The organism is Streptomyces sp. JJ36 (genome assembly GCF_021696945.1).
In the GTDB taxonomy this organism is placed as follows: Bacteria; Actinomycetota; Actinomycetes; order Streptomycetales; family Streptomycetaceae; genus Streptomyces.
The window spans coordinates 1-57,343 of the sequence record NZ_JACYHE010000035.1 but is presented as its reverse complement, the minus strand read 5'-3'; the positions used below and the strand labels follow the sequence as shown (position 1 = coordinate 57,343).

Annotated in this window: 44 protein-coding genes and 1 pseudogene; 29 read left to right on the top strand and 16 right to left on the bottom strand. The window is 72.0% G+C overall.

Annotation, left to right across the window (positions count from 1 at the left end; all coding sequences use genetic code 11):
- Nucleotides 1-30: 30 nt before the first annotated feature.
- Both HOY81_RS15490 and HOY81_RS15485 read right to left on the bottom strand, forming a co-directional pair.
- Nucleotides 31-1,398, bottom strand: a complete 1,368-nt coding sequence (locus tag HOY81_RS15490; protein ID WP_237320989.1) for an alpha-2,8-polysialyltransferase family protein — start codon at nucleotides 1,396-1,398, stop codon at nucleotides 31-33.
- Nucleotides 1,398-2,375: a glycosyltransferase family 2 protein gene (locus tag HOY81_RS15485; RefSeq protein ID WP_237320988.1), complete on the bottom strand. Its 978-nt coding sequence runs from the start codon at nucleotides 2,373-2,375 to the stop codon at nucleotides 1,398-1,400. Before HOY81_RS15485 ends, HOY81_RS15490 begins: the two co-directional genes overlap by 1 nt.
- 223 nt (nucleotides 2,376-2,598) lie before the next feature.
- Here HOY81_RS15485 and HOY81_RS15480 point away from each other — a divergent pair, with 223 nt between their 5' ends.
- The 4 genes from HOY81_RS15480 (at nucleotide 2,599) to HOY81_RS15465 (ending at nucleotide 8,054) form a co-directional block, all read left to right on the top strand.
- Nucleotides 2,599-3,984 (top strand): DUF6716 putative glycosyltransferase, encoded by a 1,386-nt coding sequence (locus HOY81_RS15480; protein ID WP_237320994.1) that lies wholly within the window; start codon nucleotides 2,599-2,601, stop codon nucleotides 3,982-3,984.
- A 155-nt stretch (nucleotides 3,985-4,139) separates the two neighbouring features.
- On the top strand, nucleotides 4,140-5,582 hold the full coding sequence (locus tag HOY81_RS15475) for an acylneuraminate cytidylyltransferase (protein WP_237320987.1): 1,443 nt from the start codon (nucleotides 4,140-4,142) through the stop codon (nucleotides 5,580-5,582).
- A 29-nt stretch (nucleotides 5,583-5,611) separates the two neighbouring features.
- Nucleotides 5,612-6,550 (top strand): N-acetylneuraminate synthase family protein, encoded by a 939-nt coding sequence (locus HOY81_RS15470; RefSeq protein ID WP_237320986.1) that lies wholly within the window; start codon nucleotides 5,612-5,614, stop codon nucleotides 6,548-6,550.
- 217 nt (nucleotides 6,551-6,767) lie between these two features.
- Nucleotides 6,768-8,054 carry a hypothetical protein gene (locus HOY81_RS15465; RefSeq protein WP_237320985.1) on the top strand — a complete coding sequence of 429 codons (1,287 nt, stop codon included), beginning with the start codon at nucleotides 6,768-6,770 and terminating at the stop codon, nucleotides 8,052-8,054.
- 26 nt (nucleotides 8,055-8,080) lie between these two features.
- Here HOY81_RS15465 and HOY81_RS15460 read toward each other — a convergent pair whose 3' ends face one another.
- A complete protein-coding gene (locus HOY81_RS15460) occupies nucleotides 8,081-10,126 on the bottom strand; it encodes a glycosyltransferase family 2 protein (protein ID WP_237320984.1) in 2,046 nt (681 codons plus the stop codon).
- A gap of 315 nt (nucleotides 10,127-10,441) precedes the next feature.
- On the opposite strand from HOY81_RS15460, the gene HOY81_RS15455 reads away from it, so the two are divergent.
- The 5 genes from HOY81_RS15455 to HOY81_RS15435 all read left to right on the top strand — a co-directional run bounded on the left by HOY81_RS15455 (nucleotide 10,442) and on the right by HOY81_RS15435 (nucleotide 23,610).
- The gene (locus tag HOY81_RS15455; protein ID WP_237320983.1) at nucleotides 10,442-11,908 is read left to right on the top strand and encodes an FG-GAP and VCBS repeat-containing protein; all 1,467 of its coding nucleotides are present in this window, start codon (nucleotides 10,442-10,444) and stop codon (nucleotides 11,906-11,908) included.
- 59 nt (nucleotides 11,909-11,967) lie between these two features.
- Nucleotides 11,968-15,603 carry a LamG domain-containing protein gene (locus HOY81_RS27595; protein ID WP_237320982.1) on the top strand — a complete coding sequence of 1,212 codons (3,636 nt, stop codon included), beginning with the start codon at nucleotides 11,968-11,970 and terminating at the stop codon, nucleotides 15,601-15,603.
- Between the two features lie 83 nt (nucleotides 15,604-15,686).
- Nucleotides 15,687-22,628 (top strand): polymorphic toxin-type HINT domain-containing protein, encoded by a 6,942-nt coding sequence (locus tag HOY81_RS15445; RefSeq protein ID WP_237320981.1) that lies wholly within the window; start codon nucleotides 15,687-15,689, stop codon nucleotides 22,626-22,628.
- Between the two features lie 85 nt (nucleotides 22,629-22,713).
- Nucleotides 22,714-23,049: a hypothetical protein gene (locus HOY81_RS15440; protein ID WP_007505730.1), complete on the top strand. Its 336-nt coding sequence runs from the start codon at nucleotides 22,714-22,716 to the stop codon at nucleotides 23,047-23,049.
- Between the two features lie 168 nt (nucleotides 23,050-23,217).
- A complete protein-coding gene (locus HOY81_RS15435) occupies nucleotides 23,218-23,610 on the top strand; it encodes a hypothetical protein (protein ID WP_237320980.1) in 393 nt (130 codons plus the stop codon).
- Nucleotides 23,611-23,721: 111 nt separating this feature from the next.
- Here the strand turns inward: HOY81_RS15435 and HOY81_RS15430 are convergent.
- A pseudogene (locus HOY81_RS15430) lies at nucleotides 23,722-23,988 on the bottom strand (IS481 family transposase); the annotation flags it as partial.
- A gap of 556 nt (nucleotides 23,989-24,544) precedes the next feature.
- On the opposite strand from HOY81_RS15430, the gene HOY81_RS27590 reads away from it, so the two are divergent.
- From HOY81_RS27590 to HOY81_RS15365, 14 genes are all read left to right on the top strand, one after another.
- Entirely contained in the window at nucleotides 24,545-25,153 is a 609-nt protein-coding gene (locus HOY81_RS27590; protein WP_306423487.1) for a helix-turn-helix domain-containing protein, read from the top strand.
- A gap of 218 nt (nucleotides 25,154-25,371) precedes the next feature.
- Entirely contained in the window at nucleotides 25,372-25,800 is a 429-nt protein-coding gene (locus HOY81_RS27585; protein WP_306423486.1) for a hypothetical protein, read from the top strand.
- A gap of 125 nt (nucleotides 25,801-25,925) precedes the next feature.
- Nucleotides 25,926-26,297, top strand: coding sequence for a hypothetical protein (locus HOY81_RS15420; protein WP_237320979.1), 372 nt, complete (start codon nucleotides 25,926-25,928; stop codon nucleotides 26,295-26,297).
- On the top strand, nucleotides 26,290-26,565 hold the full coding sequence (locus HOY81_RS15415; protein WP_237320978.1) for a hypothetical protein: 276 nt from the start codon (nucleotides 26,290-26,292) through the stop codon (nucleotides 26,563-26,565). Before HOY81_RS15420 ends, HOY81_RS15415 begins: the two co-directional genes overlap by 8 nt.
- A 607-nt stretch (nucleotides 26,566-27,172) precedes the next feature.
- Nucleotides 27,173-27,838 (top strand): hypothetical protein, encoded by a 666-nt coding sequence (locus tag HOY81_RS15410; RefSeq protein WP_237320977.1) that lies wholly within the window; start codon nucleotides 27,173-27,175, stop codon nucleotides 27,836-27,838.
- 70 nt (nucleotides 27,839-27,908) lie between these two features.
- Nucleotides 27,909-28,421, top strand: coding sequence for an SMI1/KNR4 family protein (locus HOY81_RS15405; protein ID WP_237320976.1), 513 nt, complete (start codon nucleotides 27,909-27,911; stop codon nucleotides 28,419-28,421).
- A 391-nt stretch (nucleotides 28,422-28,812) separates the two neighbouring features.
- The gene (locus HOY81_RS15400; protein ID WP_237320975.1) at nucleotides 28,813-30,048 is read left to right on the top strand and encodes an amidohydrolase; all 1,236 of its coding nucleotides are present in this window, start codon (nucleotides 28,813-28,815) and stop codon (nucleotides 30,046-30,048) included.
- A 1,525-nt stretch (nucleotides 30,049-31,573) separates the two neighbouring features.
- Nucleotides 31,574-32,617, top strand: coding sequence for a BMP family protein (locus tag HOY81_RS15395; protein ID WP_237320974.1), 1,044 nt, complete (start codon nucleotides 31,574-31,576; stop codon nucleotides 32,615-32,617).
- 225 nt (nucleotides 32,618-32,842) lie between these two features.
- The gene (locus HOY81_RS15390) at nucleotides 32,843-34,453 is read left to right on the top strand and encodes an ABC transporter ATP-binding protein (RefSeq protein WP_237320973.1); all 1,611 of its coding nucleotides are present in this window, start codon (nucleotides 32,843-32,845) and stop codon (nucleotides 34,451-34,453) included.
- On the top strand, nucleotides 34,450-35,571 hold the full coding sequence (locus tag HOY81_RS15385) for an ABC transporter permease (RefSeq protein ID WP_237320972.1): 1,122 nt from the start codon (nucleotides 34,450-34,452) through the stop codon (nucleotides 35,569-35,571). Before HOY81_RS15390 ends, HOY81_RS15385 begins: the two co-directional genes overlap by 4 nt.
- 32 nt (nucleotides 35,572-35,603) lie before the next feature.
- Complete coding sequence (locus tag HOY81_RS15380; protein ID WP_237320993.1) at nucleotides 35,604-36,869, top strand: ABC transporter permease; 1,266 nt, start codon at nucleotides 35,604-35,606, stop codon at nucleotides 36,867-36,869.
- Nucleotides 36,866-37,279 (top strand): cytidine deaminase, encoded by a 414-nt coding sequence (locus HOY81_RS15375; protein WP_308341053.1) that lies wholly within the window; start codon nucleotides 36,866-36,868, stop codon nucleotides 37,277-37,279. Before HOY81_RS15380 ends, HOY81_RS15375 begins: the two co-directional genes overlap by 4 nt.
- A gap of 259 nt (nucleotides 37,280-37,538) precedes the next feature.
- A complete protein-coding gene (locus HOY81_RS15370) occupies nucleotides 37,539-38,813 on the top strand; it encodes a thymidine phosphorylase (RefSeq protein ID WP_237320971.1) in 1,275 nt (424 codons plus the stop codon).
- A 95-nt stretch (nucleotides 38,814-38,908) separates the two neighbouring features.
- On the top strand, nucleotides 38,909-39,499 hold the full coding sequence (locus HOY81_RS15365; RefSeq protein WP_237320970.1) for a Uma2 family endonuclease: 591 nt from the start codon (nucleotides 38,909-38,911) through the stop codon (nucleotides 39,497-39,499).
- Between the two features lie 59 nt (nucleotides 39,500-39,558).
- Here the strand turns inward: HOY81_RS15365 and HOY81_RS15360 are convergent, their stop codons facing one another.
- The gene (locus HOY81_RS15360; RefSeq protein WP_237320969.1) at nucleotides 39,559-40,947 is read right to left on the bottom strand and encodes an MFS transporter; all 1,389 of its coding nucleotides are present in this window, start codon (nucleotides 40,945-40,947) and stop codon (nucleotides 39,559-39,561) included.
- Nucleotides 40,948-41,072: 125 nt separating this feature from the next.
- Here HOY81_RS15360 and HOY81_RS15355 point away from each other — a divergent pair, with 125 nt between their 5' ends.
- Nucleotides 41,073-42,116: a LysR family transcriptional regulator gene (locus tag HOY81_RS15355; protein WP_237320968.1), complete on the top strand. Its 1,044-nt coding sequence runs from the start codon at nucleotides 41,073-41,075 to the stop codon at nucleotides 42,114-42,116.
- A 110-nt stretch (nucleotides 42,117-42,226) separates the two neighbouring features.
- On the opposite strand, the gene HOY81_RS15350 is transcribed toward HOY81_RS15355, so the two are convergent.
- The gene (locus HOY81_RS15350; RefSeq protein WP_237320967.1) at nucleotides 42,227-43,069 is read right to left on the bottom strand and encodes an alpha/beta hydrolase; all 843 of its coding nucleotides are present in this window, start codon (nucleotides 43,067-43,069) and stop codon (nucleotides 42,227-42,229) included.
- Between the two features lie 150 nt (nucleotides 43,070-43,219).
- Here HOY81_RS15350 and HOY81_RS15345 point away from each other — a divergent pair, with 150 nt between their 5' ends.
- Nucleotides 43,220-44,359 (top strand): adenosine deaminase, encoded by a 1,140-nt coding sequence (locus tag HOY81_RS15345; protein ID WP_237320966.1) that lies wholly within the window; start codon nucleotides 43,220-43,222, stop codon nucleotides 44,357-44,359.
- A 203-nt stretch (nucleotides 44,360-44,562) separates the two neighbouring features.
- Nucleotides 44,563-45,153 carry a hypothetical protein gene (locus tag HOY81_RS15340; protein WP_237320965.1) on the top strand — a complete coding sequence of 197 codons (591 nt, stop codon included), beginning with the start codon at nucleotides 44,563-44,565 and terminating at the stop codon, nucleotides 45,151-45,153.
- Nucleotides 45,154-45,268: 115 nt separating this feature from the next.
- Here HOY81_RS15340 and HOY81_RS15335 read toward each other — a convergent pair whose 3' ends face one another.
- The 5 genes from HOY81_RS15335 to afsQ1 all read right to left on the bottom strand — a co-directional run bounded on the left by HOY81_RS15335 (nucleotide 45,269) and on the right by afsQ1 (nucleotide 49,435).
- Nucleotides 45,269-45,478: a PspC domain-containing protein gene (locus HOY81_RS15335; RefSeq protein WP_237320964.1), complete on the bottom strand. Its 210-nt coding sequence runs from the start codon at nucleotides 45,476-45,478 to the stop codon at nucleotides 45,269-45,271.
- Nucleotides 45,479-45,580: 102 nt separating this feature from the next.
- Nucleotides 45,581-46,156: a VanZ family protein gene (locus HOY81_RS15330; protein ID WP_237320963.1), complete on the bottom strand. Its 576-nt coding sequence runs from the start codon at nucleotides 46,154-46,156 to the stop codon at nucleotides 45,581-45,583.
- Nucleotides 46,157-46,222: 66 nt separating this feature from the next.
- The gene (locus HOY81_RS15325) at nucleotides 46,223-46,864 is read right to left on the bottom strand and encodes a hypothetical protein (RefSeq protein WP_237320962.1); all 642 of its coding nucleotides are present in this window, start codon (nucleotides 46,862-46,864) and stop codon (nucleotides 46,223-46,225) included.
- Nucleotides 46,861-48,708, bottom strand: coding sequence for a HAMP domain-containing sensor histidine kinase (locus tag HOY81_RS15320; RefSeq protein ID WP_237320961.1), 1,848 nt, complete (start codon nucleotides 48,706-48,708; stop codon nucleotides 46,861-46,863). The genes HOY81_RS15325 and HOY81_RS15320 overlap by 4 nt, the downstream gene beginning before the upstream one ends.
- A 49-nt stretch (nucleotides 48,709-48,757) precedes the next feature.
- Nucleotides 48,758-49,435: a two-component system response regulator AfsQ1 gene (afsQ1, locus tag HOY81_RS15315; protein ID WP_237320960.1), complete on the bottom strand. Its 678-nt coding sequence runs from the start codon at nucleotides 49,433-49,435 to the stop codon at nucleotides 48,758-48,760.
- Nucleotides 49,436-49,650: 215 nt separating this feature from the next.
- Between afsQ1 and HOY81_RS15310 the strand changes: the two genes are divergently transcribed.
- On the top strand, nucleotides 49,651-50,436 hold the full coding sequence (locus HOY81_RS15310) for a SigE family RNA polymerase sigma factor (RefSeq protein ID WP_237320959.1): 786 nt from the start codon (nucleotides 49,651-49,653) through the stop codon (nucleotides 50,434-50,436).
- A gap of 378 nt (nucleotides 50,437-50,814) precedes the next feature.
- Here HOY81_RS15310 and HOY81_RS15305 read toward each other — a convergent pair whose 3' ends face one another.
- Nucleotides 50,815-51,405 carry an ATP-binding protein gene (locus HOY81_RS15305; protein WP_237320991.1) on the bottom strand — a complete coding sequence of 197 codons (591 nt, stop codon included), beginning with the start codon at nucleotides 51,403-51,405 and terminating at the stop codon, nucleotides 50,815-50,817.
- Nucleotides 51,406-51,628: 223 nt separating this feature from the next.
- On the bottom strand, nucleotides 51,629-52,126 hold the full coding sequence (locus HOY81_RS15300) for an SRPBCC domain-containing protein (protein WP_237320958.1): 498 nt from the start codon (nucleotides 52,124-52,126) through the stop codon (nucleotides 51,629-51,631).
- Between the two features lie 218 nt (nucleotides 52,127-52,344).
- Between HOY81_RS15300 and HOY81_RS15295 the strand changes: the two genes are divergently transcribed.
- On the top strand, nucleotides 52,345-52,761 hold the full coding sequence (locus HOY81_RS15295; RefSeq protein WP_237320957.1) for a hypothetical protein: 417 nt from the start codon (nucleotides 52,345-52,347) through the stop codon (nucleotides 52,759-52,761).
- Between the two features lie 255 nt (nucleotides 52,762-53,016).
- On the opposite strand, the gene HOY81_RS15290 is transcribed toward HOY81_RS15295, so the two are convergent.
- Genes HOY81_RS15290 through deoC form a run of 3 tightly spaced genes read right to left on the bottom strand, consistent with a single transcriptional unit; the run spans nucleotide 53,017 to nucleotide 56,355 of the window.
- Nucleotides 53,017-53,931 carry an aldehyde dehydrogenase family protein gene (locus HOY81_RS15290; protein ID WP_237320955.1) on the bottom strand — a complete coding sequence of 305 codons (915 nt, stop codon included), beginning with the start codon at nucleotides 53,929-53,931 and terminating at the stop codon, nucleotides 53,017-53,019.
- The gene (locus HOY81_RS15285) at nucleotides 53,924-55,357 is read right to left on the bottom strand and encodes an aldehyde dehydrogenase family protein (protein ID WP_237320953.1); all 1,434 of its coding nucleotides are present in this window, start codon (nucleotides 55,355-55,357) and stop codon (nucleotides 53,924-53,926) included. Before HOY81_RS15285 ends, HOY81_RS15290 begins: the two co-directional genes overlap by 8 nt.
- A 5-nt stretch (nucleotides 55,358-55,362) precedes the next feature.
- Complete coding sequence (deoC, locus tag HOY81_RS15280; RefSeq protein ID WP_237320990.1) at nucleotides 55,363-56,355, bottom strand: deoxyribose-phosphate aldolase; 993 nt, start codon at nucleotides 56,353-56,355, stop codon at nucleotides 55,363-55,365.
- Between the two features lie 110 nt (nucleotides 56,356-56,465).
- Between deoC and HOY81_RS15275 the strand changes: the two genes are divergently transcribed.
- Nucleotides 56,466-57,188 (top strand): PH domain-containing protein, encoded by a 723-nt coding sequence (locus tag HOY81_RS15275; RefSeq protein WP_237320952.1) that lies wholly within the window; start codon nucleotides 56,466-56,468, stop codon nucleotides 57,186-57,188.
- Nucleotides 57,189-57,343 lie beyond the last annotated feature (155 nt).

The following is a 57,343-nucleotide window of genomic DNA, read 5'->3' as shown; positions in this document are numbered from 1 at the left end:
CGGCGGCCCCGGCCGCCCGCCGCGCGGGGCTCAGCGCCGCGCCGCCCGCTTCAGCGCCCGGGCCCGGCGCGCCACCCGGCGCACCGTGGGGTTCCGCGGCAGGAAGGCGAGCTGCGACGGCACGGCACCCGGCAACGCCAGTGAGGTCAGCCGGCGCTTCTTGAAGTACCGCCAGGTGCTCGCGGTCAGCCGGGTCGACAGATAGCGCTCCGCCTCCGGGCGCAGGCCCGGGTGGATCTGCGACTGCATGCAGTAGCCGACCGTCCGCACCAGCCCGGAGACCTCGCCCGCCAGCCGCTCCTCGTCCGGCGGGGTCCAGGCGCGTACGGCGGCCGGGTCCGCCAGGTCCGGCAGCAGCGCGTCCACCAGCGTGACCGGCACGCGGTTGCTGTTCTGGTACGGGGCCAGCCGTTCCAGCAGCAGCTCCGTGCCGGTCCGCGCCACCGGCAGCCCGTAGCAGGCGCTCGCGGTCAGCAGCGCGGTGGAGAAGCAGCCCGCCACCAGCGCCGGGCGCATCCGCGCGTACAGCACCTCCGCGAGCACCGGCGCCGCGATCACCCGCAGCTCCACGCCCAGCTCGCCCGCCTCCTTCTCCAGGGCCCGGGAGAAGCGGGCGGGCGCCACCGGATGCGGCTTGAACACCACCCGGCGGTGCCCGAGCGCCGCCGCGCCCCGCAGCATCCGCACATGGAGCTGCTCCTCCTCCTCGGCGGAGAGGATGTCCAGCGCCGAGAGGTACTGGCCGAGCAGCAGCGCGCCGCCCGGCGCCTCCGCCACGACCTCCGCGACCGTCGGCGGCAGGTCCTCGGCCAGTTCCGCCAGCACCGCCGTGAACGCACCGGACGGCACGGTCTCCGGCGCCACGCCGAACTCGGTCAGCAGCAGCGGCTCCAGCCCCGGCAGCAGATCCGGGTGGAGCAGCCGGCGCACCCGGGTGCCGACCAGCGGGTCCAGCTTGTTGCGGGTGGGGCCGTAGCTCATCAGCCCGTCGGCGTAGACGTGCACCGGCGCGTCCGGGAAGAGCCGGCACAGCGCCAGCGCCGGGTCGACCTGGATCGACTCCACGACCAGCTCGACGGTGTCGCCGCGCTGCTCGCCGAGCCCCCAGAGGGAGCGCAGATGCCGTTCCCAGAGCGGCACGTCGTCGTTCCGGGGCGACCAGCCGCCCGGGTGGAAGGGGCGGATGGTCTCGTTCCAGGAGAGCACCCGGTCGAAGCGGCCCCGCAGCCGTTCGAAGCCCGGCATCCGGTCCAGGGCGGGCGTGGTCTCCGGAGTGGCGGCGTTGTTGCTCACCAGCAGCAGCCGCTGGTCCGCCGGGGCGAAGCGGCCCGCGTCCAGGGCGGCGGCCAGCGTCGCGGCGCCGTAGAGCGTGGAGGCGTAGAAGAGCTGCGTACGCATCAGGCGGCCGCCTCCCCACCGGTGACGGGACGCCGGCGCAGCCGGCGCAGCCGGGAGGCGCGCTGCACGTCCATCGAGTCCAGCGCGCCGTCGAGGACGTGCGAGGGCAGCCGGCGGAGCGCGGCGGCGCTGAGCCGGCGGAGCGTACGGGCCACCTGGGGTTCGAACCTTCCGCTGGTGAGATGGTGGGAGATGATGGCGCAGTAGGTGCGCACGGCCTTCGGCAACAGCACGTCGGCGTCCGGGTCCCGGGAGGTCTCCTCGATCACCTGGTCGAAGGCCCGGATGAAGTCGAGCTGCCGCACGTCCCCGATCTGGGTCAGGGAGGAGGCCACGCCCCTCCGGTAGAAGACGCCCAGCATCCCCACCACGGCGAACGACCGCGCCTCGCGGTGCAGCCGCCAGATCCACGGCCGGTCCTCCGCCGTGCGCAGCCCGTGCCGGAAGTGGAGCAGGCCGTCGTCCAGCAGCCGGCGGTGGTAGATGCCCGCCCAGGCGTAGGCGTAGTCCACGGAGGTCGTGCGGTCGGCCGGGAGGATGGCGTCCCGCGGGCGCAGCACCTCGCCGCGGCGGCCGTGCGGGACCCGGGCGAGCGTACGGCCGCGCCCGGTGCACTGGACATGGTCGGTGCGCAGGAAGTCGCAGCCCAGCTCCTCGGCGGCGGCGAGCAGCTCCGGGTAGTACCCCGGGGCCAGCCAGTCGTCGCCGTCCAGGAAGGTGACGTACTCGCCCGTGGCGGCGTCCAGGCCGGTGTTCCGCGCGGTGGCGAGCCCGCCGTTCTGCTCGTGTCTGATGAGCCGGGCGCCCGGGAGGTCGCGCCCGGCGCGCTCCAGGATCTCGGGGGTCCCATCGGTCGAGCAGTCGTCGACCAGCAGGAACTCGAAGTCCGGACGGCTGTTGGCGCGTAGGCTGCGCAGCGCGTCCTGGGCGTACGACTGCACGTTGTAGAACGGCACGATGACGGAGAGCTTAACCACCTGCGAGACGGTAGACGGCCCTCCGGCATCCGTTGTGACCGGTGCCGTACTCCCAGGTGAACGCGGCGTGGCGGAATCGTTAATTACCCTGCGCGACGGACCGGTTGGGATTTCGTCGGGGTGCTGTTAACCGTCTGTTGTAGTGGCGTTCGGCCGCGAATCGGAATGCCTTCCTAGCGTCCTATACGTGCCATCTTCTGTTCCACACCCCGCACGGGTCGCCGTGCTCGCCGATTCGGACACCCGCTGGAAGTGGGGAGCGCTCACCGCGCGCCGCCTCGCCCCCGACGCCCGGATCGACGGCCTGCTGCTGCGGGGCCGCGCGACCCCCACGCCCCGCCAGCTCGCCGAGGTGGGCGTGGAGGTGGACACCCTCCGCGAGGTCACCAGCGCGGAGTTCGTCCACGCGGCGGCGCGGCGGGACGCGTACGACATGGTGGTGCTCTCCTGCGTCGGCGGCGCCGTGCAGGCCATGCTGCACGGACTGGCCCGCGCCCTCGCCCCGGACGGCGACGCCGGGGCCGGCGAGGACACCGAGGTCCGGCGTCCGGTGCTGGTCACCGGCTATGTCGGCATCGTCTACGAGAAGCTCTCCGACGGGCTGCTGCTGCGGCACGGCGCCGACGTGGTGCTGGCCAACTCCCGGCACGACGCGAAGCGTTTCCGGGAGGTGTACGAGGGCGTCGGCGCCGACGCCGGCAGCGTCGTCGAGTGCGCGCTGCCCTTCCTGGACGGCGCCACCCCCGAGGCCGTACGGGCCGCCGTGCCAGGCCGGGCAGGAGCGGGACACCCGGGAGACCCGGCCGCCGCGGGGGTCGGCGCCCAGGAGCGCCCCTTCACCGTGACCTTCGCCGTGCAGCCCTCCGTGCCGGCCGGCCGCGCCGACCGCGCCTACCTGCTGCGCCGCGCCACCGAGCACGCCCGTATCCACCCCCGACGCGAGGTGCTCATCAAGCTCCGCAGCAAGCCGGGCGAGCACACCACCCACATCGAGGAGCAGCCCTACCAGCGGCTGGCAGCCAAGCTCCCGGGCGGGCTGCCGCCCAACTGCCGGCTCGTCTACGGGCACATGGGCGAGGTGCTGGACCGCACCGACCTGCTGGTCACCGTCAGCTCCACCGCCGCGCTGGAGTCCCTGCACCGCTCCGTGCCGACCGCCGTCCTCACCGACCTCGGCGTCCGCGAGGCCCTGGGCAACCACCACTTCCTCGGCTCCGGCTGCTTCGCCTCCTGGGACGAGCTCGACTCCGGTCACCTGCCCAAGGCCGACCCGGAGTGGACCGCCCGGCAGGGCGTCCACCCGCACGGCGGCTACGCCGCCGCCTTCGACGCCGCCCGGGCGCGCGTCGCCGAGCTGGCCGCGCGGGACACCCTCCCGCGGCCCGCCCCCTACTACACGCCGGCCACCGCGCCCGGCTACCTGCCCGGCATCCTCGCCCGCTACGGCCTGCGCCCCGACGGCAGCCCGCGGCCCGGCGCCGCGGACGCCGCCGACGACTCCGGCGTCCGCCGGGCGGTGCGCAACGCCGTCCGCGAGGCCGCGCGCGGCGCCTACCGGCACGGCGTCCAGCGGGTCGCGCCGGTCATCCGGCGCATGGGGGACCTGTGACCGGCCCCGCCCCGCACCACCCCGCGGTCCCCGGCCCGGACGCCGGAGCCGCAGCCCAGCCAGGTCCCGGCGGGCCGCCGCGCACGCCCCGGGACGCACCACCTCAGGCCGCCCCGGCGGCCGCACCGGCCGCACCGGCCGCGAAGGGAGCAACCATGGCCCGCACGGAGACCGCACGGGACACCGGTACGGGCGGACGAGCCACCGGCGCCGGCGGGCCGGACGCGGGCAGACCTGCCGGACCGGACGCGGGCGGAGACGCGGGCAGAGGGGACGCGGGCAGACCCGCCGGAGCGGACGCGGGCAGCCCGGACGCCGCCGCGGCCCCCGCCGCCGGCCCCGGCGTCTCCGTCGTGCCCGACGGCGGCCGCCGCGTCCTCGCGGTCATCCCCGCCCGGGGCGGCTCCAAGGGCGTTCCCGCGAAGAACCTCGCCGAGGTCGGCGGCCGCCCGCTGGTCGCCCGCGCCGTCGCGGCCTGCCGCGGCGCCGGCCTGGTCACCGACGTCGCCGTCTCCACCGACGACCAGGCGATCGCCGCCGCGGCCCGGGCGGCCGGCGCCGAGGTCGTCGAGCGCCCGGCGGACATCGCCGGCGACCTGGCCACCAGCGAGGCCGCCGTGCTGCACGCCATGGACACCCACGAGGCCCGGCACGGGCGGACCGTGGACGTGGTGCTGCTGGTGCAGTGCACCAGCCCGTTCCTCACCGCGGAGGACGTCCAGGGCGTCTGCGCCGCCGTCGTACGGAACGGCGCCGACAGCGCGCTGACCGTCGCCCCCTTCCACGGTTTCGTCTGGCGCGACGACGCGGACCCGGAGCAGGCGCCGGAGCAGGCGCCCGGGCGGAGCGCCGCGCCCGCCGGCGGGTACGGCGTCAACCACGACAAGTCGTTCCGGCCGCGCCGCCAGGACCGCCCGCAGGACCTGCTGGAGACCGGCGCCGCGTACGCCATGGACGCCGCCGGGTTCCGCAAGGCCGGGCACCGCTTCTTCGGCCGTACCGACCTGGTCCGTACGGACCCCGCGCGGGTGCTGGAGGTCGACGACCCGCACGACCTGGCGCGCGCCCGCGCCCTCGCGCCGCTGCTGGACGACGCCGGCGCGGACGGCGCACCCGCGCCCCGGCCGCGCCGGGAGGACATCGACGCGGTCGTTCTCGACTTCGACGGCACCCAGACCGACGACCGGGTGCTCGTCGACTCCGAGGGACGGGAGTTCGTCGCGGTGCACCGCGGCGACGGCCTCGGCATCGCCGCGCTCCGCCGCGACGAGCTGAAGCTGCTCATCCTGTCCGCGGAACAGAACCCGGTCGTCGCCGCCCGCGCACGGAAGCTCCGGATCCCCGTGCTGCACGGCGTCGACCGGAAGGACCTCGCCCTCAAGCAGTGGTGCGAGGAACAGGGCATCGCGCCGGAGCGCGTGCTCTACGTCGGAAACGACGTCAACGACCTGCCCTGCTTCGGCCTCGTCGGCTGGCCCGTCGCGGTCGGCAGCGCACACGACGTCGTACGCGGCGCAGCCCGCGCGGTCACCGCCGCACCAGGTGGTGCGGGCGCGATCCGCGAGATCGCCTCGTGGATCCTCGGCCCCTCCCTGTAGCAGCCCGTCAACCAGAAAGACGCTTGATCATGACGACCAGCCCCCGCACCCGCGCCCTCGGCGACAAGCTCGTCGGCCCCGGCCACCCCGTCTACGTCACGGGCGAGATCGGCATCAACCACAACGGTGAGCTGGAGAACGCCTTCGCGCTCATCGACGCCGCCGTGGAGGCCGGCTGCGACGCGGTCAAGTTCCAGAAGCGGACGCCCGAGATCTGCACCCCGCGCGACCAGTGGGACATCGAGCGCGACACCCCCTGGGGCCGGATGACCTACATCGACTACCGCCACCGCGTGGAGTTCGACGAGGAGGGCTACCGGGCGATCGACGAGCACTGCAGGAAGAAGGGCATCCACTGGTTCGCCTCGCCCTGGGACACCGAGGCCGTCGCCTTCCTGGAGAAGTTCGACATCCCCGCGCACAAGGTGGCCTCCGCCTCGCTCACCGACGACGAGCTGCTGCGCACGCTGCGCGCCACCGGCCGCACGATCGTGCTCTCCACCGGCATGTCGACGCCCAAGCAGATCCGGCACGCCGTCGAGGTGCTCGGCAGCGAGAACATCCTGCTCTGCCACGCCACCTCGACCTACCCGGCCAAGGCCGAGGAGCTCAACCTGCGGATGATCCACACCCTGCAGAACGAGTTCCCGAACGTGCCGATCGGCTACAGCGGCCACGAGACCGGTCTCCAGACCACCCTCGCCGCCGTCGCCCTCGGCGCCACGTTCGTCGAGCGCCACATCACCCTGGACCGCGCCATGTGGGGCTCCGACCAGGCCGCCTCCGTGGAGCCCGGCGGCCTGCAGCGGCTGGTCCGCGACATCCGCACCATCGAGGAGTCGCTCGGTGACGGCGTGAAGAAGGTGTACGAGAGCGAGCTGGCCCCGATGAAGAAGCTCCGCCGGGTCAAGGGCGTCGTCGCCGAGACCGAGGAGCAGGACGCGGACAGCCGGCCCGCCACGGTCTGATCGGCGGAGCACGTTGAGAGACACCGTCAGAGCCCCCGAACCGGACCCGCGGCACACCCCCGGCGGGCCGCCGCCGGGCGCGGCGCCGCCGCACCCCGGTGCGGTGGGCCCGGGCCCCGGCACGGGCGCCCCCGGGGCGGGGGCCGGCCTGTCCGGCGCGGCACCGGGCACGGCTCCGGCGTCCGCGGCCACGGGGCGCCTCGGCGAGGCGGGCCCGGTGGACACCCTGGCCTTCGTCGAGAGCCCGGTGCAGTTCCTCAACGTGCTCGAATGGGCGTACACCAGCGCCCTCCACCCGGCGACGCGGCGCCCTCCCGGAACGGCGGGCGCCGCACCCGGGGGCGGCGGCTCCGGGGGCCCGGGTTCCGAGGGTTCCGGCGCTGCCGGCTCCATGTCCGCGGAGTCGGGCCCCGGGGCCCCGGACTCAGCGAGCTCCGCGAGTTCCGGCCTTCCGGCCTCCCTGCCCGGGAGGCCCGGGTCCCACGGCACGGGCACCGGCACCGGCCCTGGTCACGGCACCGGCACCGGCTCCGCGGGCGCGCCCGCCGTACCGCCGATGACCGTCGTGGTGCTCCCGCCCGTGGACCCGATGACCCGGGGCCAGCTCCGCCGGGTGGCGGAGCTGGCCCGGGACGAGGGCCACACCGTGCAGTGGGCGGAGGCCCGCGGCGGCGCCGCCCCGCTGAAGACCGTCGGGGCACTCGCCCGCCCCCTCCGCCGCGCCTCCCGGGTCGTCATAGGCGACCCGTTCTCCCGCTATGTGCAGCTCCTGCTCACCCTCACCACCGCCCCCGAGGTCGTGGTGGTCGACGACGGCACCGCGACCATGGAGTTCGTGCAGCAGCTCGCCCGCGGCGAACGCCTCACCCGCTGGCACCGCAGCGGCTCCGGCGGCCCCGGCGCCGCCCTCTTCGCCCCGGTCTCCCGCCGGGCCCGCTCCCGGCTCACCCCGTCCGGCTCCCGCCGGGTCGAGATCTTCAGCTCGATGCCGGTCGAGAAGGCCGTCGCCGAACTCGGGGTCACCGCCGGCGTCAACGACTTCGCCTGGACCCGCGCCCGCTTCGGCCCGCCCCGGCTCACCGGGGGCACGGACCTGGTCGGCACCTCGCTCGTGGAGACCGGCGTGGTCGACCTCGACCGCTACCTCCAGGCGGTGCGCTCCCTCGCCCGTACGCACGGCGCCACCCGCTACTTCGCGCACCGCCGGGAGAGCACCGAGAAGCTGCACCGGGTCACCGAGGAGACCGGCATGGAGATCGTCCGGCCCGACCTGCCGCTGGAACTCGTCGCGCGCCGCGGCCCCATCGGGCGGACCATCCTGAGCTTCCCCTCGACCGTCGTGCACACCCTGCCGCTGGCCCTGGCGGGCACCCCGGTGCAGGTCGCCGTCTGCGACATCGACCCGGCCTGGCTCACCGACTCCGCCTCGCCCCGCGCCCAGGGCTTCCTCTCCGGCGTCACCACCACCGCCCCCGCCGTCACCCGCCTCCCGCACACGCGGTAACCCGTAGCGCGTGCCCGGACCCCGGGCTACCGCTTCAGGCGCCGCCGGAGCCCCGCGCCCGGGTCCACCCGCGCCACCCGCAGGACGAACGCCTCCCCGTCGCCGGGGACCTCCTTCGCGTACCAGGGAAGCCCGTACCGGCGCCACCGCGCCGGTGACAGCCCGCCGTCCGGCGGCACCGGCAGCGACCACGACGTCCGCCCCTCGCCCAGCCGGAGCGACAGGCGCCAGTCCCCCTTCAGACCGCTCAACGGCAGCCGGGCGCGGAACCCCCCGCCCTCCGTGGTCTCCGCCGGGACGGAGACCACCGCGCCGTCCGCGGTGCTCACCGCCCGCAGCACCAGGGCCCCGGCGGGGAGGTCCGCCACCTCGCAGCGCCCGTCCACCACCAGGGCCGTCCCGCGTTCGGCCGACCAGCCGACCTGGCCGGCCGCCAGCAGCGGGAGGAGCCGGTGCTTCCGCTCGCCGATGTCGAGCGTCAGATTGCCCTGCACCGTGAAGTAGGAGGTCGCCGCGAAGACGGAGTCCCCGGCGGGGTCCCGCAGCACCTGCGTCACCGGCGCGGACGCGACCCCCGGAAGACGCCGGGCGCCGAGTCGTATGCGTCTGGTGACGCCCTCCGAACCGACGTCCAGCGAGACGTCCCACAGGCCGTCCGGCAGCCGGTCGCCCTCGGCCGCCGTAGCGGGGTCGATCGTCGCGACGAACCCCGCGCGGCTGTGGTCGCCGTCGTCCCCCTCCGTGCCGCTGCCGAGTCCCGGCGTTCGGGTCGCCTCGACCGGCACCCGGAACTCCCGCTCCTCGCCCCGCTCCCGCAGCACGACCTCGGTGCAGGGCTGCCGCGTGCCGAGCGGCGTCAGACAGGCGTGGCCGGTCAGGGTGATCCGTCCCCCGTGCGCCGCACAGGTGTCGAGCCGGTGCCTCGCCTTCAGCTCGTCCGTCACGTCGTACAGGTCGTCCGGGAGGGGCAGCTCCGGGTCCCTGAAATGCGGATAGCGGGCATACACCCGCCCGTCCTCGACCACCGTCGTGAGGGGCCGCGCCATCCCGGACGCGGGTATCGCTATGCCGTAGCTCGTCGTCCCCCGCGCGATCTCGTCCTCCACCACGGAGACGAGAGCGTCGAGTTCGCCCTCCTCGACCAGGTGACACCGCAGCCTGTCGCCGGCGGCGAGCCGGGCCTTGACGCCCTCGCCGTACGAGAAGGCGAGCACGTCCTGCAGCGTTCTCAGGTGCTTCTGCCTGAGGCCCCGGTCCGGCTCGCGGGCCAGGTGCCGCAGGGTCTCGCGCAGATCGATGCTGAGGTGCCGGCTCAGCAGGAGGTCGCGCCCCGCACCGGGCTCGGTGTGCTCGCAGACCAGTTCCGTCATCGCGGTGAGGAAGGCCAGCCGGGACTCGGTGTCCTGCACCACGCTGGTGATGTTCGCGCCGTCCTCCCGGGCCACCCAGTACACGCAGTCATAGTCCGCGACAACGGATATCGCCTGCGCGTGCAGGTAGGCGGTGGCCGTGAACGGCTGGTCCTCCCCGATGGTCAGGTCGGTGCGGAAACGCAGTCCCAGTCGTTCTATCAGCTCGCGCCGGAAGAGTTTCAGCGGATTGAGCGTCCAGTAGACCCGGGAGTCGAACACCGTGGTGCGCGGCTGGTTCCGCCGGAACATGCGCGCCGGCGCAGTGCGGCCGCCCACACCGACCATGCGCCCCAGCACCACGTCCGACGCGTTGTCGTCGCCTGCCGCCACCATGCGTTCCAGGGCTTCGTCGCCCAGGTGGTCGTCGGCGTCCAGGAAGAAGACGTAGCGCCCGCGCGCCCGGTCCAGCCCGGCGTTCCGCGGTGCGGCGGGGCCGCCCGAGTTCTCCTGGTGGATCACGGTCATCGACCCGGGGTAGGCGTCCGCCAGCCGTTCGAGCTCCGGCCCGGTCGCGTCCGTCGACCCGTCGTCGACCGCCACGATCTCCACACGATCCGCCCCGAGACTCTGCGCCGTGACCGAGGTGATGCACCGCGTCAGGTAGGGCATGGCGTTGTACGCGCCGACGACCACGGTGACATCGGGGTTCCGCTCGGACATGCGCAGTCGACTCCACTCGCTCGGGACCGGCCAGCGCCCCGGTGTGCGGAGCGGACTGACGTGCAGGGGCGCAGCGAGTGTACGGAAGGTGCATGCATCGTGCAGACATGGGTGCTTCCTGTGGCGAATGCGATGACGAGCGCCCGCTGATCGTGATGATTCCGTGATGGCCGATCGGTCCAGATGTCCGACATGACCTCTTGTGAATACCTGGTGAAGGCTTCAAGATCGTCGGCCACAGTGGTCATCGAGGGGTGGAAGGCAGTAGTGACCAGGGTGGGAATGCGGCGCAGACATGTGGCATGGAGTATGGCGGTGTTCCTCGTCGCCACGGGACTGAGCGCCACCGGCTCGGCACCGGCTCTCGCCGCAGGTTGCTCCAGCTCGGTCTCCCCGGACTTCAATGGGGATGGCGCCCGCGATGCTGTCGTCGCCGACCCGGAAGCGACCGTCGCCGGCGTGACGGAAGCGGGCGCGCTCCACATCGTCTACGGCGACGGCGAGGTGGTGAACCTCACCCAGGAGTCGGCCGGCATCCCCGGCGTCCCGGAGAAGGGCGACCGTTACGGCCAGGCCATCGCCGTGGGCGACCTCAACTCCGACGGCTGCAGCGACCTCGTCGTGGGCACGCCTTATGAGGACATCGGCACCGAGGCGGACGCCGGCGCTGTCCACGTCGTCTACGGAGCCGAAGGCGGTCTGAACAGCGGGCCGAGCGTCACCGAGTACGTGCAGGGCTCGGGCGGCGGCACGGTGGGCAATTCGGTAGCCGAAGCCGGCGACACGTTCGGCTACTCGGTCGCTGCCGGCGACACGGCGTCCGGTGAGCCGTACCTGCTGATGGGTGTCCCCGGCGAGGACATCGGAGATGTCGTCGATGCCGGGTCCGCCCACTACATCCGGAACGGCGTCGACGCCGCCATCCACCAGGACAAGACCGGGATGCCGAATCCCTCGGAGCAGGACGACCGGTTGGGGTTCGCCGTGGCCGCCTCTCCCCGACACATCGCCCTCGGCAGGCCCGGTGAGAACGGCTTCGCGGGCAACGTGGTGATCCTCAGCCACACCGTCGACAGCAACGGCTTGCCCACCACAGTCGCCGGCATCGACCAGAGCACCCCGGGGATCAACGGAGCTGAGGAACCGGGCGACCGCTTCGCCACTTCTCTCACCGTCGTGCCGTACGGCGGTGACGCACCCGGCGACTCCATCGTCGTGGTGGGGGTCCCCTACGAGGACACGTCGACCGGAGAGGACGCCGGGCGGGTGGTGTCCCTCCATGTCACCGCCGCAGGCCAGGTGGTGCAACTCGAGGACATCCATCAGTCGGTTGCGGGGGTCACCGGGGTCGGAGAGGACGGCGACTACTTCGGCCAGCAGATCACCGCCGTGAACCGCGACCCCGGCGCTCCCGGGTCCACCGATACCGCGCTGCTGGCCGTGGGGATCCCCGGCGAAGACATCGACGAGACGCAGGACGCGGGGTCGATCGAAGTGTTCCCCCTGCTCGGCGCTCCAGGCGACCACGAAGTGGTCGTGGAGCCGGGGACGGTCGGCCTGCCCGGCCAGGCGGATGCACACGAGTACCTCGGCACCAGTATCCGCGCGAAGGGGAACAGCCTCTACGTCGGCGTGCCCTACGGCCCGGACACCGACCGCGCTGCGCACTCCGTGCCCTGGGGCAACATCCTCGACGGCGGCGCCGCAATCGTCACGTCGTGGACGCCCGGACAGGACGGCGTCCCGGCGGGCGGCACCGCATTCGGGGCGGTGGTCCTGTGAAGACCCGCAGACATGACGCCCACAGCACCTCCGACCACACCACGTGGGGAAACAGGCTCGTGAACAACAGTGCGAGGCGCAGTGGGCGCGGCGCCCTGCGAGTGGCGACGGTCATCGGCGCCCTGACCGCCCTGCTGACCTCCGGCAGTGTGCTGCCGTCCTCTTCCGACGACACCGTCCTTGCGGGAAGCGCCGCCTCGGCGCCCCAGGAGGCGTCCGCGGTCGAATACGCGCCCGTCCAGCAGACGGAGGGCCAAGCGCAGGCCGCTGCCGCAGCCAACGAAGAGCCCGTGGAAGTCGCCACGCTCCGTCAGGAACGCCGTTCCGTCTTCGCCAACCCGGACGGCTCCTTCACCGCGTACGAGTACACGAACCCCGTACGTGCGGTTCGTGACGGCACGTGGGTCCCCGTCGACGCCACACTGGTGCAGCGGCCGGATGGAAGCTGGGCGCCGAAGGCTGCCACCATCGGTCTCTCGTTCTCGGACGGAGGAGACGGCCCCTTCGCCCGCATGGTCCGTACAGGCCGGGAGTACGCGCTCACCTGGCTGGGCGACTCGTTGCCCTCGCCGACCGTGCAGGGCGACACCGCCACCTACCCCGAGGTCATGTCAGGCGTCGACTTGGTGGTGCGTGCCGAACCCGACGGTTTTGCGCACATGCTCGTCGTGAAGACCGAAGAGGCTGCCTCCAACCCCGCTCTGGCCACGATCGAATACGGTGTGGACACCGAGGGGCTCACCCTGGAGAAGACGCCCGAAGGCGGCCTGCGCGCCGAGGACGCACAGGTCGGCGGCACCGTGCTGGAGGCGGGGCGTGCCGTGATGTGGGACTCGGCCCCCGCACGGACAGGCACCAGCGGGACGCAGGCGAGGGCGTTGATTGACGCCCCGCAGACCAGGCCGGCCGCCGACACGTCACAGAACCTCGTGCTCACGGACGGGCCCGGCCCGGGCAGCAGGCAGGCTCCGGTGCAGTTGGATGTGGGGAACGGCCGGCTGACACTCGCGCCGGAGCCCGAGCTTCTCACCGGCGCCGAGACGGTGTACCCCGTGGTCATCGATCCCACTCCGCGTACCACCTCGCGCTCTGCGTGGACGTCCGTGATGTCCGCCAGCCCGAACGAGCAGGACTGGAAGTACGGCGGTGACGCGGGCGTCGGGAAGTGCCCGGCGAACTACAACCCGAGTGGGTGCGCCGACGTCGGGGTGCGCCGGCTCCTGTTCACGATGCCCACCTCGTTCTACGACCAGAAGCAGATCGTGAAGGCCACCTTCTCGGCACGCGTCGCCCACGTCTACTGGGCGGACGCGACGGCTGAGCCCATCCGGCTGTACCGGCTCGGCGGTGCCGGCTACAACGTGACCTCCTCCAGCGACTGGGGCAACACCTCGGACGACTGGAACGATCACCTGACGACGGTGGACAGGAAGATCTACCCCACCGGCTGCTCCAGCCAGGCCAACCTGCATTTCGAGGGCGGGGAGCTCACCAGCGAGATCCAGGCGGCCGCCGACGGCGGCTGGTCGCGCATATCCCTGGGGCTCCGGGCCGGCGACGAGAGTTCCTACAGTGGCTGGAAGCGGGTATGCGGCAACGCGTACCTGAAGGTGCAGTACAACACGCCGCCCAAGCAGGTCGACCACCGGGACATGTCCTCGAGCCCGGGAGGCAAGTGCGTCTGGGGATCCGGGCGGCCCTACACCAACGAGCTCCCGCTGCTGAGCGCTGAGGCGCGCGATCCGGACCACACCTCCTCCCGCACCGACAAGGTGAAGATGCAGTTCGAGGTGGTCTGGACGGCTGCGGACGGGACGGAGCGGTCCTACCGGGAGAGCACCAGCTACAAGGCTCCCAACGAGGGGACGGCCTTCCGGGTGCGGATGAACGACGAGGTCACTGACGACCTCCAGGACGGCTCGGTCATCTACTGGTCGGCCCGCGCCTACGACGGTGACTCGTGGGGAGACTGGAGCTGGTCCGGCACTCCTCAGCGGTGCGAGATCGTCTACGACTCCACCCGTCCCGGAGCCCCAGCGGTCACCTCCGAGAAGTACCCGGACGACGAGGTGTGGCACCACGGTGTCGGTACGGCGGGGACCTTCACCTTCGCGCCCGACCCCGACGACAGCCTTCCCGACGACGACGTCGTCTCGTACGAGTACAGCTTCGACGGCGCTCCGGCGAAGACGGCCACCCCCGCCTCCGCGGGAGGTACCTCGTCGGTGACCTGGACCCCGGCATCGGCCGGACGTCACTGGGTGACGGTGACGTCGTTCGACCACGCTGGGAATGCCAGCGTGCCCGCCCAGTACGAGTTCCTGGTCACCGAGGGAAGGCCGGTGGTCGGCCAGTGGAATCTCGCCGACCCCGCAGGCAGCGACGTCGCGCATGACGAGTCGCTGGACTACCCCGCGACGCCCGGCTCGGGCGTGGAGTTCGGCCGTACCGGTCCGGGAGGAAAGATCGACTCAGCGGTGCGCCTCGACGGTAGCGCGAACGCCTACCTCGACGCAGAGGCGACCGTGCTGGACACCCGGGAGAGCTTCAGCGTCAGTGCATGGGCGCGGCCCACCGCACTCGACGGTGACATGGCCGTCGTCAGCCAGGACGGCAGCGGCAGGCCGGGTTTCCGCCTCGGTTATGACGCGACGGCCGAGGCGTGGCAGTTCGCGATGCCCGACTCCGACGTGACTGCGCTCGGCGACTGGGCGGCCACCGCAGACGTGACGGTGGTGCTCGACCAGTGGGTCCTGCTCACCGGTGTCTACGACGCCCACGCCACCGGCGGGCCCGAGATGAAGCTCTACGTCAACGACCAGCTCCAGGCCACCGCCAAGCGTCGCTCGGAATGGACCTCACACGGGGCACTGCAGATCGGCCGTGCCATGGCGAAGTCCGGCTACCGGGGCCACTTCACCGGCGACCTCGCCGGGGTGCGGGCCTTCGACCGGGTGCTGCCGCAGGCCCAGGTCGCAGAACTCATGACCGTCCGGCCGAAGCGCAAGGGCTACTGGCCGCTGGACGACGCCTCCAGTGGTTCGTCGGCGAACGTCGAGTCCGGGGGCGAACCGCTCTCACTGCAGGGTGACGCCGCGATCTACCAGCCGCAGGACCCGCTGTTCGACGAGCCGGCCCTCTCGGGCACTGGTCACCTCGCGCTGGACGGCGCCGGAGACTGGGCAGCCACGACATCGCCGCCGGTGACGGGGGAGAGCAGCTTCACCGTCGCCGCACGCGCGAAGCTGACGACCCTGGACCCGCAGGCGTCCCAGACGGTGTTGTCCCTCCCCGGAACCCTCGCGGACCGCGTCGATGTGCGGTACCAGGCGACCACCGGCCAGTGGGAGCTCTCCGTGGCGCAGACCGACTCCGCCGACGCCGAGGTCACCGTGGTCACCGACGACCAGCAACTACCGGTGACGGGCGGCTTCGGGCAGCACCTCGCCGTCGTTTATGACGCTTTCGGCAACGAGTTGCGCCTCTACGTCGACGGCGAGCTCACCTCGACCGCCCGCGCCGAGGACGACACGCTCTGGCCCGCCACCGGTGGTTTCCAGGTGGGGCGTTCCGCCGCGAGCGGAGGCAGTGCCTACTTCGCCGGCGCGCTCGACGAAGTGCGTGTGTATGCCGGCGCAGTCGATGCCGTGGGTGTCAGCCGCATGTTCGAGCTCACGCCCGACCCCGATCTGTAAACGCCGCCGTCCGGGACGGGGTGCCGCCGCCGAGGCCCCCGGCCCCGTCCCCGTAAACCGTCCTGTCGCCCAAGGGAGTTCTCGTGAAGGGCCTGCGCAGTCGGTCGCTCGCCGACCTCTTCCCGGCACGACTCAGACACCTGCTCGTGCCGGCGGTGAGCGTCGCGCTGCTCGCTGTCGGCTCCCAGCTGATACCGCTGGAGGGGCTGGGCGGGCCGGACAGGCCCGGTGTCCCCGACAGCGCCGAACCGGCGAACGGCCGACAGGCCGGGGCGCCACCACGTCCCGAGGACACCACCGAGGAAGCCGCCGTCCGCAGGCTCGCCTCGGCAGAATGGCCGGCGGACGGCAGCGCCGAGGTCGCCGTGGGCAGCAAGGCGAAGGCCGGGGGACTGCCGGTCTCCGTCTCGGCGACCGGCTCCGGTGAGGACGCGCCACGACAAGTGCGGGTGACCACTCTCGGCCGCAAGGCCGCCGAGCGGCTGGGCGTTGCGGCCGTCCTCAACGTCTCCCGGGCCGACGGTGTGGAGAAGCCGGGCAGGGTCGGCCTGACCGTGGACTACTCGGCGTTCGACGAGGCGTACGGCGGTTCCTACGGATCGCGTCTGCGACTGGTACAGCTCCCGGAATGCGCGACCCACGCCGCACCCGGTACCGAGGACTGTCCCGAACTGCCCCGCGCTCTGCAGACTCAGAACGACGGCGGCGAGCAGACCGTGTCGGCACAGGTCACCGCGAACCCTGCGCGCGAGGGAGTGACCACGCAGTCCGGCGAGGCGACCACACTCCTGGCCCTCGCGTCCGGTCCCTCGTCCGACAAGGGTGACTACAAGGCGACCCAGCTGTCACCATCCGCCGAGTGGAACGTCTCCACGTCGTCCGGCGCGTTCGCCTGGAACTACCCCTTCCGCAGCGTCCCCGTGCCGGGGGGCCTGGCGCCGTCCCTCGCGCTCAGCTACAGCTCCCAGACTGTGGACGGTCGCACCGCGGCGACCAACACACAGGGCTCCTGGATCGGCGAGGGCTTCGGACTCGAACCCGGGTACATCGAGCGAAGCTACAAGGCGTGCGCGGAAGACGGGCACGAGAACTCCGCGGAACAGTGCTGGGCGTACGACAACGCCACCATTCTCCTCAACGGAAGCTCGTCCCAGCTGATCAAGGACGACGACACCGGTGAGTGGCACCTGACCGGGGAGAACGGCGCGCGGGTCGAGAAGCGTGACGGAGCGGTGAACGGTGATGACAACGGCGAGTACTGGGTCGTCACCACGACCGACGGTACGGAGTACCACTACGGACGCAACCGTCTGCCGGGATGGAGCAGCGGTGACGAGACCACCTCGTCGACCTGGACCGCTCCGGTGTTCGGGGACGACGCCGGCGAGCCCTGCTACGACAGCACGTTCAGCCAGGCGCACTGCCGGCAGGCGTGGCGGTGGAACCTCGACTACGTCAAGGACACCCACGGCAACGTCATGTCCTACTTCTACGGGGCGGAGACCAACCACTACGCCCTGAACGGCAAGACCGACGTCGACGGCACGGCCTACCACCGCGGCGGCTACCTCAAGCGGATCGACTACGGGCAGCGCCACAACGAGGTGTACAGCACCCCGGCACCCGCGCGGGTGAAGTTCACCGTGAAGGAACGGTGCCTGCCGACTGCCGACTTCGACTGCGCGCCGAGCAAGCGGACCGAAGCGAACGCCTCCCACTGGCCGGACGTACCGATCGACCTGCAGTGCAAGGCCGGCACGCACTGCGACTCGACCCAGGCTGTCGCGTCCTTCTGGACCACCAAGCGCCTCACCGCGGTCACCACACAGATGAGGAAGGGCACCGCCTACGAGGACGTCGACGCGTGGCTGCTGGAACACAAGCTTCTCGACAACGGCGACGACTCCACGTCGCTGTGGCTCGCCTCGATCACCCACGAAGGCCGTGCCGGTGAAACAACCCTGACCACCCCCTCGGTCAAGCTCTACGGTGTCGCCAAGCCGAACCGGGTGGACAAGGACGGCGACAACATCGACGCCTTCCACCGGTACCGGCTCACCACCGTGCTCTCCGAAACCGGAGCGCAACTCGACGTCAACTATGCGTCGACCGAGTGCTCGCCCACCGCGCTCCCCGCACCGGGGGAGTCCACCAAACGCTGCTACCCGGTCAAGTGGGCACCACCCGGGCACATCGACCCGATCACCGACTGGTTCCACAAGTACGTCGTCGCCGAAGTCGTGCAGACCGACCGCACCGGCGGTGGCGACGACATGGTCACGCGCTACGACTACAACGGCCCGGCCGGGTGGCGTCACGCCGCGCCCGACGGCATCACCCCGGAGAAGTTCCTCACCTGGGGGCAGTGGCAGGGATACGGCGACGTGACCGTGACCAGTGGCGGTGAGGGGACGCCGCAGACCCGTGTCGACTACACCTTCCTTCAGGGCCTGGACGGCGACAAGCTGCCGGGCGGCGGTACACGCACCGAGACGGTCACCGACTCCACCGGGAAGACCTACACGGGACACGAGGCGTACACCGGCTTCCCGGTCGAGGCGCAGACCTATGCCGAGGGCGCGGTCGTCGCCAAGAGCATCAGCGAGCCCTGGAAGCACGTCACCGCCACCCAGACCAAGCCGTGGCACACCTCCCGCGCCACGGTGGTCGCCGCCGACGTCACACGTGGTTACACCAAGGTCGCCGACGGCTCCTGGCGGACCACCAAGTCGATCGACACCTACGACACGGAGACGGACACCGGGCGGCTGCTCCGCACCGACGACCTCGGCGACCTGTCCACGACCGAGGACGACAGCTGTACCCGTCTGTGGTACGCGGACAACCCGTCGGCGAACATCTACGACCTGCCGTCGCGGAGCGAAGCCGTGTCGGTCCGCTGCGGGGACACCCCGGACCGGGCCACGCAGGTCCTCGACGACGAGCGGGTCGCCTACGACGGCGGCGCGGTGGGCGACGCCCCCACCAAGGGCGACGTCACCGAGGTACAGCGGCTGACGGGCTACGTCGACGGACAGCCCCAGTACCAGACCACGGGGACCACGACCTACGACGCCCACGGCCGGCCGACCACACAGACCGACGCCTCGGGCGCGACGGGCACGGCGACCTACACCCAGACCGACGGCCTGACGACCGAGTCGAAGATCACCAACGCCCTCGGGCACGCCTACACGACGGTCTTCGCACCGGCCTGGGGCAAGCCGAAGGTGAAGATCGACGCCAACGGCAAGCGCACGGAGGTCGCCTACGACTCCTTCGGGCGCGTCACGTCCTACTGGCTCGCGGACCGTGCCCGGACCCAGACACCGAGCATCACGTACTCCTACCTGATCCGGCAGGACAAGCCGGTCGCCATCAAGACGGAGAAGCTCGAGGGCACCGGGGAGTACGGGACGGAGTGGAAGCTCTACGACTCCCTGCTGCGGCCCCGGCAGGAGCAGACGGAAGGCCCCGACGGCACCCGCATGGTGGCGGACGTCTTCTACGGCTCCACCGGCAAGGTGAAGCAGACCAACGAGACCTACAACGCGACCGGGGCTCCGGTCGACGAACTGCTGATCGTCAACGACGGTGAGGTCGGCGCCCAGACGGCCTTCGAGTACGACGCACTCGGCCGGAAGACGGCCGAGATCAGCCTGGTGTCCGGCGTCGAGCAGTGGCGTACCACCTACTCCCACGAGGGCGACCGGGTACACACCGACCCGCCGGCGGGCGGGACGCCCACGACGGCCATCACCGACGCGGCCGGGCAGATGGTGGAGCTCCGCCACTGGGAAGGCGGCACGCCCGGCGGCACCGGCCCCGGAGCGGGCTACACCTCCACCCAGTACACCTACACGCCCTCCGGCCAGTTGGAGACGGTCACAGACTCGGAGGGCAACGTCTGGACCAACGAGTACGACCAGCTCGACCGCAAGATCAAGACCATCGATCCCGACAGCGGTACGACCACGATCGAGTACGACGAACTCGACCAGCCGGTCGCGACAACAGACGCTCGCGGCAAGACGATCTCGACCGTGTACGACCTCCTCGGACGCCAGGTCTCCACCTGGGAGGGCGAGCCGAACACCGGCACCAAGCTGACCGAGACCCGGTACGACCGGGAGGGCCGGCTCGGCAAGGCGTGGGCCACCTTCCGCTACACCGGGAGCGGCGACTACTTCGCCACCGTGATCCAGGGCGTCAACGCCTTCTACCAGCCGCTGAAGACCGCCTACTCGGTCCCGGACTCGGAAGGCGCGCTGGCCGGCGTCTACACCTTCACGACGAGCTACCGCCGGGACGGAACGATCAGCGGGTACGGCATGCCCGCCGCCGGCGGCCTGTCGTCCGAGGCCGTGGCCCTGGCGTACGACGAGCTGCAGCGCCCGGTCTCCATGGTCGGCAAGACGTCGTACGTCGACGACGCCGTCTACTCCACCACCAGCCAGCTCCTCCAGCTGCAGATGTCGGCCACCGACGGCCCCTCGATCTGGCAGACCTTCGACTACGAGAAGGGCACCGAGCGGCTCAAGAAGGCCACTGTCGACATCGAGAACGTCACCGGCGCGGTCAAGTCGGCCCAGTACAGCTACGACCAGGCCGGAAACGTCCTGTCCATCTCCGACACCGCCGGGGCGGCCCCGGACGTCCAGTGCTTCGCCTACGACTCCAGGCAGCGCCTGAGCGAGGCCTGGACCCCGGCGGCGACCACCACCTCGGCCACCGGATCAGGCACGGTCGGAGGAGCCCTGGGCGGGTCGCGTCCGTCGGCGTGTTCCGCGGCTCCGGGCGAGTCGGCGCTGGGCGGGCCCGCGCCGTACTGGACGTCCTGGTCGGTGGACGCCATCGGCAACCGTACGCAGGAAGTCCGCCACGACGTCGGGCTGGACCCGGCGCAGGACATCACCCGCACCTACACGTACGGCGAGAACGGAGCCGGCCCGCACGCGGTGACCTCGGTCCGGGAGACCGAAGGCACCGTCACCCGTGGATACAGCTACTCCTACGACGCCACGGGAAACACCACCGAACGGGTCGTCGGCGGCAACACGCAGCAGCTCACCTGGAACTCCGAGGGCAAACTGACCAAGACCGTCGAAGCAGACGGCACCGAAGCCACCTACCTCTATGACGCGGGCGGCAGTCGCGTCGTGCGTCGCGACGCTCAAGGCACCACCGTCTACCTGCCCGGGATGGAACTGCACCAGCCCACGGGCAGCTCGGAGGTGAAGGCCACCCGCTACTACTCGTTCGCCGGGCAGACCGTCGCGATCCGCACCGATGACGGAAAGCTCTCCTTCTTCGCCGGAGACCACCACGGCACGGCGCAGCTGGCCATCGACGGGGCCACGGGCACCGTCAACCAGCGCCGCATGATGCCGTACGGCAACCCGCGCGGTGCGAAGCCGGCCGAGTGGCCGGGCGAAAAGGGCTTCGTCGGCGGCACGATCGACGAACAGACCGGCCTGACCCACATCGGGGCGCGCGAGTACGACCCGGATCTCGGCAAGTTCATCTCCGTCGACCCGATCATCGACCACACCCGGCCACAACAGGTCAACGGCTACGCGTACGCGAACAACAGCCCCGTCACCCTCTCGGACCCGACGGGCCTGATCGTCCCCGGGTGCGCGAACGGGACCATCAAGAACTGCACCGGCGGCGTCCCGGACGTGTCCAACAAGGACCCGCTGACGGGCGAGAAGCGCAACGTCAACGACGCGCAGGACACTCTCTCCCAGGCGCAGAGCAACCTGCACGACGCGCGTCAGACGACCTCGAACGCCGTCCGTGAGCTCGGCAAGATCGCCCTGGAGCTGACCGGCCTCGACGCGCCCATGGACTGCCTGTCCAGCGGCGACGTCGGTGCCTGTGTCGAGACCTTCCTCAGCCTCGTCGGGGGCGCGGGCTTCGTCGCCAAGGCGGCAGGCAAGATCGTCGTCAAGTACATCTTCAACTTCAACAAGGGACGCAAGCTCATCAAGCGGGTGTCAGGCCTGATCGACGACCTGATGAACGCGGACAAATACATAGCCCAGGCCGAACGGGCGGTCAAGGCAGCGAAGAAAGGCGTAGCCAAAGCCAAGGACAAACTCGGAAAGGCCCGCGCGAAACTCAAAGCGAGCAAGAAGAAGAAGGGTAAGGAAGAGACCGCCGGGGATTCCTGCGAGGTCAACAGCTTCAAGCCCGGAACCCTCGTCCTGATGGCCGACGGGACCAGCAAGCCCATCGAGGACGTGAAGCTGGGCGACAAGGTCGTGGCCACCGACCCCGAAACCGGCGAGACCTCGGTCGAGACCGTCACCGCCGAGATCCTCGGCAAGGGCAGCAAGCACCTCGTCGAGATCACGATCGACGCCACCCCGGGTGACGGTGACGCGGCCGACGCCGAGACCGTCACTGCGACGGACGGCCACCCCTTCTGGGTCGAAGGTCCCGACGAGTGGACCGACGCCACCGACCTCCAGCGCGGCGACTGGCTCCGCACCGGCGCCGGCACCCTCGTCCAGGTCACCGCGGTCGCCCGCTGGACCCAGCAGGCCACCGTCCACAACCTGACGGTCACCGACCTCCACACTTACTATGTGCTGGCGGGCGCTACGCCGGTCCTCGTTCACAATTGCGGCGAGGTGGCAGTCGACACGAATGCAGTGACGGATGCCCTCTCGGGCGCAAAGACCGCTGAAGTAGATGCCGCCTTGGCGGGGCGTGCCCCGGTGCTGTCGCCGACTGCTCATCGTGAACTACTCGAAGGTGGACACTCGGCAGATGCCATTGGTAGCTGGTTGTCGGAGCGGGGAGGACGCATGGGACCGGCTTCCACCAGCGAAGGCGTTGCTTCACTCCAGGCTCGCCTCAGGGGCATGTGGAAGGGTAAGTCCTTCAATCCGATGATTGCCGACGACGACGCTTCGGTCTTGCATTCGGCGATACAGGATGGATTGTCGATCATCACAAACGACAAGAGGTTCTATAAAAATATCGAAAGGCTCGGATATTCGAGTGAGCGATATTAGTTGATCATGCTGTTTGGGGTGCCCCGTGCTTGCTGGCTTGCGGGGCACCCCAGACCGGGTAAACAGGCTGGTAGAAGGTGGCTACATGCGTGAAGATGAACTCGAGGAGATCGAGGAGTTGTGCTCTGCGGCCACTCCGGCGCCTTGGTTCGTTAGGACCTTGGACGATGACTCCGCCATGAATCTTGTGGCGGTGAGCACGGCTCCCGACACTGGTGCTGCCGAGAGGTGGCCGAACTTTGATCATCGAGACATGATTGCCGCAACTTTGGTTCAGCATCCGCGATACGTCGATTCTGGCGACGAACGCTGGGACGAGAACGCGGCCTTCATCGCAATGGCGCGGGAGGCTGTGCCGCGCCTTGTGGAAGAGGTTAGGCGTCTCCGGGCCCTGCTTGCAGGTGAGGGGAGTGGTCAATGATGGGATATTCGGGCTTCCTGGTCAATCGAGGAACCGGAGTCTGAATTCCGTCTTCTCGTTGGCCTGAGTGTACGGACGGCTAACCAAAGAGTGCGCAAGAAAGTAGCCCCCCGCCGTTTTTTCCGGAGAGGGCTGCTGCGGCTTTTCGGGGCGGTCTGACGGCAGTAGTTGACGGCAACGTCAGCGGACGATGGCTCCGCACGGCGGCGGGTCGTAGCCGTCGTTGTTGGCCGGCTCATCGTTGGCGGGACCGTCCAGGGCGGTGTCGCGACGGCGGACGGCAAGGTATCGCGGGCCTCGGAGGGCGAGCGCCGGGCGGACGAGGAGGCGGTGCGGCTCAGCGGCAAGACCGACGACGAGGTAGCCGCCGAACTCGCCGCCGCTGAGGAGCGGTTCGCCAAGGCCAGCACCGAGTACGAAGCCGCCACAGCCCACCGTGATGCCATGCGTGCCGTCATGGAGCAGCGCAAGCGCCTCAGCGGCAACTACACGCCCGAAGAGGCCGCCGCCAAGGCCCAGCGCCTGCACGACCGGCTGAACGAAGGTAGACGTCGACGCTGAACCGGCCGCACACGGCGCAGCGGCAGAACGCGCGGCATGGGGTCGGCACGGGGTTGTCGAGTCTCAGTAGATGATTGACGGGCTGGCGTCGGGTGATGCTTGACGTCTGTCCTAGACGATCTTCCGGCGGTTGTGTTCGCCGGACTTGCGGACGACCACATCCTTCCTGGTGACGCGGGGGACGGCGGTGATCAGCTCTTGGCCGTGGAAGATGCGGATGGTGTCTTCGCTCAGGTGGGCGGTGACGACCTGGTGGGCATAGCCGCGGCCGAGCTGGATGCGCTGTCCGGCGATCATGAAGCCGCCGACGCTGCTGACCGTCCGCTCGGCGATCTGCTCGGCGGGCGGAGGCAACAGCGGTGGCGGCCGGGCCGGACGCGCAGCACGCGGAGAGCTGTTCAGAGTTTCTTTACTTGATCAAGGCGACCCGCTGACGCGGGCCGCGCGCGCTCCGGCCCTGCGGGGCCGCCGCCCGCTCCTGTCTCCGCCCCGCTCGCCGTCGGCCCCGCCGGTCCGGGCGCGCAACAGCCAGCACAGCGAAGCCACCTGGGGCTCTGCCCCAGACCCCGGCCCTCCCTCCGAGGAGCATCGGGGACGAATGTCGGGTGCGGTTCCGTCGTGGTGAGTGGTCGCGGGGCGCGGGTGGGGTCCCTCGTCGCCCGGTCACCGGAGGCGTACCAGGAACCCCCGGGGGCCGCCAAGGCCGAGCGCACGCGTCACGGGGTGAGCCTTGGCGGCCCCCGGGGAACCCTGGTCCCGCGAAGCTGCCCGACCGACGAGGGACCCCTCCCGCTCAGGCCGGCTCTGCCGGAGGCCCGGCCCCACGCTGCCCGCGTCGCGCTGAGTGGGTGATCCCTCCCTGGCGGGTATCTGCCGGATAGCCACCGGTTGACGCGCCCGTCCGGCGTACCGTGGCGCTGGAGGTGGTGAGCAGATGGCTACGGAACTCACGGAGCTGGCGGACAACGTCCGCAAGTACCGGCGTCGGGCCGGGATGAGCCAGGAGGAACTGGCCCACGCCGCAGGCGTGTCACCGGGCACGGTGCGCAAGGTCGAGCAGGGCGGAACGGTCCGCATGGAGACGCTGCACAGCCTCGCCCGCGCACTGGAGGTGACCACGGCAACGCTGCTGGCCCCGGACGCCCCGCAACCGGTGGGCCGCGCCGAGGACGCGAACCGCGTCAACCTCATCGAGCTGCGAGCCACCCTGACTCCGCCGGTGGGGCTGGCCGACCCGGGCGGTGAGGCCGGCGAGGAGGAGCCCAACGTGCGCCGCTTCCGCCGGGCGGTGCATGACGGGGCGGTGCTGTACCACTCCGACAGTTACAAGAGCGTCGCCTCCAACTCCCCGGACTACTACGGGACGCCAACAGCGCGGTCGCCTACTACGACAACGGCGAGGAACACCGCCAGGCGCTTCTGGCCCGAGCCGAAGCCCTGCAACTGGCCGGCCGCTACCTCACGCAGGTCCGCCAATACGACCTCGCTTACACCGCCCTGTCCGGGGCGATCACCGACGCCCGCCGCGTCGCAGACATTCTGACCGCAGCGTCCGGCGTGATCGGCATGTGCTGGCTGCTGCTGCGCCAGGGCCGCCTGGACGAGGCCGAGCACCTGGCCACCCAGACCGCCGACATGATCGAGCCGAGGCTTTCCAAGGCGACCCCCGACGAGCGCGCGGCATGGGGCTGGCTGGCCCTACGGGCTGCGGCTGCCGCAGGCCGCAACAACCGCCCCCAGGAGGCCCGTCACTATCACCGCGTGGCTACCACAGCGGCATCGGCGGTAGGGCGGGAGCACACCGGCTCGTTCTTCCGGCACTGGACGACCTTCGGCCCGCTGACCGTCGGCATGAAGGGCGTCGTGGACGCCATGATCGTGGGCGACGCGCGCACCGTCGTACGCAAGGCCGGCGAGGACGCCCTGTCGCCCAAGGTATGGAAGAGCACAGGGCGGCCCAGTGACGACAACTGGAACCGCCACCGCATGGACGTGGCACGCGCCCACGCCCGCACCGGCGACCTGGCCGCGGCGATGGACGAGCTGACCGGAGTACGCCGAGCATCCCCCCAATGGCTCAGGCACCAACACGTAGCCGCCGTGACCATGCAGGAGATCCTGAAGAAGCGCAAGCGCACCCTCACCGCCGAGATGCGCGACATGGCCTCCTACCTGGGCGTCGTCGGATAGCTACCACGCAGCGCAGCACTTCGCACACTCTGCGTCGCAAACTGCCCTGGCCCATACGTGGAGTGATGGCCAGCCAGCTCCTACGGTCACCGTGTCCCTATCAGCGACCCGACCGGGGGTGCACGGTGACCAAGCCCAGAAGCGACGCGGACCGCATGCGCCGCAGGGAGCTGTACGACGCGGCAACGGGCTTGGCCGGCCCCCGCTTACTGCCGTGGACCACCCCGGACGGGAAGCCCTGCTACCTGAGCACCGACGGCAGGGGCTACCTGTCCACCCTCGCCGACACCATCGAAGCCGTCCAACTCGGCATGGGCGAAGAACTGCTGGAACACGCCCGCGAAGTCCTGGCCCCCGGCGCACGAGCCCTGTCGGCCACCGAGTACCGCTGGCTCGCCAACCGACTGGCCGAAGCCCTCACCGACGCGCTCCGCGTTGCTGAATCGCGCGGACGGCGCATCCCGGACCCACAGGAAGAGGCAGCCGAGCATGCCTGACACCGCAACGACCGGCACGTCGGCCCGCAAGCGCTACCGCTTCCGCGAATACCACGTGACCGCCGTCGTGGACCCCATGACCCTGCCCACCTTCGAGGCCGTCTGCGTCACCGGCGAAGACCACGACTGCGGCGTCACCTCCGGCGCAGTGCACACCGAGGACGAACTCACCCGCTGGATCGCCGAACATTGCGCCGCCACCGGCCACGACTTCTATCACCGCACCACCCGCGCCACCCTCCGAGCCGAACCAGGCGCATGGCAGTAACAGGCCCGCCCGCCGCACCCGCCGCCCGCGCCCCCTGACGGCAGTAGCGACGGCAACACCCACGGATCTCCCCGCACAACCACGGACGCCAGCGGAAGGCACAACCCTCTCTGACCAGCGAAGAAGCAGGTAGAGGGGTGCCGCGTAGCACACGTACTATGTGCTGGCGGGGAACGCCCCGGTCCTCGTCCACAACTGCGGCGATGCGGACGTTGTAGACAGGCTCGATGAGCGTCGTAGCGTGATCAAAGAGGAAGCTACCAAGAAAAAGCGTCCTGGCACGATCTCGGAGATGCACACCACTACGCCGTCAGGGCTAATTGTCGTGACACACGGAAGAGCTGGGTATCAAGGCGCCGTCCATCGAACTCTTCGGCAGGCATTCATAGATCTTGATGTGACGAACGGCCGGTGCAGCGAAATGCATTGTCTTAATCAGGTGCTAAATATGGGATTCGACCCTACGGGCTCTCGAGTGACGACTATGGGAATCCTGTCAAAGCGGGTGGGCCGGGTCTGGGACGGTGCCGTTATGAGCCCCTGCGCTCAATGTGCACGCGTCCTGTCGAGGTTCGGTATCTCGTCCGCACGTTAGGGGTGTGTGTCCGTGATTAGCGAGGTGCTGACCCGAAATCTTTCGGAAAGTGCGACCGCCTTTTTGTGCCGGTCCGCGAGTTTTGTCGAAGCGGCGATCGCTGATCCGGGCCCGGATGTGCGAACAGCGGCTCGGGGCATGTTCGGGGAGTTTAGGGCTACGCAGTGTCTGAAGCTCCTGGAGCATCTTCAGGCGGAGTTGGCTGGCCTGACGTACTTTAGTGCCTCATGGTCGTTCGAAGAGAAGGTCACTTTCTGGCCGGAGCTAGACCTGGACCCGGACGATGAATTTCCTGCGATCTCGCTCCTGGAGCACTCGGTGGCTCAGCCCTTCGGAGTATGGGTTGACGAGCAAGGAAAGGTGCAATTCATGTTCCCGGGAGAACATGAGGGTAAGTACCTGCCCGTGTTTCCCTCTGTGCACCATATGATCGAATCTGATGCTCTCCATGCTGAGTGCAAAAGTTCTGACTGGGTCCTGGATGCTGGAGGCGGGGCGGCAGATATTGCAGACGCTGCGGCTTATTGCGAGTCGCTAGGGAAAATCTCTCACGCCTCCGGGTACACGGAGCAATGGTGGGGGTCTGCAAGTTCAAGGGTTTTCATATGGAGAACCTTCAGTGAACTCTTCCAGGACGAGCACGCTGTGCGGTGGGCTCTGTGGGAGCGTCGGCAGTGAGCCTTTGGCTCTCGGTTTCGTGCAGTGGGTGTGGTGACACGTGGGGCGTGCACGGTGAATGAGGGGTCACGTGGCTGATTGGACCGTTCTCTTCGCGCACATGGTCGCGGCCAAGCAACGGTTGGCTGCGAGCGATCGGGATGGGGTGTGGCGCCATGGGGCGCCAAGGCTCCCGGCGACGTCAGAAGGGATCGATCGGGTCACTGCTGTTACCGGCTGCCCCTTGGACGCTGATCATGCAGATTTCCTGAGACGTGCGGACGGCTGGCCTGCCATTCTGCAGGATATCGACCTCTTTGGGACGGCGGAATTCGGTACTACTGCCTACGTTGAGGCCGAGGAATTGGTGCGTGTGATTGAAGGCGAAATTGACATCAGGCGAGGTGGCTCCAGTCGATTGATTCCCATCGGCGCATCAAGGACAGATGTCGACATTCTGGTTATGCCCTGCGGTAGCGGCTCGAGGGAATCTGCACCAGTCATCTGGCTTGCGGGCGGGGAAGTCGAAAGGTACGGGAGCTTTCCTGACTTTTTCCGAGGGATGATCGAACACAACCTTGCCGAAGCGAACGCCCTAGATTGACGGGATGGCCACCACCTTGGGGCTGGTGGCCCGGCGAGTGGGCCCCGACGGGTCCAGTCGGCCGCCGTCGCTCACATATGGAGGCCGCAGTGGCGCGGCCTCCGCGCCCGAGCCTCGTACGGGGTGGGGTCGGGTGGCCGCTGTCGGGCGGGCTGCCCTGGGGGGAGGGCCGTGGGGGAGGCGTCTCGCCGGCGGCCCGGCGGGGACGGGCGGCAGGTGTCGAGTGCCGGTCACGGAGGTACCCCGGCAGGGATGGTGCGCGGGTAAGCGTAGAGAGATACCCAACGGAGAGTGTGCGTAACCGCCGCACAGCGTAGTTTCTATCACCGGCGGGGATGAAATTTTCGTGATCAACTGTCAGTTGCCGCCCGGATGGGCCTACGCTCCGGACATGAACCGTCTCCTGTCCCCGGAGCCGGCGGCAGCGTCCGCTGGTATGCCAGTTCTGCCCGGCACACTGCCGGAGACGCTCTGTGAAGAGCTCGTCGCCTTCCGCCGCGATCTTCACATGCATCCGGAGCTGGGGCACCAGGAGTTCCGTACGACCGCGGCGGTCAAGGCGCGGCTGGAGCAGGCGGGGCTGGAGCCCCGGGTGCTCGCCGTGGGGACCGGACTGGTGTGCGACATCGGGGGCGAGGTCGGCGGGGACGCGCTGGCCCTCCGCGCGGACATCGACGCGCTGCCCATCCCGGACACCAAGACCGTGCCGTACCGGTCCACCGTCGCCGACCGCGCACACGCCTGCGGACACGATGTGCACACCGCGGTGGTGCTCGGCGCCGGCCTGGTGCTGGCCGACCTGGCCCGCCGCGACCTGCTGCCGCGTCCGGTGCGGCTGATCTTCCAGCCCGCGGAGGAGGTGCTGCCCGGCGGGGCGACGGACGCCATGGAGTGCGGAGTGCTGGACGGTGTCGGGCGCATCCTGGCGGTGCACTGCGACCCGCGGGTGGACGCCGGGAGGATCGGGCTGCGTCCCGGGCCCATCACCTCGGCCTGCGACCGGCTGGAGATCGGCCTCGTCGGCCCGGGCGGCCACACCGCCCGCCCGCACCTGACCACGGATCTGGTCACGGCCGCCGCCAAGGTGGCCACCGAGGTGCCCGCGGTGCTGTCGAGACGGGTCGACACCCGGTCCGGACTCGCGCTGACCTGGGGCCGGCTGGAGACGGGGCACGCCTGCAACGTCGTCCCGCAGCGCGCGGAGCTCTCCGGCACGGTGCGCTGCCTGGACCTGCCGACCTGGCGGGCGGCGCCCGACCTGGTGCACGCAGCGATCGACGAGGTGGCCACGGTGCACCGGGCCAAGACCGAGATCGACTACGTCCGCGGAGTGCCGCCCGTGGTGAACGAGTCGGCCTCCACCGACCTGCTGAACGACGCGATGGTGGCCCGGTACGGGCCCAAGGCGGTGGAGCCGACCGAGCAGAGCCTCGGCGGCGAGGACTTCTCCTGGTACCTGGAGCACGTCCCCGGCGCCATGGCCCGGCTCGGCGTCCGGGCGGCGGGTGAGCGCGGCCACCGCGACCTGCACCAGGGCGACTTCGACGCGGACGAGAGCGCCATCCGCGTCGGGGTGGAGCTCTTCACGGCCGCGGCCCTGCTGCACCCGGGACGCCCGCCGGCCTGACGGCAGGGGTGGGGCGACGCAGCGCGGGGGTGGCGTCGCGGCCGGGGCGGTCCCCCGGTCTGCCGGGTGCGGGTCGGCCTCGTGGTTGCTGTTACTGCGTGGCGGGCTACGGGGGGAGGGGTGCCTTGCCGGGGCGCGTTCATGCTGCGGGCGCGGGTGGCGCGGTCGGCTGGGTTCACCCGTCTGTGACGGGGCCGGGCGGCGGGGCGGTCGGTAGCCGGTGACGGGCGCACTGTGGCGGGCTGCTGCCGCGCTGTGCCTGGGGTTTCGTCTTCTCGCTCCGCTCGTTCCACGTGCGTGGCACTGCGCGATTCGTCTGCGGGCCGTTCCGGAGCGGGGGTGCGCCCGGCGGCCAGTCGGTAGGCCGAGCGGGCACGCGGGCTGCGACCTGGCGAGGCGCATCCGCCGCCCGGTCTGCGCGGGCTGCCCCACGGCCTGGCGGGCCGACGAGGGGCCGGATCGGCTGCTCGGCCTGAGGCCTCTCGGAAGGGCCGGGCCTCCGGCGCCCCGCCTGGGGTGCGCCACGGCCTGGCGCTTGCCGGGCCTGTCCCCCGGCAAGTGCCCCCGGGTCAGGGGTGTAAGGGCCGCCTCTGGAAACCACCCCTGACGATTCCCGGATGATCTTGTACTGGTCCACGGTAAGCCCAAAAAATCGCCGGATTTTGGGATTACCGTGGACCAGTACAAGATCGCAGTAGAAGCCGCCCACTGAGACCCTTACACCCCGGCCCGCAGCGAGGCGACCCCGCCAAGGAAAGGGGCATAGGGGGCATTCCGCAAGTGGACCAGTACAAGATCACGACGCGGGCGGGCCTCCGGCGCCCCGACCGGCCGCGCGGGCAAGGGGGTGATCCCGCCCCGGAGCCGCCCGCATCCTCACCGGTCGCGCCGCGCACCCCCACTCCGGAACGGCCCGCAGGCGAACGCCGCAGTGCCACGCACGTGACACGAGCGGAGCGAGAAGACGAAACCCAAGCCACCACGCGGCAGCAGCCCGCCAGGGCACGCCCGTCTCCGGCTTACCGACCTGGTCATGCCGCCCGGCCCCGTCGCAGGCGGGTTGACCCCGGCCGACCACGCCACCCGCCACCGGCACCCTGAACGCGCCCGGCACCCACCACCCCTCCCCTCGTAGCCCGCCAAGCAGTGACCGCAACCACCGGCAAGCGGCACCCGGGAGGCGCCCCGCGCGACCCCGGCACCGTGGCCGCACGCGCGCGCCCCCGTATTGGCGCACCCGCCATCCACCCTCCGCCGGCCACCCAGCTCCCGCACGCCCCGTGGTCGTCCCGTGACGGACCCGGCCCCCAGCGGTGACGTACCCCTGTGGCCTGCGGTTTCGTGCTCCCGGGTGAGGGCCGGGCTCGGCCGGGGGAGGGGGCGCAAGGGCGTGGTGAGGCCTGCTTGACACCGATCCGGTAACGGCCGTCCAGGAGCCCTTTACCTGGAATCTACGCGCGTTAATCTGGCCCGGAACATCCAGCGCCGGGAAGAGGCGCTTCCGGGAGACGAAGGGAACGTCCTCTTGCGTCGGATATCCAAGATTGCAGCCGCGGTCAGCGCCACCGCGGCCCTCGCGCTGACGGCCACCGCGTGCGGCGAGAGCTCCACCGAGGCGAACAAGGGTGAGAAGAAGGAGAAGGGCGTCGGCCTGGCCTTCGATGTCGGCGGTCGTGACGACCACTCCTTCAACGAGTCCGCCGCCCGCGGTGCCGACAAGGCCAAGGAGGAGCTCGGCGTCAACGTCGAGATGCTCACCGCGAGCAACAACGAGACCGAGGCCGACCGCGAGCAGCGCCTCACCAACCTCGCCCAGCAGGGCTACGACCCGGTCATCGGCGTCGGCTTCAGCTACGGGGCGTCGATCGAGAAGATCGCCAAGAAGTTCCCGGACACGACCTTCGGTCTGGTCGACTCCGTGGTCGAGGCGCCGAACGTCGACAGCATGGTCTTCTCCGAGCACGAGGGTTCCTACCTCGCCGGCGTCGCCGCCGCGCTGAAGACCAAGACCGACAAGGTCGGCTTCATCGGCGGTGTGAACAACGCGCTGATCCAGAAGTTCCAGGCGGGCTTCGAGCAGGGCGTCAAGGCGACCGACAAGAAGGTCAAGGTCACCTCGGAGTACCTGTACCCGAACAACGACAAGGGCTTCAACGACCCCGCCGCCGCCAAGGAGAAGGCGAAGGGGATGCTGGACCGCGGCATCGACATCATCTACACCGCTGCCGGCCAGTCCGGCGCGGGTTCGATCGAGGCGATCCACGACCACGGTGACGCCTGGGCGATCGGTGTCGACTCCGACCAGTACCAGCAGCCCGGTCTGGCGGAGTACAAGGACGTCATCATGACCTCGGTGGTGAAGAACGTCGACGTCGCCGTCTTCGACCTGATCAAGAGCGTCGAGGAGGGCAAGCCGCTCACCGGTGTGAACGCCTACACGCTCAAGGAGGACGGCGTCTCCCTCGCCACGTCCGGCGGCTTCATCGACGACATCATGCCGAAGATCGAAGAGGCCAAGAAGAAGATCGTCAGCGGCGAGGTCACGGTCAGCGAGACCCCCGCGAAGTAAGCGGGTCCGCCGCTGACGGGCCGGCAGGCCCGCATGGCGTGGGCCCGGCGTGGAGGGTGCAGCGGCACCCTCCGCTCCGGGCCCGCTTTCTCGGGGGGATGCTACGCGCGTAGCGCGACGGTCACGCGATACCGTCACTTCCGCCCCATCCTTCACTCCTTCGCCCGGTCCCCTCGAGGAGAGTGCGTCATCCAAGCGTCCAGCAGCAGCCCGCCGGCCGGCAGCGTGACCCCAGCAGGCGCCGCGCCGGCCGTGGAGCTCCACGGCATCACCAAACGGTTCCCGGGTGTCGTGGCCAACCACGACATCGACATCACCGTCCGCCGCGGCACCGTGCACGCCCTCGTCGGGGAGAACGGCGCCGGCAAGTCCACCCTGATGAAGATCCTCTACGGCATGCAGCCGCCGGACGAGGGCACCATCACCGTCGACGGCGAGAAGGTCTCCTTCCGCACCCCGGCCGACGCCATCGCGCGCGGCATCGGCATGGTGCACCAGCACTTCATGCTCGCCGACAACCTCACGGTGCAGGAGAACGTCGTCCTCGGCGCCGAGAAGCTGTACGGCATCGGCGGCGGCGCCCGCAAGAAGATCATGGAGCTGTCCGACGCGTACGGCCTGGCGATACGCCCGGACGTGCTCGTCGAGGAGCTCGGCGTCGCCGACCGGCAGCGCCTGGAGATCCTCAAGGTCCTCTACCGAGGCGCCCGGACGCTCATCCTCGACGAGCCGACGGCCGTGCTCGTGCCGCAGGAGGTCGACGCGCTCTTCGACAACCTGCGCGAACTCAAGGCCGAGGGCCTCACCGTCATCTTCATCTCGCACAAGCTGGGCGAGGTGCTCACCGTCGCCGACGACATCACGGTGATCCGGCGCGGCACCACGGTCGCCGCCGTGCAGCCGGACGAGACCACCCCCAAGCAGCTCGCCGAACTCATGGTCGGCAGTGAGCTGCCGTCCCCGGAGACCCGCGAGTCCACCGTCACCGACGTGGAGATGCTGAAGGTCGAGGACCTGCACCTCTCCGCCACCGACCCGGACGGCGGCGTCCGCGCCGTGCTCGACGGCATCACCTTCACCATCCACAAGGGCGAGGTGCTGGGCGTCGCCGGTGTCGAGGGCAACGGGCAGGCCGAGCTGGTCGAGGCCGTGATGGGCCTGCGCGACCCGGACGGCGGCACCGTCACCCTCGACGGCGAGGACATCTCCCACCGCCCCACCCGCGCCCGGCGCGAGGGCGGCATCGGCTACATCCCCGAGGACCGTCACCGGCACGGCCTGCTGCTCGCCTCCCCGCTGTGGGAGAACCGCATGCTGGGCCACGTCACCGAGGCCCCGAACAGCAAGGGCGGGCCCCTCGGCGTCCTCGACATCGCAGCCGCCCGCAAGGACACCGAGCGCATCGTCACCGACTACGACGTCCGGACGCCCGGCATCGAGGTCACCGCGGCCAGCCTCTCCGGCGGCAACCAGCAGAAGCTGATCGTCGGCCGGGAGATGAGCCACCACCCCAAGCTGCTCATCGCCGCCCACCCCACCCGCGGCGTGGACGTCGGCGCGCAGGCGCAGATCTGGGACCAGATACGCGAGGCCCGCCACGAGGGCCTCGCGGTGCTGCTCATCTCCGCCGACCTGGACGAGCTGATCGGGCTCTCCGACACCCTGCGGGTGATGTACCGCGGCCGGCTGGTCGCGGACGCGGACCCCGCCACCATCACCCCCGAGGAGCTGGGCTCCGCCATGACCGGCGCCGCCAGCGGCCACCTCGAGGCATCCGGCAGCGGCTCCGCCACGGGTGTGGAGGACGAGACCGGCGAGGAGGGCGACCAGCGGTGAAGTCCCTGAAGATCGACAAGAACCGGCTGATACTCGGCATCGCCGCTCCGGTCCTGGCACTCGTCGCCGCGCTCGTCATCACCTCGCTGATCATGCTGGCGACCGGCAAGGACCCCATCGGCGCCTACACGCTGATGGTGGACTACGGCTCCAAGAGCGACAGCCAGGTCTGGATCATCAACAAGGCGATCCCGTACTACCTGTCCGCGCTGGCCGTGGCCATCGGCTTCCGGATGAACCTCTTCAACATCGGTGTCGACGGCCAGTACCGCATCGCCGCGTTCTTCGCCGCGGTCGTGGGCGGCGCGCTGACGCTGCCCGGCGTGGTGCAGATCCCGCTCATCCTGCTCATCGCGGTGGTGGTCGGCGCGGTGTGGTCCGGCATCGCGGGCTTCCTCAAGGTGACCCGGGGCGTCAGCGAGGTCATCACCACGATCATGCTCAACTTCATCGCGGCCTCGCTCATCGGCTACTTCCTGCAGGAGGGCCGGCTGGCGGTGAAGGACGGCAACATCTTCCACACGCCGGACATCCCCGAGTCCAGCCACATCTTCTTCCTGCCGACGACCCCCGACGAGATCAACGGCTTCGTCTTCATCGCCGCGGCCGTCGGCTTCGGCTACTGGTTCATGCTCAACCGCACCCGCTTCGGCTTCGACCTGCGTGCGGTCGGCGGCTCCGAGACGGCCGCCCAGGCCAGCGGAGTCGACGTCAAGCGGATGGTCGTCACCTCGATGGTCCTCTCCGGCGCCGCAGCCGGCCTGGTGGGCATGCCCATCCTGCTGGGCGAGGCGCACAACTACGGCAACGACTTCCCCACCGGCATCGGCTTCACCGGCATCGCCCTCGCCCTGCTCGGCCGTAACAACGCCGTGGGCATGGCCTTCGCCGCGCTGCTGTGGGGCTTCCTCGACCGTACCGGCGCCTACATCCAGCTCGAGGACTACGCGCAGGAGACCGTCGAGGTCATGAAGGGCGTCATCGTCCTCTGCGTGGTCATCGCCTACGAACTCGTCCGGCGCTACGGCCTCCGCCGTCAGCAGCGCGCCGTCGGCGAGCAGCTCGCCAAGCAGGCCCGGAACGCCCGGAACAACGACAAGGCGGAGGTGTCCGCGTGAGCACGAACCTCTCCGCCAAGTTCTCGGAGTCGCTGACCGAGCGCGGTCGCGCGCAGAGCGCACGGAAGCAGCGCCGCAGGCTGACCTGGCCCTGGATCCTGCTGATCATCGCCGGGGGTCTGCTGCTGCTGTCGGCGCTGCGTGTGATCACCGGCGTCGAGGGCATCACCGGTTTCGGCGTCTACTCCACCGCCCTGAGCTGGGCGGTGCCCATCGGCCTCGCCGGCCTCGGCGGGCTGTGGTCCGAACGGGCCGGCGTGATCAACATCGGCCTCGAGGGCATGATGGTGATGGGCACCTTCGCCGCCGGCTGGATCGGCTGGCAGTACGGGCCCTGGGCGGCCGTCGTCGCCGGCCTGCTCGGCGGTGCGCTCGGCGGCCTGATCCACGCTCTGGCCACCGTCACGTTCGGCGTGGACCACATCGTCTCGGGTGTGGCCGTGAATATCCTCGCCCTCGGACTCACCCAGTTCCTCGCGAAGCTGTGGTTCGCGGCGCCGGGCAGCGAGGCCGCGGCGGTCGGCGGGAACGACCGGCAGTCGCCCAAGATCGACGACATGTCGCAGTTCTCGGTGCCCCTGCTGGCCGACTGGCTGGGCTCGCTGGAGAGGCAGGACTGGTTCTTCCTGTCGGACGCGGCCGGCATCGCGCGCGCAGCCGTGGACAGCGTGTCCTGGCTGACGCTGCTCGCCGCCGGGCTGTTCGTCCTCACCTTCTTCGTGCTGTGGCGCTCCTCCTTCGGCCTGCGGCTGCGTTCCTGCGGTGAGAACCCCGTCGCCGCGGAGTCGCTGGGCGTGAACGTCTACCGGTACAAGTACGCGGCGATCACCGTCTCCGGCGCCCTCGCCGGGCTCGGCGGCGCCTTCCTCGCCCTCTACGTGCATTACTACCAGGAGGGTCAGACCGGCGGTCGCGGCTACATCGGCCTCGCCACGATGATCTTCGGCAACTGGCGTCCGGGCGGTGTCGCCATGGGCGCGGGTATCTTCGGGTTCATGGACGGCACCCAGCTCCGCGGCGGCGGCCCGACGATCCACGCCCTGCTGCTCGTGTTCGCGGTACTCCTGGTGGGCTACGGCCTGTGGAAGCTGTACAAGGGCTCGCGGACGTCCGCGATGGTGGCCATGGCCTCCGGCGTGCTGGTCGCCCTCTGGTACGCGACCACCGACACCGTGCCCCGCGAGCTCGTCGAGGCCAGCCCGTACCTCACCACCCTGCTGGTGCTGTGCCTGGCGACGCAGCGGCTACGGGTGCCGAAGACCATCGGCAAGCCCTACCGGAAGGGGCAGGGCACGTGAGCCCGCCCCCCGGAGCGGACCCCGCCGTCGACTGGGAAGCCCTGCGGGAGCAGGCCCGGGACGCCATGACCCGGGCCTACGCCCCCTACTCCGGCTTCCCGGTCGGCGCGGCCGCGCTGGCCGACGACGGCCGCACGGTGACCGGCTGCAACGTCGAGAACGCCGCCTACGGCGTCGCCCTCTGCGCCGAGTGCGGTCTGGTCTCCGCGCTGCACGCCACCGGCGGCGGCCGGCTGACCGCCTTCACCTGCTGCGACCGGCACGGCGCGCTGCTGATGCCGTGCGGCCGCTGCCGCCAGCTCCTCTGGGAACACGGCGGTCCGGGCCTGCTGGTCGACACCGCCGGGGGCGTCCGTACGCTCGCCGAGCTGCTGCCCGACGCGTTCGGCCCGGCGGACCTGGACCGCTGACCGGCCGCGGGCCACCGGCCCGCGGCCGGCCGGGCGTCGCCTTCCGCCCTCCGGGACGGGTCCCCGTACGGCGGCCCGGCTCCCGCCCACCCGGGCCGTTCCGCTCCCGCCCACCCGGGCAGTTCCGCTCCCGCCCACCCGGGCAGTTCCGCTCCCGCCTACCCGGGCAGTTCCGCTCCCGCCTACCCGGGCAGTTCCGCTCCCGCCCACCCGGCCCCTGCACCCCAACAGTTCTCGCACGAACGAAGGACCGCCCCTCATGGACGCCATCTCCGTCATCCGCACCAAGCGCGACGGGCACCCCCTGAGCGACGAGCAGATCGACTGGGTCATCGACGCCTACACCCGCGGCGCGGTCGCCGACGAACAGATGTCCGCACTCGCCATGGCGATCCTGCTGAACGGCATGACCCGTGCGGAGGTCGCCCGCTGGACCGCCGCGATGATCGCCTCCGGCGAGCGGATGGACTTCTCCACGCTCGCCCGGCCGACCGCCGACAAGCACTCCACCGGCGGCGTCGGCGACAAGATCACCCTGCCCCTGGCCCCGCTCGTCGCGGCCTGCGGCGCCGCCGTCCCGCAGCTCTCCGGGCGCGGTCTCGGCCACACCGGCGGCACCCTGGACAAGCTGGAGTCGATCCCCGGCTGGCGCGCCTCGCTGAGCAACGCCGAGATGCTCTCCCAGCTCGACTCGGCCGGCGCCGTCGTCTGCGCCGCCGGGGAGGGGCTCGCCCCGGCCGACAAGAAGCTCTACGCGCTGCGCGACGTCACCGGCACCGTGGAGTCCGTGCCGCTCATCGCCAGCTCCATCATGAGCAAGAAGATCGCCGAGGGCACCGGTTCGCTGGTGCTCGACGTCAAGGTCGGCTCCGGCGCCTTCATGAAGAACCTCGACGACGCCCGGGAGCTGGCCGCCACCATGGTCGGTCTGGGGACGGACCACGGCGTGCGCACCGTGGCGCTGCTCACCGACATGTCCACCCCGCTCGGCCGGACTGCGGGCAACGCCCTGGAGGTCCGCGAGTCGCTGGAGGTGCTGGCCGGCGGCGGCCCGGCGGACGTGGTCGAACTGACCCTCGCGCTGGCACGGGAGATGCTGGCCGCCGCGGGCCTGCCGGACGCCGACCCGGCCAAGGCCCTCGCGGACGGCTCCGCGATGGACGTCTGGCGCCGCATGATCGCCGCCCAGGGCGGCGACCCGGACGCCCCGCTGCCGGTCGCCCGCGAACAGCACATCGTCCGCGCCGGCGACTCCGGGGTGCTGCGCTCCCTGGACGCGTACGCCGTCGGGCTCGCCGCCTGGCGGCTGGGAGCCGGCCGCGCCCGCAAGGAGGACCCCGTGCAGGCCGGTGCGGGCGTCGAGCTGCACGCCCGGCCGGGCGACCGGATCACGGCCGGGGCCCCGCTGCTGACCCTGCACACGGACACGCCGGAGAAGTTCGACTACGCCCTCGCCGCGCTGGAGGGGGGCTACGAGATCGGCGCCGGGCCGGTGGACGTGCCGGAGTCGGTGGTGCTGGACCGGATCGCCTGACCTGCGGATCTCTCGTTCGGGTGAACGGCGCCGGTGGCTCGCCCCCGGCGCCGTTCGGCATGATGGTGCCGGTGACGCACCGATAGGAGACCGCCATGACCGCACTCCCCGTCGACTACCGGCCGGACGACGGCTTCGGCTGGGACGACGCCGTCCGTATGTGGGAGGACACGGACGCGCCCGAGGGCTGCAAGGTGGAGATCATCGAGGGGATCGTCACCGTGGCACCCCCGCCCGCGAACGCGCACAACCTGACGGCTGCCCGCCTCCAGCGGCTGCTCTACCGCACGCTCCCGGACGAGTGGGAGATCGTTCAGACCCGAGGCCTGTCCGTCCCGGACTCCGCCGGGCTCTACATCCCGGATCTCGCCGTCGTCCCGAGCACCGCCCTCGAAGCCCCGGGGAACCGCATCCCTGCCGGGGAGGCGAGGCTCGTCGTGGAGATCACCTCCCGCGACAACGCCAACCACGACCGCATCAGCAAGGTCCACGGCTATGCGCAGGCGGGCGTGGAGCTGTATCTGCTGCTCGACCCGTGGCACTCGGGGAAGCCCACCGCCACCCTCTTCGGGGAGCCCGAGGACAGCACCTACCGGGTGCTCGACTCCGTGGAGTTCGGGCGGACGCTCCGGATTCCGGAGCCCTTCGGCCTGGAGCTCGACACGGGGAGCTTCCCGGCGGGCTGACGGGTGGACAGGCGGACGGGCCGGGTGCGGGGCCGTGACGCGGCCCCGAACCCGGGAGTTCAGCGCCCGGCGGCCGCCAGGGCCACCGCGCGGCGCTCGGCGACCGCGCGGCGGGTGGCGTACAGCGTGATGCCCGCCGCCGCCACCAGCGCGGTGAGCGCGAAGGCGGCCGTGGCCGGCCAGCCCGCCGCAGCGTAGGCGAAGGCGCCCAGCGCGCCGCCCAGCGAACTGCCCAGGTAGTACGCCATCTGGTAGAGCGCGGAAGCCTGCGCGCGGCCGGTGGTCGCCGTACGGCTCACTGACCCGGAGGCGACCGCGTGCCCCGCGAAGAAGCCGGCGGTGATCAGCACCAGGCCGCCGGCCACCGCGAGCAGGTTCTCCGCGAGCGACAGCAGCAGACCGGTGGCCGTGGTGCCGATCGCCAGGTAGAGCGCGCCGCGCCGGCCCAGCCGGGCGTGGAGCGTGCCGGCCGCCGCGGAGGAGACCGTGCCCACCAGGTAGATCACGAAGATCGACCCGGCCAGCCCCTGGGAGAGCCCGAACGGCTGATGGACCAGGCGGTAGCCGACGACGGTGTAGACCGCGCCGAAGACGGTCATGAAGAGCATGCCGATGGCGTAGAGCCGGAGCAGCAGCGGGTTCGCGAGCTGCTCCCGCACCGTGCGGGCCACCGCCCGCGGGCGGACCGAGGCCGGCCGGAAGTGCCGCGGGCGGGGCACCAGCAGGCGGTAGGCGACCGCGCAGAGCGCGGCGGCGCCGCCCAGCACCAGCAGCCCGGCGCGCCAGCCCCAGGCCTCGGTGGCCCAGCCGGTGATGATGCGGCCGCTCATGCCGCCGATGCTGTTGCCGGCGACGAACAGGCCGATCGCGCCGACCAGCGCGCGGGCCCGCACCTCCTCGGCGAGGAAGGCCATCGCCGAGGCGGGCACGCCCGCGAGGGCCACGCCCTGCGCCACCCGCAGCGCGATCAGCCAGCCCAGCGAGGGCGCCAGCGGCATCAGCAGCGCCAGGCCCACCGCGAGGGTCAGGGAGAGGGTCATCACCCGGCGGCGGCCGAAGCGCTCGGAGAGCACGCTCAGCGGCAGCACGGCGCACGCCAGCCCGAGGGTGGCGCCGGAGACCGTCCAGCTCGCGCGGCCGGCGGTGACACCCAGGTCCGCGGAGAGCGCGGGCAGCAGCGCCTGGGTGGAGTAGAGCAGTCCGAAGGCGACCAGCCCGGCGGCGAAGAGCGCCAGGCTCAGGCGGCGGTATCCGGGGTCGCCGGGCCGCAGCTTGGTCGACTCGGTCGACACGGTGGGATCGGCGGGAACGCCGGAACCGGCAGCCGCGCCGGAGGCGCCGGCACCGGAGGTGGCACGGGGTGCGGAGCGGGACACGCGGCCGGAGGCGGGAACGTCGGAGGCGGCGCCCACTCCCCCGGTGGACGCCCTGGTATCAGCAGAAGGCATGCCTCGAACGTACGGCGGCGCGACTCATGCGTCCAATGCGCAAATCTGCGAGAATCGTTCCTGCCCTGCATCAGTCGAGCTGAGAGCCTTGCGTGTCACCGTCCCGCAACGAGAAAGACAGCCCTGTGACGTCCGTGACGTCCCGGGGACGTGCCCCGGCGTCCCGTGACGGCGCCCCGCGGCGCCGTGGCGTGGCGGGCGGGCCGGCCGGCACGCGCCCCGCGCACTCCGCGCACGCGGGGGCCCGTCCGCCCGCCGACTGGGGCTCCGCCCTCACCCCGCGGCTCGCCCACTTCGCCGCCGTCGCCCGTCACGAGCACGTCACCCGTGCCGCGCAGGAGCTCGGCGTGCCGCAGTCCACGCTCAGCCGCGGCCTGGCCCGGCTGGAGGAGGACCTGGGCGTCGCCCTCTTCGCCCGGCACGGCCGCGCCGTCTCCCTCACCCCGGCCGGCCGTACGTTCCTGGAGTCCGCGGAACGCGCCCTCGCCGCCGTCGAACAGGCCGCCGAGTCCGTACGCGCCGACGCGGACCCGGCGACCGGCAAGGTGGCCTTCGGTTTTCTGCACACCCTCGGCTGGGAGACGGTGCCGGGCCTGCTCCGCGCCTTCCGCGCCGACCACCCCCGGGTGCGCTTCTCGCTCGTCCAGACCTACGGCGAGGCGATGCTGGAGCGGCTGGCCGCCGGCGAACTGGACCTCTGCCTCACCTCGCCCATCCCGGACCCGGCCGAGCTGGCCGCGCGCGGGCTGGCGGCCCGGCGGCTGGACGAGCAGCGGCTCCGGCTGGTGGTGCCGGACGACCACCGGCTGGCGTCCCGCAGGCGCATCCGGCTGGCCGAGGCCGCCGAGGAGCCCTTCGTCACCCTGGAGCCCGGCTACGGCATGCGGCGCATCCTCGAAGCGCTGTGCACCCAGGCCGGGTTCCGGCCGCGCATCGCCTTCGAGGGCGAGGAGGCGGAGACGATCCGCGGACTCGTCGCCGCCGGCCTGGGGGTGGCGCTGCTGCCGCCCCCGGCGATCCCGCGCCCGGGCGTCCACGAACTGACCGTCACCGCGCCGCGCGCGAGCCGGGAGATCGGGCTCGCCTGGCGCGACGGCGCCCCGGAGACCGCACCCGTGGCGGCCTTCCGCCGTTTCCTGCTGAGCCGCCGCGGGAGCCTGCTGGACTGAGCTTCCCCGCGGCGCCCCGCCCGCGTCACGGTCCCGTACCGACCGCCTCCTGCGCCCGTGTGCCGCACGGTCCGCGGCGCCGGGTGCGGACGGTACGGGCGGCCACCCGGTCAGCCGCGCAGCGAGCGGCCGAAGCCGGCCGCCAGCGGCATCCGCAGGCCCAGCGGCGGGGGAGCGGCGAAGGCGTCCGTGAGCGGGCGGGAGAACGGCCGGTCGCCCAGCGTCCCCAGCACGAAGTCCTCGGCCAGCGCGGCCACTTCGGAACGGTGCTGGGAAAGGGTGTGGCCGTCGGAGTGCACCTCGAAGCGGCACACGCCGGGGTCGCGCCGCTTCGCCCGCTCGGCGAGCCGGAAGGAGAGCTCCGGGTCGGTGCGCACGTCGTCGGTGCCGTGGACGAACAGCACCTGACGGCCCGCGAGCTGGTCGATGGGCTCCTCCTCCGCCGGGGCGGGGCGGGTGGCGTCCCCGGGCGGCCCGCCGGCCGTCCGGGCGTTCCCGGCGTCCCCGGCGTTCCCGGCCTCCGCGGGGGCGCCGGGCAGCCACGGCGCCAGTGCGAGCACCGCCGTGACGGCCGGGTGGCCGGCGGCGTGCAGTGCGGCGCGGGCGCCCACGTCCGTACCGAGGAGGCACACCGGGACGTCGCCGTAGCGGCGCACCACCTCGTCGACGGCCCACTCGGCGTCGCGGGCGGTGTGCGCGGCCGCGCCGTTCCAGCCGTGGAAGCGGTAGTGCACGACATGGGTGACGAGGGAGTCCCCGCGCCCGGCGCGCGCCAGCCGGCGGGCGAGGGGCAGCACCGCGGCTGCGGCGCGCGGCGAGCGCCGGCGCACGCTGTGCGCGGTGCCGCCCGGTAGCAGCAGCACGACTCCGTGGACCGAGCGCTCCTCGCCCCGCGCCCTCCCCAACCTGGCTTCCCGATCCGGCACTCGGTCCGGCAACGCTTGCTGAGTCACGGCAGAACCATGGCAGAAGCACGGGTGTACGGCGCGTGCCGTGCATCACCTTTCCGTATCGAAGCACCGGGCGCGGGCCGGGTCGTACGGGTGGGTGTCGCGGCCCGTTTCGCCGTGGCGATCTACGCGCGTAGGAGCTACAGTGCGGAGATGACGAGCGAGAGCACAGCAACAGCCACCATCCCCACCCCGGAACAGATCAGGCGCGCTCCCAAGGTCCTCCTCCACGACCACCTGGACGGCGGGCTGCGCCCGGCCACGATCATCGAGCTCGCCCGGGAGACCGGCTACGACGGGCTGCCCGAGGCCGAGGACGCGGAGCGCCTGGACACCTGGTTCCGCGAGGCCGCCGACTCGGGGTCGCTGGAGCGCTATCTGGAGACCTTCGCCCACACCTGCGCCGTCATGCAGACCCGGAACGCCCTCACCCGGGTCGCCGCCGAGTGCGCCGAGGACCTGGCCGCGGACGGCGTCGTCTACGCCGAGGTCCGCTACGCGCCCGAGCAGCACCTGCAGGGCGGGCTGACCCTGGAGGAGGTCGTGGAGGCCGTCAACGAGGGCTTCCGCGAGGGTGAGCGGCGGGCCCGCGCCGCCGGGCACCGCATCCGCGTCGGCGCGCTGCTCACCGCCATGCGGCACGCGGCTCGCGCGCTGGAGATCGCCGAGCTCGCCAACCGCTACCGCGACCTGGGCGTGGTGGGCTTCGACATCGCGGGCGCCGAGGCGGGCTACCCGCCCACCCGCCACCTGGACGCCTTCGAGTACCTGAAGCGGGAGAACAACCACTTCACCATCCACGCCGGCGAGGCCTTCGGGCTGCCTTCGATCTGGCAGGCGCTCCAGTGGTGCGGCGCGGACCGGCTCGGGCACGGCGTGCGGATCATCGACGACATCCAGGTGGCCGACGACGGCGGCGTCAAGCTGGGCCGGCTGGCGTCCTACGTGCGTGACAAGCGCATCCCGCTGGAGCTGTGCCCGTCGTCGAACCTGCAGACGGGCGCCGCCGCCTCCTACGCCGAGCACCCGATCGGGCTGCTGCGGCGGCTGCACTTCCGGGCCACGGTGAACACCGACAACCGCCTGATGAGCGGCACCAGCATGAGCCGGGAGTTCGAGCACCTGGTGGAGACCTTCCGCTACACGCTGGACGACATGCAGTGGTTCACCGTCAATGCGATGAAGTCTGCGTTCATCCCTTTCGATGAACGTCTCGCGATGATCAACGAGGTGATCAAGCCGGGTTACGCCGCGCTGAAGTCCGCCTGGCTGTTCCGGGGTGCCGCCGACTGACGTCCCGGGCTCCCCGTCCGACCTGCGGATTCCTCGGCGACGCCGGGCCGGTGCGGGTCCCGTCCGCGCCCCGGCGCGGGCGCGCGGGCGGTGCCCGCGACACGCATCGTGCGCCCCTTTCGCGCTGTTTGCGGGGGTCCCCGCGGCTGGCTACGTTCGCCGGGCCTCCCCAACTCCCCGTCAGTGAGGACACAGGTGCCCTGATGAAGCACGGAACGATGAAGACCCTCGGCGTCACCGCGCTCGGTGCGGCGTTCGCCGCCACCGGCGCGGGCGCCGCCCACGCCGGTGGCGTCACCGAGAGCGTGGAGACCGCCGGCGGCCAGGTGCTGGCCAACCCGGCCGTGCAGGACGCGACCGGCAAGAGCGGCTCCATCGGCCGGATGCCCACCCGCCCGGAGCAGGTCGTCTCCCCGGGCATGGCAGCCGAGACCGGTCAGGCCGCGACCCCGCAGGGCGAGCTGCTCGGCGGGCTCCCCGTGGTCGGCCAGGTCACGGGCAACGCACTGCCGACGGACGTGCTGACCGAGGGCCCGCTCCCCACCGAGGACACGAAGTCCGGGAAGGGCGAGAAGGCCGGGAAATCCGGGAAGGGCGAGAAGGCAGGGAAGGCCAAGAAGGGGTCCGCCGAGAAGGCGTCCGCCGAGGACGAGGCCGCCACGGAGGAGGCTCCACAGGGACTGCCGGTCGGCACTCTGGCGGCCGGCACCTTCGACCGGCTGGGCCTCCCCGCCGACCCGGACACCGGCACCCTGCACGTCCCGAACCTGCTGGGCGGGCTGCCGCTCGACTGAGCCCGGACACCGGGACCGACGGTCCGCGAGGGCGCACGGCACCGCGGACGAGGGCCGTGCGCCCCGGCGCACGGCCCTCCGGTCTCCTGTCCCCTGCGAACGGCTCCCGGCAGCCTCAGGCCGTCCGCTGCCAGGCGGTCTTCCGGTCGTCGTTCGGCAGCAGGATCCACAGCGCCAGATAGAGCAGGAACTGCGGGCCCGGCAGCAGACACGAGGCCACGAAGAGCACCCGCATCGTCGTCGCCGTGGTGCCGAAGCGGTTCGCGAGGCCCGCGCACACGCCGGCGATCATCCGGCCTTCGCGGGGGCGGGTGAGAGCGGCCATCTCCGTACTCCTTCGCTCGGTACGTTCGTCGCCGCTTCCGGGTTTCCAGGAACGGCTGCGGTGAAATCCACCGTAGAAGCATCAAGCGGGCGAAGCGTCGGACTACGGGGCGATCCCGACCCTGGGAGCTCTCGGGGTACGCCCCTGCGGGGCCTCCTCCCGGAGTTCGACCCGGATCTCCTCCGTCCGTCGCCCCGCGTGCGGCGGTGGCTCCACCACCCGGCGCAGCCGGGCCCGCAGCAGCGGATAGAACAGCACGTGCGCCAGCGCCACCCCGGCGGCGTTCAGCATCACGGCGTCCACGTCCACGATCAGCTCCGGCACCCCGCTGCGCACCACGGCCAGCGCGAGAGAGGCCAGCACGCCCCCCAGCACCGTGCGCGCCGCCGTCCCCGGCAGCGGCCGGTGCAGCCGGCCCGCCACCAGCGGCAGCAGCACGCCCAGGGGCGCGAGCAGCAGCAGCCCGCCGCCGATCGCCTCCAGCGCGGCCTGCGGCCCGGCAGCCAGATCGGCACGGATGGTGGTGAACGGCCGCAGGTTCGCGGGAGCGACCCACGCCACCGAACGGGGCCGCAGCATCAGCCAGCCGACGACGAGCAGGTGAACGCCGAGAAGGAGGGAGGCCGCCGCGCGGACACGGGATGCGGAGACGCCGCCGCTGTGGTCATGACGGTGCACGCGGGGAAGGACGCCGCTGCCGGTGGCGCCGGTTCCGCGCACCGGCCGCCCCGGCTGCGACTCACCTCACTCCGGCGCGGGGGAGGACAGCGGCGTGCCTGCCGTCGCCGCGGTCTCCGGGTCCGAGCGCAGATCGGTGTCGCAGGTGTACCGCCGCGGCGGCTCCCCGCCGCCGTCTGCGGGCCCGCCCAGCGCCACCGAGTCGCGCCCGCCGGCCGCGGCGGACCCGGCCCAGGTGCACACGAGCTGCGCCAGCGCGAACGGCGGCAGCCCGTCGGGTGGCTCGCTCAGCCGCAGCGTCTCCTCCGGGTCGCCCTCCGCCGGGCCCGTCACCGTCAGCCCTGCGGGCACCCGGCTCTCGAAGCCGGCCGCCGCCTCCTCGGCCCCCGGCTGCTCCGTGAGCTCGCCGAGGAGCGTGCGGGCCACGGCGACCCGCCGCTCGGGCAGCTCGACGGACCGCTCGACGGCCGTGACCCGGGAGCTGCACACGAGGTGCACCGGCACCGCCGTGGCCTCGCCGAGCGCGGGCGAGCGGGCGTCCTCCGCCACCGCGCAGGAGTCCCGGGAGGGCGCCGCGCCGGCGTCCACCGGGACCGAGGTGGCGCGGATGCCGCAGCCCGCGGCCAGCATCCCCGTGGCGAGCAGGGCCGCGGCGCGTGCCGCGGTACGGCCGCGGCCCGGCCTCCCGCGTGCCGGTGCCGTCCTCATCGTCCACCTTCTCCTTCGCCGTCCTCGCGCTCGTCCCGGCCCGGGCCGTCCTCCCCGCCCTGCGGGTCCGGCCCGGCATCCGGGCCCGGCCCGTCGGGCCCGGCATGACCGGCACCCTGGCTCGGCCCGGCGTCCGGCCGGTCCGGAGCCGTCCCGCCCTCCCGGGGCGCGCCGTCCCGGTTCTCCGTACCGGCGGAGCCGTCGCCGTCCCCGCCGTCTCCCGGACGGTCGCCGGGGCCCGGGCCGCCGCCGGCGGGCCCGGCGCCGCTCCGGCCGCCCGCGCCGCGGGCCTTCCGCCCGGCGTCCTCCGTGCGCTCGCTCTCCTCCGTCAGCTCGCTGGCGTCCCGGGGCAGCCGCAGGGTGAAGACGGCTCCGATGCCGGGCTCCGTGCCGTTCCGCGCCGTGATGGTGCCGCCGTGGATCATCGCGTTCTCCATGGCGATCGACAGCCCGAGCCCGCTCCCCTCCGAACGCGGCCGGGAGGCGCTCGCCTTGTAGAAGCGGTCGAAGACGTGCGGCAGCACGTCCTCCGGGATGCCCGGGCCGTGGTCGGCGACCTCCACCAGCAGCTCGTCCGCCCCGGAGGCGGACCGCCCCGTCCGCACCGACACCCGCACCGGCGAGCCGCCGTGCTTCAGGGCGTTGCCGATCAGGTTGGCCAGGATGACGTCCAGCCGCCGCGGGTCGAGCCGCGCCATGAGGCCGCGGTCCGCGTCCAGCTCGACCGCGTCCAGCCAGGCGCGGGCGTCGATACAGGCGGTGACCTGGTCGGCCACGTCGACGTCGTCCAGCACCAGCTTCGCGGTGCCCGCGTCGAAGCGGGTCACCTCCATCAGGTTCTCCACCAGGTCGCCGAGCCGGCGGGTCTCGCTCACCACGAGCTGCACCGCGGGCGCGATCATCGGGTCGAGGTTCTCCTGCTCCTCCTCCAGCACCTCGGTCACCGCGGAGATCGCGGTCAGCGGGGTGCGCAGCTCGTGCGACATGTCGGCGACGAAGCGCCGGGAGGCGGCCTCCCGGGCGCTCAGCTCGGCCACCCGGTGCTCCAGGGACTCCGCCGTCTCGTTGAACGTACGGGAGAGCTGCGCCAGTTCGTCCGTCCCGGAGACCCGCAGCCGGGTGTCCAGCTTGCCCTCGCCGAGCCGCCGGGCCGCGTCGCCGAGCCGCCGCACGGGGCGCAGCACGGTGGAGGCGGCGGCCTGCGCCAGCAGCATCGCGCCGAGCAGGGCGAGTGCGGTGGCGATCCCCAGCGACCAGGCCAGCGAGTTGAGGTCGTCCCGCTCCGGCACCAGCGACTTGAGCAGATAGCCGGAGGGGGTGGGACCGTCGCCCATCAGCTTGGCCCCGCCGACCAGATAGGGGTCGTCGTCCCGGATGATCCGCTGCCAGTAGAGGTGGTACGGATACGGATTGGCCGAGTCCACCTCGCGCCGCTCGCCGACCGCCCGGCGCAGCGCCTCCGGCACGTCGGCCAGGGTGAAGTCGCCGGCGCCGGCGAGGGCCGTGCAGCGCTCCCCGGCCCGCGTCCCGCCGATCAGCACGACCTGGTAGTTCTGCGTGGTGTCCGCCATCCGGGCAGCGGCGTCGCGGAGCTGCCCGCAGTCGTAGCCGGCCGGCAGCCGGCCGGCGTGGTCCTCCATGGCCTGGCGGAAGTCGTTCAGGGCGGCGTTCTGCGCCCGGGTCAGGACGGCGTCGCGGTTGATCCAGTACGCGATGCCGGACGCCGAGACGGCGGCGGTCAGGGCGACCAGTGCGAAGACCACCGCCAGCCGCAGCCGCAGCGTCGGCAGCACCCCCGCCAGCCAGCCGCCCGGCCGGGACGACCGTGCTTCCTTCACTGACACCTTCCGATCGGCCGTGGTCCGTCCGCGCCGTGTCCCCCGCTCACGGCGCTCACGCCGGCGGGTCCAGCCGGTATCCCACCCCGCGCACGGTGCGGATCAGGGTCGGGGACGAGGGCACGTCCTCGACCTTCGCGCGGAGCCGCTGCACACAGGCGTCCACCAGCCGCGAGTCGCCCAGGTAGTCGTGCTCCCAGACCAGCCGCAGAAGCTGCTGGCGGGAGAGCGCCTGCCCCGGGCGTCTGCTGAGCTCCAGCAGCAACCGCAGCTCGGTCGGGGTGAGCTGGAGGTCCTCGCCGTTCTTCGTCACGGTCATCGCCGAACGGTCGATGACCAGTGAGCCGAAGGTCGCCGAGTCGTTCGCCTCGCGTTCGCCCCGGCGCATCACCGCGCGGATGCGGGCGTCGAGCACCCGCCCCTGCACGGGCTTCACCACGTAGTCGTCGGCCCCGGACTCCAGGCCCACCACCACGTCGATGTCGTCGCTGCGCGCGGTCAGCAGGATGATCGGCAACTGGTCCGTGCGCCGGATGCGGCGGCACACCTCGAAGCCGTCGATGCCGGGGAGCATGACGTCCAGCACGATCAGGTCGGGGCGCTGCTCGCGCAGCAGCTTCAGACCCTCCTCGCCCGACGCAGCGGTCACCACGCGGTGGCCCTGGCGGGAGAGGCTCATCTCCAGGGCGGTACGCACCGCGTCATCGTCCTCGATCAGCAACAGGAAAGGCACGCGCGCCATTCTGTCCCATGGGGGCCCGGGACTTCGAGCGCGAGGTCCCCGCACATCCGGGGAGGGCCCCGCCCGGCCCGTGCCGGGCGGCGCGCGGCGGCCCGGGGCCCCTGTGACAGGCCTGTGACAGTCGGGGGACCCGGCGATGAAACTGGCCCGGCAGTGTGGTCCCCGTCAAGCAAAGCGACCGGGTCGGTCCACGAAGGGGGCGCGCGATGAACACGCTGCACGGCACCACCAAGAGCGCAGTACTTCACACGCGTCTGCACTCCTCGTCGGTTCCCTCGCCCCGGGTCGCGGAGAAGTCCGGTGCCGTGAGCGGGCGGGGGTGCGCTCGCGGCACCGGGCGCCGGCGGGCCGCGCACATCGCGCCCGTCGAGGACCTCGCGGGCGAGGCCCGCACGGGGGGACGGGGGAGCGGTACGTACGGGGAGGCTCCGGGGGAGCGCCGCGGGGCCGCGACGGAGGCCGGGGACGCCGAAGCGGCGTTCACCGCCTACGTGCGGGAGCGGCGCGCCTCCCTGTACGCCACCGCCTACCACCTGACCGGCGACCGCCACGAGGCCGAGGACCTGCTGCAGAGCGCGCTGTTCTCCACCTACCGCGCCTGGGACCGGATCAGCGACAAGGCCGCCGTCGGCGGCTACCTGCGGCGCACCATGACCAACCTGCACATCAGCGCCTGGCGGCGCCGCAAGCTGAACGAGTACCCGACGGAGGAGCTGCCGGAGACGCCTTCCGCCGACCACGACGCGATGCGCGGCACCGAGCTGCGCGCGGTCCTGTGGCAGGCGCTGGCCCGGCTGCCCGAACTCCAGCGCACGATGCTGGTGCTGCGGTACTACGAGGGCCGTACGGACCCGGAGATCGCGGAGATCCTGGACATCAGCGTGGGCACGGTGAAGAGCAGCATCTGGCGGTCGCTGCGCCGGCTGCGCGGCGACGAGGCGCTGAGCTTCGGCCGGGACGAGGAGGAGTGCTTCGGCGAACTGGTCGCCTGAGCGCAGGACCCCGGGGGGAACGGGGGAACGGGGAGGGGGGCCAGGGGAGGGCCCCAGGGGGGCGGGGGGACACGGGGGAGACGGGGTCGGGGGACCCCGTCAGGGCCCGCAGGCCCGGGGCAGGGGTGTCCCCGGGCCCGGGCCGGGGGAGCGTGGTCCGGTCGGCCGGGGGGTCCGACCGGGCCCGCTGTCGTGTGTGCGGGGCGGTCCGGCCGTCCGTGCAGCGCTCAGCGGTGGGTGCAGTCTGCGGGGTGTGCAGTCCGCGGTGGGAGCGCTGTGCTCTGCGGGGCGTGCGCCGCGCCCTGGCGTGGGCCGCCGCCGCGCCCAGCCGGGTGCTGCGGCGCCTCCGCTACCCGGCCCGGTGGGCCGCGCACCGGCTCAGCAGCGGACCGCCGGGTGCGCCTGCCGGAGCCCGTCGATCCGTCCCAGCGCCTCGTCGCGGGCACAGGGGTGCGCCCCGAGCGTCCGGTGCCGCGCCACGATGGAGCCCTCCGCACGCATCAGGCTCCAGCCGCGGCGTACCAGGAACGGCACCGGTTTGCGGCTCTCCCGCACGTCCCGCAGCAGCCGCCGCCGGAAGGTGGTGAAGGGGCGGCCGCGCAGGCATATCGCGTCGGCCAGCAGGCCGAGCGCGGCGCAGCGGGCGGCGATGTCCGCGGCGAAGATGCCCTCCGCGAGCAGCAGCGGCGCCCCGTCCAGCGCGAAGTCGGCGACCCCGGTGCGGGAGCTGGTGCCGATGTCGTAGACCGGCACCGCCGTGCGCCCGTGCTCGCAGAGGGCACGTACCGCCGCGGCGGCCGCGTCCGCGTCCCAGGACTCCGGGTGGTCCCAGTCGGTGGCGCCGCCGGGCAGCCGGGGGAGCGTCGGGTCGCCGGCCTCCTTGTAGAAGTCGTCCAGCCGCAGCACGGGCAGTCCGGTGCGGGCCGCGAGGCGGCTCTTGCCGGAGCCGGAGGGGCCGGTGAGCAGGATGACACGGGCGAGCGGAGCGGCACCGGGCCCGCCGTGGGAGCTGCCGTGCGGGCCGGGGCGGTCGGGGAGGGCGCGTTCGGTCACGAGACGCCATTGTCGCGCATCCCCGCCTGCCGGGAACCGTCCCGGTACGCCCGCGCCGGGTGACGTGCGGCACCCGCCCGGTACGCCCCGGGCGCGCCGTAGGACGCGGGAGGCGCGGGCGCGCGCCGGTGGCGGACGCTCAGTCCTCGTGCACCAGCCTGCCGCCCTCCAGCATCGTCTTGAGCGCGGAGGCGATCATCACCCAGCCCTCGCGTACCCCTTGGAGCATCCGGCTCTCCGGGCTGCGGAAGCCGTCGTGGGTGATCGTCAGCTTGACGCCCAGCCCGTGCACCTCGGCCTGCTCGATGTCGAAGGCGACCCGGGAACGTTCCCGGCGCGCCTCCTCGAACTCCTCGTCCGAGGTCCAGGCGAACATCTCCCGGTGCCGGGGCTGGAGGGTGTGCCAGGTGTACGCCAGCCGCCGCCCCGGCACAGCCTCCAGCACCCGTTGGCCGAGCTCCTCGAACTCGCCCTCCGGCTCGGACTTCCAGAGCACCGGGGCGCCCACCTCCCACGTCGAGCGCGGGCCGGTGTCGCCCATGTAGACCTTGACGAACTCCGGGTCGGTGAGCGCCTCGTACAGCCGCTGTGCGGTGGTCTGGACGTAGATGACGTAGACGAACTCGGGCTCGCTCATCGGGGTCCTCCCAGCGCCTGCTCGGGCCGGGCGTGCGGCCGCCGGCCGGGGCGGCGGCCGGCGCGGTCCGCTCCCGCCCTCCCTTCCCAAGGTCGCACGCCGGGGCGGGCCGGGCCCGTCCGTGCCGTGTCCCCCACGGGACGGCAGTGTCCGCGCGAGTCACCACGAGGCGCTACTCTGTGTGCGCGCCCGACTACTCGATGAGGCAGGTGGCATCCGTGAACTCTCGCCCGCGTCACGCACGTGACACGTCCCCCCGCCGCGCGCCCGCGCTGCTGCGCTTCGGGCTGACCCTGTCCGCGGCGGGAGCCGCGCTGGCCGCGGGCGGTACGGCCGCGAGCGCCGCCGAACCCAGCCGGGTGGCGACCCCGCTCGGCACCGCCGACACCGATCTGGTGCACGACCCCTCCGGGGCGGTGCAGGACGCGGTCACCTACGGCGTGGGCAGCGCGTATCTCACGCTGACCCGCATGCAGCTCGACCCGCTGTCCGGCACCGGCTCCGACCCGCTGGACAACGGCCTCGGCACGCAGGTCGCCGACTTCCCGGCAGTCGGCACCCAGCAGCTCACCGGCCCGGTCGCGGACGGCGCCTCGCTGCGCGAGCTGCCCCTCACCCGGGGCCTGCTGCCCTGAGGCCGCGGGCCCGTCGGCCGGGCAGGACTCACCCGTACGAGTCGTCGTACGGGGCTGGGCAGTCCACCCTTCCGGGTGGATGTGGCGCACCGGGGAAGCGGCCGGCCCCCTCCGCCGCTCCCGGCGCCACGGCGGTCGCCGTCGCGGCGGACAGAGGGACTCCGCCGCGACGGCGTGCGGCCGTGCGGACAGTGCAGGCGGTGCGGCGGGGACGGCCGCCGCATGCCCCGGCCCGCGGCCGGTCCGGGGGTGCGCTCAGGCGCCGACGGGGTGCCAGACCGTCTTGGTCTCCAGGAAGGCGAACAGCCGCTCCGTGCCCGGGTCGGCGGACCAGTCCGGGGCCGTGTCCGGCCGCAGTACCCGCTTGAGGTTGCCGGCCGCCGCGACCTCCAGCTCCCGGCCGAGGTCTGTGTTTCCGTCGTGTCCGTCGTGCCCGTCGCTCCCGCCGCCGGCGGCCCCCGCGGCGCCCGCAAGGTCGATCGCGTTGACGTCCTGGTGCGCCGCGAGCGACGGTGCGATCTCCGCCGTACGGCCCGCCAGGACGTTCACCACGCCGCCCGGCACGTCCGAGGTGGCCAGCACCTCGGCGAGGGAGAGCGCGGGCAGCGGCGCCCGCTCGGAGGCGACCACGACCGCGGTGTTCCCGGTGACGATCACCGGCGCCAGCACCGAGACCAGACCGAGGAACGAGGACTCCTGCGGCGCCAGCACGGCCACCACGCCGGTCGGTTCGGGGGAGGAGAGGTTGAAGTAGGGCCCGGCGACCGGGTTGGCCCCGCCCGCCACCTGCGCGACCTTGTCGGACCAGCCCGCGTACCAGACCCAGCGGTCCACGGCGGCGTCCACCCGCGCGGCCGCCTTCGCCTTCGACAGGCCCTCCGCGGCGGCCACCTCGGCGGTGAACTGCTCGCGCCGGCCCTCCAGCATCTCCGCGACGCGGTAGAGGATCTGCCCGCGGTTGTACGCCGTGGCGCCGGACCAGCCGCCGAACGCCTTGCGCGCGGCCACGACCGCGTCCCGCGCGTCCTTGCGGGACGCTTCCGGCGCGTTGGCCAGCCACTTCCCCTTGGAGTCGGTCACCTCGTACACCCGTCCGCTCTCGGACCGCGGGAACTTCCCCCCGACGAAGAGCTTGTACGTCTTGAGGACACTCAGCCGTGCGTCAGACATCGAGGTAGGCCTCCAGACCGTGGCGGCCGCCCTCGCGGCCGAAGCCCGACTCCTTGTAACCGCCGAAGGGCGAGGCCGGGTCGAACTTGTTGAAGGTGTTGGACCAGATCACTCCCGCGCGCAGCTCCTGCGCCATCCGCAGGATGCGGGAGCCCTTCTCCGTCCAGATGCCGGCCGAGAGGCCGTAGGGCGTGTTGTTCGCCTTGGCCACCGCCTCGTCGGGGGTGCGGAAGGTCAGCACCGAGAGCACGGGTCCGAAGATCTCCTCCCGGGCGATCCGGTGCGCCTGGGTGACGCCGGTGAAGAGCGTCGGCGCGAACCAGTAGCCGTGGTCCGGCAGCGTGCACTCCGGCGACCAGCGCTCGGCGCCCTCCGCCTCGCCGGCCTCGGCCAGCTCGGTGATCCGGGCGAGCTGCTCGGCGGAGTTGATGGCGCCCACGTCGGTGTTCTTGTCCAGCGGGTCGCCGACCCGCAGCGTCGCCAGCCGCCGCTTCAGCGCGGCCAGCAGCTCCTCGGCCACCGACTCCTGCACCAGCAGCCGGGACCCGGCGCAGCAGACCTGGCCCTGGTTGAAGTAGATGCCGTTGACGATGCCCTCGACGGCCTGGTCGAGCGGGGCGTCCTCGAAGACGATGTTGGCGCCCTTGCCGCCCAGCTCCAGGGTGAGCTTCTTGCGGGTGCCCGCGACCGTACGGGCGATCTCCTTGCCGACCTCCGTGGAGCCGGTGAACGCCACCTTGTCCACGCCCTCGTGGGCGACCAGCTCGGCGCCCGTACGGCCGTCCCCGGTGACGATGTTGACCACGCCGCGGGGCAGCCCGGCCTGCCGGCAGATGTCGGCGAAGAACAGCGCGGAGAGCGGGGTGGTCTCGGCCGGCTTGAGCACCACCGTGTTGCCGGTGGCCAGCGCCGGGGCGATCTTCCAGGCCAGCATGAGCAGCGGGAAGTTCCACGGGATGACCTGCCCGGCCACGCCCAGCGGCTTCGGGTCGGGGCCGTATCCGGCGTGCGCCAGCTTGTCCGCCCAGCCGGCGTGGTAGAAGAAGTGCGCCGCCACCTGCGGCAGGTCGGCGTCCCGGGTCTCCCGGATCGGCTTGCCGTTGTCCAGCGTCTCCAGCACCGCCAGCTCGCGGGAGCGCTCCTGGATCAGCCGGGCGATCCGGAACAGGTACTTCGCCCGCTCGGCGCCGGGCAGCGCGGACCAGCCGGAGAACGCCTTGCGGGCCGCGCGGACGGCCGCGTCCACGTCCTCGGCGCTCGCCTGCGCGACCTCCGAGAGCACCTCCTCGGTGGCGGGCGCGACCGTCTTGAAGACCTTGCCGCCGGCCGCCTCGCGGAACTCGCCGTCGACGAAGAGGCCGTAGCCCGGTGCGATGTCGACGACCGAGCGGGACTGGGGAGCGGGTGCGTAGTCGAATGCCGCCATCGGTATCAGTCCACCGTCACGTAGTCGGGACCGGAGTAGCTCCCGGTCCGCAGCTTCTGGCGCTGCATCAGCAGGTCGTTGAGGAGGCTGGAGGCGCCGAAGCGGAACCACTCCGGGGTGAGCCAGTCCTCGCCCGCCGTCTCGTTCACCACCACCAGGTACTTGAGCGCGTCCTTGGTGGTGCGGATGCCGCCGGCCGGCTTCACCCCGACCTGCCGGCCGGTCGCCGCGCGGAAGTCGCGCACCGCCTCCAGCATCAGCAGGGTGTTCGGCAGGGTGGCGTTGACCGCGACCTTCCCGGTCGACGTCTTGATGAAGTGGGCGCCCGCCAGCATGGCCAGCCAGGAGGCCCGCCGGATGTTGTCGTACGTCGCCAGCTCGCCGTTCTCGAAGATCACCTTGAGGTGGGCGGCGGAGCCGTCCGGGCGAGCGCACGCCTCGCGCACGGCGCGGATCTCCTCGTACACCTGGAGATACCGGCCGGCGAGGAAGGCGCCGCGGTCGATCACCATGTCGATCTCGTCGGCCCCGGCGGCCACCGCCTCCCGGGTGTCGGCGAGCTTCACCTCCAGGCCGGCGCGCCCGGCGGGGAAGGCCGTCGCCACGGACGCCACCGCGATCCCCGTCCCGGCGAGCGCCTCCCGCGCCACCGGCACCATGTCCGGGTAGACGCAGATCGCCGCGACCCGGGGCGTCGTACGGTCCGTCGGGTCCGGGTTGGCGCCCTTGGCGCAGAGGGACCGGACCTTGCCCGGGGTGTCGGCACCCTCCAGGGTCGTCAGGTCGATCATGGAGATCGCCAGGTCGAGGGCGTACGCCTTGGCGGAGGTCTTGATCGAACGGGTGCCGAGCGTCGCCGCGCGGGCCTCCAGGCCCACGGCGTCCACGCCCGGCAGGCCGTGGAGGTAGCGGCGCAGCGCGGCGTCGGACCCGGTCACATCGGGGCTCGCGTCCGGGGGCACGGCCCCGGCGGCGGGAGCGGTCAGCGCAGTAGGCATGGTCACCAGAGCACCATATCTACACGCGTAGTTTCCTCTGAAGAGGCCCGCCGCAGATCGATGCCGGACCGCAATGTCCGGCATCCGGACGGTCCGGCACAATCTCCCTCATGACGCGCCAGCCCCGCGGCTCCGACGCCGCCCCCGATCCCGCCGGCTCCGGCTCCGGAGCCGGGACCGGCTCCCAGGACCCCGCGGCCGCGGGATACGCCGATCGCTGCTACCGGTCGCCCTCCGCGATGACCGGCGGGGTGCTGCTGCTCGCCCTCGCGCTCTGGCTGGTCTCCGACGCGGTGCTGAACGGCACCGGGCGCACCCCCTGGGCCGCCCTCTCCGGGCTGCTGCTCTTCACGCCGCTCGTCGTGGCGTACACGCTGCGCCCGGCCGTCTTCGCCTCCCGCCGGCGCATCCGGGTGCGGAACCCGCTGCGCACCATCACCGTGCCGTGGCCCGCCGTGGAGTCGGTGCAGGCCGGCTACAGCAGCGAGCTGATCGCCGAGGGCCGCAAGTTCCAGCTCTGGGCCATCCCCGTCTCCCTGCGGCAACGTAAGTCCGTGCAGCGGCACAACGCCCGGGTGCGCGCCGGGCACGCGCCCTCCAGCAGCGGCTTCCTCGGCTTCGGGAAGACCCTGCCCTCCGACGCCGACCGCAAGGAGAAGCGGGCCCCGTCCGACCAGGCCATCGACGAACTGCGGGGGCTCGCCCTCGCCCACGGCGAGGACGGCGAGTCCCCGGCCGAGCCCGGCCCGGTCGAGGTGCGCTGGGCGTACGAGATCCTCGTGCCGGCCCTGGCGGGCGCCGCCGCGGTGACCTTCTTCCTGACCACGGGGTGAGCTGAGGGGGGCCCGGACGCGGCACGGCGACCGCGGGGTCGCGGCCGGCTTCGCGGCCGGGGTGGCGGGGCATGCGTGCCCGGCACGCATGCCCAGCCACCCCGGCCGCGAAGCCACACCCCCGTGCAGGGCCCCGACCCCGCATCGCACCGCGA

Coding starts and splice junctions, on each gene's coding strand:
- HOY81_RS15470 (WP_237320986.1), top strand. CDS start 5,612: ATGACGACCAGCCCCCGCACCCGCGCCCTCGGCGACAAGCTCGTCGGC.
- HOY81_RS15415 (WP_237320978.1), top strand. CDS start 26,290: ATGCCTGACACCGCAACGACCGGCACGTCGGCCCGCAAGCGCTACCGC.
- HOY81_RS15490 (WP_237320989.1), bottom strand. CDS start 1,398: ATGCGTACGCAGCTCTTCTACGCCTCCACGCTCTACGGCGCCGCGACG.
- HOY81_RS15340 (WP_237320965.1), top strand. CDS start 44,563: ATGAAGCACGGAACGATGAAGACCCTCGGCGTCACCGCGCTCGGTGCG.
- HOY81_RS15475 (WP_237320987.1), top strand. CDS start 4,140: ATGGCCCGCACGGAGACCGCACGGGACACCGGTACGGGCGGACGAGCC.
- HOY81_RS27590 (WP_306423487.1), top strand. CDS start 24,545: ATGGCTACGGAACTCACGGAGCTGGCGGACAACGTCCGCAAGTACCGG.
- HOY81_RS15360 (WP_237320969.1), bottom strand. CDS start 40,947: ATGCCTTCTGCTGATACCAGGGCGTCCACCGGGGGAGTGGGCGCCGCC.
- deoC (WP_237320990.1), bottom strand. CDS start 56,355: ATGCCTACTGCGCTGACCGCTCCCGCCGCCGGGGCCGTGCCCCCGGAC.
- HOY81_RS15310 (WP_237320959.1), top strand. CDS start 49,651: ATGAACACGCTGCACGGCACCACCAAGAGCGCAGTACTTCACACGCGT.
- HOY81_RS15370 (WP_237320971.1), top strand. CDS start 37,539: ATGGACGCCATCTCCGTCATCCGCACCAAGCGCGACGGGCACCCCCTG.
- HOY81_RS15400 (WP_237320975.1), top strand. CDS start 28,813: ATGAACCGTCTCCTGTCCCCGGAGCCGGCGGCAGCGTCCGCTGGTATG.
- HOY81_RS15460 (WP_237320984.1), bottom strand. CDS start 10,126: ATGTCCGAGCGGAACCCCGATGTCACCGTGGTCGTCGGCGCGTACAAC.
- HOY81_RS15275 (WP_237320952.1), top strand. CDS start 56,466: ATGACGCGCCAGCCCCGCGGCTCCGACGCCGCCCCCGATCCCGCCGGC.
- HOY81_RS15345 (WP_237320966.1), top strand. CDS start 43,220: ATGACGAGCGAGAGCACAGCAACAGCCACCATCCCCACCCCGGAACAG.
- HOY81_RS15300 (WP_237320958.1), bottom strand. CDS start 52,126: ATGAGCGAGCCCGAGTTCGTCTACGTCATCTACGTCCAGACCACCGCA.
- HOY81_RS15285 (WP_237320953.1), bottom strand. CDS start 55,357: ATGGCGGCATTCGACTACGCACCCGCTCCCCAGTCCCGCTCGGTCGTC.
- HOY81_RS15335 (WP_237320964.1), bottom strand. CDS start 45,478: ATGGCCGCTCTCACCCGCCCCCGCGAAGGCCGGATGATCGCCGGCGTG.
- HOY81_RS15290 (WP_237320955.1), bottom strand. CDS start 53,931: ATGTCTGACGCACGGCTGAGTGTCCTCAAGACGTACAAGCTCTTCGTC.
- HOY81_RS15440 (WP_007505730.1), top strand. CDS start 22,714: ATGCGTGAAGATGAACTCGAGGAGATCGAGGAGTTGTGCTCTGCGGCC.
- HOY81_RS15365 (WP_237320970.1), top strand. CDS start 38,909: ATGACCGCACTCCCCGTCGACTACCGGCCGGACGACGGCTTCGGCTGG.
- HOY81_RS15325 (WP_237320962.1), bottom strand. CDS start 46,864: ATGAGGACGGCACCGGCACGCGGGAGGCCGGGCCGCGGCCGTACCGCG.